This window comes from Peptoniphilus phoceensis, assembly GCF_001517665.2.
Taxonomy (GTDB): Bacteria; Bacillota; Clostridia; order Tissierellales; family Peptoniphilaceae; genus Peptoniphilus_A; species Peptoniphilus_A timonensis.
In genome coordinates this window covers 1-57,671 of the sequence record NZ_LN999808.1, presented here as the reverse complement: position 1 = coordinate 57,671, position 57,671 = coordinate 1, and the positions used below count along the sequence as shown (strand labels likewise).

Annotated in this window: 47 protein-coding genes, 1 rRNA gene, 1 other RNA gene and 1 pseudogene (1 of these 50 running past the window's edge); 44 read left to right on the top strand and 6 right to left on the bottom strand. The window is 32.1% G+C overall.

Translation table 11 applies throughout. The annotated features are described in order from the left end of the window. The 9 genes from BN3657_RS02305 to BN3657_RS02265 form a co-directional block, all read left to right on the top strand. Positions 1-441: the 3' end of a GntP family permease gene (locus tag BN3657_RS02305; protein ID WP_062551605.1), read on the top strand. It extends 879 nt beyond the left edge of the window; the window shows 441 of its 1,320 coding nt (coding positions 880-1,320); its start codon lies off the left edge, out of view; its stop codon occupies positions 439-441. Between the two features lie 156 nt (positions 442-597). After that, positions 598-2,244 (top strand): dihydroxy-acid dehydratase, encoded by a 1,647-nt coding sequence (gene ilvD, locus BN3657_RS02300; RefSeq protein WP_062551604.1) that lies wholly within the window; start codon positions 598-600, stop codon positions 2,242-2,244. 161 nt (positions 2,245-2,405) lie between these two features. Further along, positions 2,406-3,590 (top strand): pyridoxal phosphate-dependent aminotransferase, encoded by a 1,185-nt coding sequence (locus tag BN3657_RS02295; RefSeq protein ID WP_062551603.1) that lies wholly within the window; start codon positions 2,406-2,408, stop codon positions 3,588-3,590. Positions 3,591-3,596: 6 nt separating this feature from the next. Next, positions 3,597-4,517, top strand: coding sequence for a hydroxyacid dehydrogenase (locus BN3657_RS02290; RefSeq protein ID WP_062551602.1), 921 nt, complete (start codon positions 3,597-3,599; stop codon positions 4,515-4,517). Positions 4,518-4,554: 37 nt separating this feature from the next. Further along, positions 4,555-5,571, top strand: coding sequence for a 2-hydroxyacid dehydrogenase (locus tag BN3657_RS02285; protein ID WP_222859615.1), 1,017 nt, complete (start codon positions 4,555-4,557; stop codon positions 5,569-5,571). 9 nt (positions 5,572-5,580) lie between these two features. Beyond that, positions 5,581-6,264, top strand: coding sequence for an RraA family protein (locus BN3657_RS02280; RefSeq protein ID WP_062551601.1), 684 nt, complete (start codon positions 5,581-5,583; stop codon positions 6,262-6,264). Positions 6,265-6,431: 167 nt separating this feature from the next. Then, the gene (locus tag BN3657_RS02275; RefSeq protein WP_062551600.1) at positions 6,432-8,144 is read left to right on the top strand and encodes an ABC transporter ATP-binding protein; all 1,713 of its coding nucleotides are present in this window, start codon (positions 6,432-6,434) and stop codon (positions 8,142-8,144) included. Beyond that, entirely contained in the window at positions 8,131-9,876 is a 1,746-nt protein-coding gene (locus tag BN3657_RS02270; RefSeq protein WP_062551599.1) for an ABC transporter ATP-binding protein, read from the top strand. Before BN3657_RS02275 ends, BN3657_RS02270 begins: the two co-directional genes overlap by 14 nt. Positions 9,877-9,884: 8 nt before the next feature. Further along, entirely contained in the window at positions 9,885-11,057 is a 1,173-nt protein-coding gene (locus BN3657_RS02265; protein ID WP_062551598.1) for an iron-containing alcohol dehydrogenase, read from the top strand. Between the two features lie 64 nt (positions 11,058-11,121). On the opposite strand, the gene BN3657_RS02260 is transcribed toward BN3657_RS02265, so the two are convergent. Beyond that, positions 11,122-11,475 carry a desulfoferrodoxin family protein gene (locus tag BN3657_RS02260; RefSeq protein ID WP_062551597.1) on the bottom strand — a complete coding sequence of 118 codons (354 nt, stop codon included), beginning with the start codon at positions 11,473-11,475 and terminating at the stop codon, positions 11,122-11,124. Positions 11,476-11,595: 120 nt separating this feature from the next. Between BN3657_RS02260 and BN3657_RS02255 the strand changes: the two genes are divergently transcribed. The 3 genes from BN3657_RS02255 to BN3657_RS02245 all read left to right on the top strand — a co-directional run bounded on the left by BN3657_RS02255 (position 11,596) and on the right by BN3657_RS02245 (position 16,666). Then, positions 11,596-12,726 (top strand): THUMP domain-containing class I SAM-dependent RNA methyltransferase, encoded by a 1,131-nt coding sequence (locus BN3657_RS02255; protein ID WP_062551596.1) that lies wholly within the window; start codon positions 11,596-11,598, stop codon positions 12,724-12,726. Positions 12,727-12,782: 56 nt separating this feature from the next. Next, positions 12,783-13,880 carry a SpoIIE family protein phosphatase gene (locus BN3657_RS02250; RefSeq protein WP_062551595.1) on the top strand — a complete coding sequence of 366 codons (1,098 nt, stop codon included), beginning with the start codon at positions 12,783-12,785 and terminating at the stop codon, positions 13,878-13,880. Positions 13,881-14,230: 350 nt separating this feature from the next. Further along, positions 14,231-16,666, top strand: a complete 2,436-nt coding sequence (locus BN3657_RS02245) for an InlB B-repeat-containing protein (protein WP_062551594.1) — start codon at positions 14,231-14,233, stop codon at positions 16,664-16,666. Between the two features lie 383 nt (positions 16,667-17,049). Here BN3657_RS02245 and BN3657_RS02240 read toward each other — a convergent pair whose 3' ends face one another. After that, positions 17,050-18,090 carry a DUF2871 family protein gene (locus BN3657_RS02240; protein WP_230204176.1) on the bottom strand — a complete coding sequence of 347 codons (1,041 nt, stop codon included), beginning with the start codon at positions 18,088-18,090 and terminating at the stop codon, positions 17,050-17,052. Further along, the gene (locus BN3657_RS02235; protein WP_062551593.1) at positions 18,074-18,631 is read right to left on the bottom strand and encodes a TetR/AcrR family transcriptional regulator; all 558 of its coding nucleotides are present in this window, start codon (positions 18,629-18,631) and stop codon (positions 18,074-18,076) included. The genes BN3657_RS02240 and BN3657_RS02235 overlap by 17 nt, the downstream gene beginning before the upstream one ends. A gap of 356 nt (positions 18,632-18,987) precedes the next feature. On the opposite strand from BN3657_RS02235, the gene BN3657_RS02230 reads away from it, so the two are divergent. From BN3657_RS02230 to BN3657_RS02195, 8 genes are all read left to right on the top strand, one after another. After that, a complete protein-coding gene (locus tag BN3657_RS02230; RefSeq protein WP_062551592.1) occupies positions 18,988-19,422 on the top strand; it encodes a universal stress protein in 435 nt (144 codons plus the stop codon). Between the two features lie 454 nt (positions 19,423-19,876). Beyond that, positions 19,877-21,019, top strand: coding sequence for an acyl-CoA dehydrogenase (locus BN3657_RS02225; RefSeq protein ID WP_062551591.1), 1,143 nt, complete (start codon positions 19,877-19,879; stop codon positions 21,017-21,019). An 18-nt stretch (positions 21,020-21,037) separates the two neighbouring features. Next, the gene (locus tag BN3657_RS02220) at positions 21,038-21,838 is read left to right on the top strand and encodes an electron transfer flavoprotein subunit beta/FixA family protein (RefSeq protein WP_019139105.1); all 801 of its coding nucleotides are present in this window, start codon (positions 21,038-21,040) and stop codon (positions 21,836-21,838) included. Between the two features lie 14 nt (positions 21,839-21,852). Continuing rightward, positions 21,853-22,860: an electron transfer flavoprotein subunit alpha/FixB family protein gene (locus tag BN3657_RS02215; protein WP_062551590.1), complete on the top strand. Its 1,008-nt coding sequence runs from the start codon at positions 21,853-21,855 to the stop codon at positions 22,858-22,860. Positions 22,861-23,655: 795 nt separating this feature from the next. After that, a complete protein-coding gene (locus BN3657_RS02210; protein WP_074017828.1) occupies positions 23,656-29,184 on the top strand; it encodes a G5 domain-containing protein in 5,529 nt (1,842 codons plus the stop codon). 165 nt (positions 29,185-29,349) lie between these two features. Next, complete coding sequence (locus BN3657_RS02205; RefSeq protein WP_062551589.1) at positions 29,350-30,471, top strand: FAD:protein FMN transferase; 1,122 nt, start codon at positions 29,350-29,352, stop codon at positions 30,469-30,471. Positions 30,472-30,479: 8 nt separating this feature from the next. Continuing rightward, positions 30,480-30,977, top strand: a complete 498-nt coding sequence (locus BN3657_RS02200; RefSeq protein WP_062551588.1) for a hypothetical protein — start codon at positions 30,480-30,482, stop codon at positions 30,975-30,977. A 14-nt stretch (positions 30,978-30,991) separates the two neighbouring features. Beyond that, a complete protein-coding gene (locus tag BN3657_RS02195) occupies positions 30,992-31,498 on the top strand; it encodes a phosphatidylglycerophosphatase A family protein (RefSeq protein ID WP_187363615.1) in 507 nt (168 codons plus the stop codon). On the opposite strand, the gene BN3657_RS02190 is transcribed toward BN3657_RS02195, so the two are convergent. Beyond that, positions 31,499-32,143, bottom strand: a complete 645-nt coding sequence (locus BN3657_RS02190; protein WP_062551587.1) for a Crp/Fnr family transcriptional regulator — start codon at positions 32,141-32,143, stop codon at positions 31,499-31,501. 116 nt (positions 32,144-32,259) lie between these two features. Here BN3657_RS02190 and BN3657_RS02185 point away from each other — a divergent pair, with 116 nt between their 5' ends. The 10 genes from BN3657_RS02185 (at position 32,260) to BN3657_RS02140 (ending at position 42,821) form a co-directional block, all read left to right on the top strand. After that, entirely contained in the window at positions 32,260-32,532 is a 273-nt protein-coding gene (locus tag BN3657_RS02185; RefSeq protein WP_005957852.1) for an NAD(P)H-dependent oxidoreductase subunit E, read from the top strand. A gap of 13 nt (positions 32,533-32,545) precedes the next feature. Continuing rightward, a complete protein-coding gene (locus tag BN3657_RS02180) occupies positions 32,546-34,051 on the top strand; it encodes a 4Fe-4S dicluster domain-containing protein (protein ID WP_062551586.1) in 1,506 nt (501 codons plus the stop codon). 104 nt (positions 34,052-34,155) lie between these two features. Beyond that, positions 34,156-34,584 carry a 50S ribosomal protein L13 gene (gene rplM, locus BN3657_RS02175; RefSeq protein WP_019139098.1) on the top strand — a complete coding sequence of 143 codons (429 nt, stop codon included), beginning with the start codon at positions 34,156-34,158 and terminating at the stop codon, positions 34,582-34,584. A 12-nt stretch (positions 34,585-34,596) separates the two neighbouring features. After that, positions 34,597-34,989 (top strand): 30S ribosomal protein S9, encoded by a 393-nt coding sequence (gene rpsI, locus BN3657_RS02170; RefSeq protein WP_019139097.1) that lies wholly within the window; start codon positions 34,597-34,599, stop codon positions 34,987-34,989. A gap of 219 nt (positions 34,990-35,208) precedes the next feature. Beyond that, the gene (locus BN3657_RS02165) at positions 35,209-35,544 is read left to right on the top strand and encodes an AbrB/MazE/SpoVT family DNA-binding domain-containing protein (RefSeq protein ID WP_019139096.1); all 336 of its coding nucleotides are present in this window, start codon (positions 35,209-35,211) and stop codon (positions 35,542-35,544) included. Beyond that, positions 35,537-35,830, top strand: a complete 294-nt coding sequence (locus BN3657_RS02160) for a type II toxin-antitoxin system RelE/ParE family toxin (protein WP_019139095.1) — start codon at positions 35,537-35,539, stop codon at positions 35,828-35,830. The genes BN3657_RS02165 and BN3657_RS02160 overlap by 8 nt, the downstream gene beginning before the upstream one ends. A 315-nt stretch (positions 35,831-36,145) precedes the next feature. After that, on the top strand, positions 36,146-39,571 hold the full coding sequence (locus BN3657_RS02155; RefSeq protein WP_062551585.1) for a pyruvate carboxylase: 3,426 nt from the start codon (positions 36,146-36,148) through the stop codon (positions 39,569-39,571). Positions 39,572-39,634: 63 nt separating this feature from the next. Beyond that, positions 39,635-39,937, top strand: coding sequence for a PspC domain-containing protein (locus tag BN3657_RS02150; RefSeq protein WP_062551584.1), 303 nt, complete (start codon positions 39,635-39,637; stop codon positions 39,935-39,937). A gap of 105 nt (positions 39,938-40,042) precedes the next feature. Further along, positions 40,043-42,238, top strand: coding sequence for an SF1B family DNA helicase RecD2 (gene recD2, locus BN3657_RS02145; protein WP_062551583.1), 2,196 nt, complete (start codon positions 40,043-40,045; stop codon positions 42,236-42,238). Further along, the gene (locus tag BN3657_RS02140; protein WP_062551582.1) at positions 42,219-42,821 is read left to right on the top strand and encodes a ComF family protein; all 603 of its coding nucleotides are present in this window, start codon (positions 42,219-42,221) and stop codon (positions 42,819-42,821) included. Before recD2 ends, BN3657_RS02140 begins: the two co-directional genes overlap by 20 nt. Here the strand turns inward: BN3657_RS02140 and BN3657_RS02135 are convergent. Then, on the bottom strand, positions 42,818-43,741 hold the full coding sequence (locus tag BN3657_RS02135) for a YihY/virulence factor BrkB family protein (RefSeq protein WP_062551581.1): 924 nt from the start codon (positions 43,739-43,741) through the stop codon (positions 42,818-42,820). The genes BN3657_RS02140 and BN3657_RS02135 overlap by 4 nt on opposite strands. An 81-nt stretch (positions 43,742-43,822) precedes the next feature. On the opposite strand from BN3657_RS02135, the gene BN3657_RS02130 reads away from it, so the two are divergent. The 4 genes from BN3657_RS02130 (at position 43,823) to BN3657_RS02115 (ending at position 49,532) form a co-directional block, all read left to right on the top strand. Next, entirely contained in the window at positions 43,823-44,515 is a 693-nt protein-coding gene (locus tag BN3657_RS02130) for a response regulator transcription factor (RefSeq protein ID WP_062551580.1), read from the top strand. Then, positions 44,515-45,732, top strand: a complete 1,218-nt coding sequence (locus BN3657_RS02125; protein WP_062551579.1) for a sensor histidine kinase — start codon at positions 44,515-44,517, stop codon at positions 45,730-45,732. The genes BN3657_RS02130 and BN3657_RS02125 overlap by 1 nt, the downstream gene beginning before the upstream one ends. 120 nt (positions 45,733-45,852) lie before the next feature. Further along, a complete protein-coding gene (locus BN3657_RS02120) occupies positions 45,853-47,925 on the top strand; it encodes a glutamine synthetase III (protein WP_062551578.1) in 2,073 nt (690 codons plus the stop codon). A gap of 8 nt (positions 47,926-47,933) precedes the next feature. After that, entirely contained in the window at positions 47,934-49,532 is a 1,599-nt protein-coding gene (locus BN3657_RS02115) for a CTP synthase (RefSeq protein ID WP_019139087.1), read from the top strand. 38 nt (positions 49,533-49,570) lie between these two features. On the opposite strand, the gene BN3657_RS02110 is transcribed toward BN3657_RS02115, so the two are convergent. Continuing rightward, positions 49,571-50,371, bottom strand: a complete 801-nt coding sequence (locus BN3657_RS02110; protein WP_062551577.1) for an NAD(+)/NADH kinase — start codon at positions 50,369-50,371, stop codon at positions 49,571-49,573. Positions 50,372-50,446: 75 nt separating this feature from the next. On the opposite strand from BN3657_RS02110, the gene BN3657_RS02105 reads away from it, so the two are divergent. The 10 genes and pseudogenes from BN3657_RS02105 to BN3657_RS02060 all read left to right on the top strand — a co-directional run. After that, positions 50,447-51,343: an RluA family pseudouridine synthase gene (locus BN3657_RS02105; RefSeq protein ID WP_062551576.1), complete on the top strand. Its 897-nt coding sequence runs from the start codon at positions 50,447-50,449 to the stop codon at positions 51,341-51,343. Positions 51,344-51,377: 34 nt separating this feature from the next. Further along, positions 51,378-51,563, top strand: a non-coding RNA gene (ssrS, locus tag BN3657_RS02100) — 6S RNA. 111 nt (positions 51,564-51,674) lie between these two features. Next, entirely contained in the window at positions 51,675-52,232 is a 558-nt protein-coding gene (locus BN3657_RS02095; RefSeq protein WP_062551575.1) for a YtxH domain-containing protein, read from the top strand. 18 nt (positions 52,233-52,250) lie between these two features. Next, the gene (locus tag BN3657_RS02090; RefSeq protein ID WP_019139083.1) at positions 52,251-52,745 is read left to right on the top strand and encodes a hypothetical protein; all 495 of its coding nucleotides are present in this window, start codon (positions 52,251-52,253) and stop codon (positions 52,743-52,745) included. A gap of 59 nt (positions 52,746-52,804) precedes the next feature. Then, complete coding sequence (locus tag BN3657_RS02085; protein WP_062551574.1) at positions 52,805-53,698, top strand: diacylglycerol/lipid kinase family protein; 894 nt, start codon at positions 52,805-52,807, stop codon at positions 53,696-53,698. A gap of 10 nt (positions 53,699-53,708) precedes the next feature. Further along, on the top strand, positions 53,709-54,719 hold the full coding sequence (locus tag BN3657_RS02080) for a LacI family DNA-binding transcriptional regulator (protein WP_019139082.1): 1,011 nt from the start codon (positions 53,709-53,711) through the stop codon (positions 54,717-54,719). Continuing rightward, positions 54,716-55,243, top strand: coding sequence for a LuxR C-terminal-related transcriptional regulator (locus tag BN3657_RS02075; RefSeq protein WP_062551573.1), 528 nt, complete (start codon positions 54,716-54,718; stop codon positions 55,241-55,243). Before BN3657_RS02080 ends, BN3657_RS02075 begins: the two co-directional genes overlap by 4 nt. Before the next feature lie 137 nt (positions 55,244-55,380). Next, positions 55,381-56,187 (top strand): putative ABC transporter permease, encoded by an 807-nt coding sequence (locus tag BN3657_RS02070; protein WP_062551572.1) that lies wholly within the window; start codon positions 55,381-55,383, stop codon positions 56,185-56,187. Positions 56,188-56,196: 9 nt separating this feature from the next. Then, a pseudogene (locus BN3657_RS02065) lies at positions 56,197-56,720 on the top strand (ClbS/DfsB family four-helix bundle protein). 428 nt (positions 56,721-57,148) lie between these two features. Then, a 16S ribosomal RNA gene (locus tag BN3657_RS02060) occupies positions 57,149-57,671 on the top strand; the annotation flags it as partial.

Sequence of the window (57,671 nt, the reverse complement as noted above, 5' to 3'; positions counted from 1 at the left end):
GCGCTTATTGGTTCAGTCGTTCCAATATTTATTACTTGTTTAGGTGGATCATTAGGTTCTTTTATAAAAAACTCAGGTGTTGCTGATATTATAGCTCAGAGAGTAGTAGAGTCAAGCATAGCTCCAATATTTGTGCCAATGTTAATTTCTATACTTATTAGAATAATAACAGGTTCAAATACTTTAGCATTGACAACAACATCTGCATTAGTTGCACCAATGCTCAATACTCTAGGTATAACTCCTTTAGCAGCTTTTCTAGCTATTGGATCAGGTGGCATTATATTCTCACATGCTAACTCATCAGGATTATGGCTAAATACAACTTTATGTAATATGTCTTTTGACCAAGGACTTAAATCTATAGGTATTGCCACATTATTAAGTGGACTAGGTTGCTGTACTATGACCTTAATTCTATATTTCTTAGGATTTATTTAAAACAAAAGAAAGTTAAAATATTAATAATTAGATTTTGGCATTCAATTGAAAGAGGGTCTATTTTAAGAAGGTCCTCTTTCTGATACTAGTTTATAAAGTGTATTATATCAGTTTATTTCAAAGCACAGTCAAAGTTTTTAAAGAAGAGGAAGTAGTATGGAAAGTAATACAAATTATGAAGCTTATTATCATGGTTTAATGGGTGCAACTGGATTAAGAGAAAAAGACATATTTAAACCAACAATAGGGATAGTAAATTCTTGGACAGAAGCAAACCCAGGACACAAACCATTGAGAGAATTAGCAGATAGCGTTAAACAAGGAGTATGGGCAGCAGGAGGAACACCTGTTGAATTCAATGTACCTGCGCCCTGCGATGGAATTGCACAGTTACGTGGGATGAATTATATTCTAATGCAAAGAGACCTAATAGCATCTAATATTGAAGCAATGGTTAGGAGCCATGAGTTCGATGGTTTAGTTTTCTTAGGCTCTTGTGACAAAATTATTCCAGGTATGTTGATGGCGGCTGGGGCACTAAACCTTCCAAGTATAATACTAACTGCAGGAGCTATGTTACCTTATACAAGTGAAGAGAAAACATATTCAACACCAGACCTGAAAGAACTTATTGGGACATGGAATAGCGGTGAAATAAGTGACGAAAAATTTCAAGATTTAAAAGAAAATATATGCAACTCATGCGGGACTTGTTCTATGTATGGAACAGCTAATACATTAGGAGTGTTTGCAGAAGTAATAGGTTTGTGTCCTCTTGGATCAACAACTGAAACATTTGCATCGGCAAGAAAACAAAAACAAGCAAGAGATGCAGGAGAAACAATTATAGAGTTAGTAAAGCATGACATAAGAGCTAGGGAATTTATAAATAAAAACTCAATAGAAAATGGTTTGATGCATATTTCAGCAACAGGCGGTTCAACAAACGCTGCTCTACATATAATTTCAATAGCAAAATATGCAGGAGTCGACATGGATTTAAAAGATTTTGACAGAATTCAAAAAGATATTCCTTTAATAGCAAAATGGAAACCATCTTCTCAATATAACCTTATGGACTACAGTAGATCCGGAGGAGTTGGTGCAACACTATATGCTATAAAAGATTATTTGCATTTAGAAGCAAAAACTGTAATGAATGGAAAAATCAAAGATATTGTAGAAAGTGCAAAGATAAAAAATAAAGATTTAATAAAGCTATCTGACAATCCTATTGAAGATAGAGGATGCTTCTCAGTTTTATACGGAAATTTATCACCTAATGGATCCATCGTTAAAAGAAGTGGTGTAGAAAAGCAAATGTATTACCATCGTGGACCAGCAGTTGTTTTTAATAGTGAAGAAGAGGTCATGGAATCTTTAAAAAATTCCAACATTAAAAAAGGAGATGTTCTAGTAATTAGATATGAGGGACCGAAAGGTGGACCTGGAATGAGAGAACTTTCGATACCAGCAGCTATGTTAGTTGGAATGGGGTTACACAAATCTGTTGCTATGGTAACAGATGGAAGATTTTCAGGAGCTACGAGAGGACCATGTGTAGGACATGTATCACCAGAGGCATATGAAAAAGGTCCAATAGCACTAATTGAAAATGGTGACATTATAGAAATTAACTTAAATAATAATACAATAAATTTAGAAGTATCAGAAGAAGTGTTAGAAGAAAGAAGAAAAAAATTAAAAGTTCCAGAAAAGAAGATAACAAAACTGCTTAAAGTATACAGAAGGTTAGTTGAACCAGCTGAAAGAGGTGCAACATGGCTTTTTGAAGAGGAATAAAATGGAATCTTTGACTTAATTTATTGAATTCATGAGAGTTTAAAATAGAATGCTTGTAAATATATAATCATTTAACATAATTACGAATAGTCTAGATTGTAAATAAAATATAGGACAATTATTTAAGTTATTACAAATTTAAAACTAAAGGAGAAAACATAATGAAAAATATTATAGCAGAAAGAATGGATAAATTAACACCATCAGGCATAAGAAAAGTAAATGAAAAAGCTCTACAATTAGAAAGAGAAGGGAAACGTGTTTATCATTTTGAATTGGGGAGACCGGATTTTGATACACCCAAATATATAAAAGATGCATGTATAAAAAGTCTAAATGAAGGAAGGGTGTTTTATACATCCAATTATGGAACAGATGAGTTAAGAAAAGAAATTGCAAAAAAACTAAAAGAGCATAATAATATCGATTGTGATTATAATAATATTTTAGTAACAGCAGGTTTAGCTGAAGCTATTCTAGATATAATGTTAACAATATTAAATCCTGGTGATGAAGTATTGATTCCTGATCCAGGATGGTTAAATTACCTGAATATACCAAAAGTTTTAGATGCGAAATCTATACAGTATTCTTTGTTAGCCAAAAATGATTATCAAATTGATTTTGAAGAGCTTAAATCTAAGATTAGCAGCAGAACAAAAGCCATAGTAATCATTAATCCGAATAATCCAATTGGAAGTGTTTTGGATGAAGATTGTCTGATGAAACTATCAGAAGTAGCAAAAGAAAAAGATTTGTTTGTTATATCAGATGAAATATATGAAAGGATTACATATGATAATTTTAAACATAAGAGTATAGCTAGTATTGATGGAATGTTGGAAAGGACGATTACATTAAATGGTTTTTCAAAAGCTTATTCAATGACTGGTTGGAGACTAGGATATATTGCAGGTCCAGAATATTTAATTAAACAGATCAATAAAATACATCAACATAATACTGCGTGCGCTACCTCTTTTGTTCAGGATGCAGGTGTAGTAGCACTTTCTGACGAAAAAGATGAAGTTGATAAAATGGTGAAAGAATATGAAAAAAGAAGGAATTATATAGTAGATAGAATAAATAAAATTAAAGAGCTTGAGCTAATTAAGCCTAAGGGTGCTTTTTATTGTTTTATAAATATTGGTAAAACTGGAATGAAGTGTGAAGAATTTTGTGATTATTTATTAGAAGAAGCAAATGTAGCGGTGGTTCCTGGAAATGTATTTGGAAAGAATGGAGAAGAATACATACGATTATCTTATGCAGCTAGTTTAGATGATATAAAACAAGGGTTACAAAATATAGAAAATTGCATAGAAAAATTAGGGTTAAAGGATTGATGTACAATGAAACAAATTACTATTACAGAAGAAATAAATGAAGTTGCAGTAGATATTTTAGAAAGTAATAACTTTAAAGTTATCAAAGGATGGGAGTTAAGTTATGAGGAAATGTTAAAAAGTTTAGAAGAATCTCATGGTGCAATTGTTAGAGTCATAAATCTTGATAAATCAATACTATCCAAATGTAATGAACTTAAAATAATAGCTAAGCATGGAGTAGGTATAGATAATATTGATGTTGATTTTGCTAAAGATAACAATATTATAGTTGCGACAACTCCGGGTGCCAATTCATTATCTGTAGCAGAGCATACATTTGCGTTATTACTATCATTAAGTAAGAATATTAAATATATTTCAAATAAATATAAAGAAATTGGTTTTAAAGCTAAAAATCTAATTAACTCTCAGGAGTTGTATGGTAAAACTATAGGGATAATTGGATTTGGACATATAGGAAGCTTAGTAGGGAGTATTGCATATAAAGGATTTAATATGAATGTTTTAGTATATGATCCGTATTTAAAACAAAAACCCAACTATGTCAATTCTGTTTCTGATTTAGAGTACTTATTTAAAAATAGTGATTTTATATCATTACATGTAGGTTTAAATGAAGAAACAAAACATATGATATCTAAAAAAGAGATAAAACTAATGAAGTCTGAAGCCATAATTATAAATTGCGGCAGAGGTGGATTAATTAACGAAGATGATTTAATTGAAGCAATAGAAAATAATGAAATCGCAGGAGCAGGTTTAGATGTTACTGAAGAAGAGCCTTTAAATTCTGACAGCAGACTGTTTAAATATGATAATGTTATTGTGACTCCTCATTATGCACCAAATACATCTGAAGCATCTGTGAGAGTTGCTAAAATGTCAGCAGAAAATATAGTTGATTTTTTTAATACTTCAAACTAATTTAGTAGTTAAAATATATAAGAAGGTGATTGTTAAAGTGATTAAAGCAATAGTTATCGATAAAAATTATGGAAGCGTAAGTGAGAAAGAACTGGACAAAATAAGATCTAGTTTTGAAGATAATGGAATTTTATTAGAACTAAAAGATTTGAATAGTGAAGATGAAATAATTTCTGAATGTCAAGACGCTACTGCAATTCTTGCTACTGGGAACCCACCTTTAAATGGAAAAGTTATAAAGAAATTACCTAAACTCAAATATATACAAAGATTTGGAATAGGAGTAAATTCCATAGATTTAGAAGAAGCTACAAAAAATAAAGTTATTGTATTAAATCTACCTGGTTTTTGTTCTGAAGAGTTAGCAGACTTATCTATGGCGATGATATTAGGTTTAATAAGAAATGTAAATTACTATGATAGGAAAATTAGAAAAGGTTATTGGCCTAAATGTGAGTATTATTTACCACCAAATTTAAGAGAGATGACATTAGGTTTATTTGGATTTGGAACTGCAGGAAAAGAATTATATAAAATAGTCAGGAATGGTTTTGGAGCCAATGTTCTAGTATACGATCCTTATATTAGTAAGGAATCATTGAAAAAATATGATGTAGAATCAGTTTCTTTTACTGAGTTACTTGAAAAAAGTGATATAATTTCAATACACTCTAAATTAACAAAAGAAACTAATCATATTTTTGACAAAAAAGCATTTAAAAAGATGAAAGACACTTCAATTATAATTAATACGGCTAGAGGACAAATAATAAATGAAGAAGATTTAGTTTGGGCCTTAGAAAACAATCAAATTAGATATGCAGGTTTAGATACATTTGAATGCGAACCTATAAGTAAAGAAAGTCCTCTTTTAAAAATGGATAATGTTTTATTAAATCCACATAGCGGTGCGTATGGATCTAGATCAAAAGAGGAACAGATAAAACTTGTGTCGTCTTTAATACCTTTAATATGTAAAGAAAATAGGTTAGATACTAAATACATTGCTAATAAAGAAGTGATTAATTTTATAGATAATATCAATTTAGAATAGAGGTGTGAAATGGAAGTATTGAATAAGATTAATAAAAATTTTAAGAGGGTTGACAAAAGAGTACTTGAACAATTTAAAGGTATTCCAGTCGCTAATATAGACGATGTTATGGGAAGAATGTGTGCAATTTCAAGTGAAATAAAAGCCATAAATAAAGGGAATATGGTTGGTAATGCTTTCACTATTAGAGTTGGGGCTGGTGATAATTTGTTTTTTCACGCAGCATTAGATTTAGTGAAACCAGGTGACGTTGTATTAATAGATGCAGGTGGATATGAAGACAGAGCAATAACTGGCGAAATTATGATAAGTTATATAAAAAAATTAGGAGCTAAGGGTATAGTAATAGATGGGGCTATAAGAGATGTAGATAGCTTATCAAAGTTTAAAGACTTTATGGTATATGCTAAATCACAAACCCCTAACGGACCTTTTAAAAACGGACCAGGATATATTAATTTTCCTATTTCTATAGGAGGAGTATTAGTTAGTCCAGGAGATATAGTGGTAGGTGATCAAGATGGAATTATCGTTATAAAGCCTAGTGAAGCAAAAGATGTGTTAAAAAAAGCTATTAAAATCAAAGAAAATGAAGATAATCTTTTAGAAATAATAGAAAAAGATGCAAATTATGATAGACCTTGGTTACAAGATAAATTAACAGAAATTGGGGTGGAATATATAGAAGAATAGAATAATATTACACAGTAGGTAAGAAAATGTTTATTCAGGAACAATTCGCTAAAAAGATAATAAAAATTTTATAAAATATTTAGGAGACTCGTTAATTTGAGTCTCTTTTTAATTCGGTAAATTTTCTTTTAAATCTATATATGTTAAAATATTTATATGGAGGATTTATGAGTATATATAAAGGATTAAATAAATATAAGATTAGAATAATTGTGGTCATCCTCCTTACTTTTGGCAATGCTCTTGGGGAACTTTTTCTTCCAAAGCTTATGAGTCTTGTCATTGATAAGGGTGTGGCTTATGGTGACACAGATTATGTTCTAAAAATTGGTGGTCTTATGATTTTGGTAGTTATTTTTACCGTTATGTGCAGAGCTTCTGCTGCCTACCATTCTTCAAAAACTACCATGGCTTTTTCTAGGGATTTAAGATACAAACTATTTAAAAAAATAAATTATCTGAGCTTTGATGATGTGGAACATTTTTCTATTTCATCACTTATCACAAGGACGACTGATGATGTAAATCAAGTGGAGCAAATGGTTTTAATGGGACTTAGACCTCTTATTAGGGGACCACTTATGTTTATAGGTGGACTTATTATGGCACTTTCCACTAACATGAGGCTTTCTCTTGTCTTTCCCATAACTATTCCTTTTATTGGTCTTGGAATTTATTTTGTTTTTAAAAAGGGAATTCCTTATTTTCCAATTTTGCAAAAAAGACTTGATAAGTTAAATGAACTTTTTAGGAGAAGACTCACTGGACTTCGTGTAATAAGAGCTTTTTCTAAGGATGAATATGAAGAGGAAATTTTTGATGAGGCAAATATTTCTTATCAAGAAATGGCGACTAAGGTAAATAAACTTCTTGTAAATGTTAGACCTATGCTTGGAACAATTTTAAATTTTGGCATAATTTTTGTCCTCTACTTTGGGGCAAGGCTTATTGATATTAGAGAGATGGGCATAGGAGATTTAATGGCATTTATTCAATACATCACTCAAGTTTTATCTGCAATGATTATGATGAGTTTTCTCTTGTCACTTATTCCCAGGACTTATGCTTCTATGGATAGAATCAACGAAGTTTTAGACTACGAATCTACAAAAACTGGTGGAGAAGAAAACTTGTCTAAAGAAATTTATGAAATTGAAGCAAAAAATCTTTCCTTTGCCTATCCTGATGCAAGCATGAAAGTTTTAAGAGATATAAATTTTCATGTTAAGAAGGGAGAAACTCTAGGCATTATTGGAGGTACTGGATCTGGAAAATCCAGCCTTTTGAGATTATTGTTGCAATTTTATGAGCCAGGAGATGGTGAACTTTTCATAAATGGATTTGATATTAAATCTTTAAATAATTATGATGTGAGAGAGGAAATTTCTTATGTACCACAGGAGAATTTCTTTTTCTCAAAGACTGTTTCTGAAAATTTATCCTATGCAAAGGAAAATGCAGAGGATGATAAAATGTTAGAATCTCTTAAAAATGCAAGAGCTGAAGAATTTTTAGGTGAAAATCCACTGGAAAAGAAAATTTCAAGAGGAGGAAAAAATCTATCTGGTGGTCAAAGACAAAGACTTGCCATGGCGAGGGCTCTAACCAGAGATGCTTCAGTTTATATTTTTGACGATTCTTTTTCTGCTTTAGATTATAAGACGGATTACGAACTTAGACAGATTTTGAAGAAAAAGTTAGACGATAAAATTGTAATTGTAGTTGCACAAAGAGTGGCGACAATTTTAAATGCCGACAAGATTTTGGTCCTAGAAGATGGACAAGTTGCTGGATATGGCAATCACAAAGATTTGATGAGGACAAATGAAGTTTATAGAGAAATAGCAATTAGTCAGGGGCAAGCTTATGAAGAAGAATAACAAGGCAGTAATTAGGATAATATCCTATCTCAAAGATTATAAGTTTTTCCTATTTCTTTCTATTTTTCTAACTATTGGATCTTCGATTTTTGAGATAATTTCACCAAAACTCATGGGAAATATTACTACAAGGATTTTTGAAAATCTAAAGATGAATACAAGAATTGACTTTCAATATGTGATAAAGATTTGCCTAATTCTTGGAATTGTTTATCTTTTCCAAGGGGTATTTGAATTTTTTAGGGGAAGAATTTTAGTTAATGTCACACAAGATTTAATTGCAAAATTTAGAAGAGAGATTTCTGAAAAGGTAAAGTACATTCCAACTTCTTATTATGATAAAAATAAAACTGGAGATCTCTTGTCTAGGATGACCAATGACGTTGAAACCTTGGGGAAAAACTTGCAACAAACTATTTCATCTATTCTTTCGTCTATTGTATTAATAGTTGGAATTTTCACAGTTATGATAAAAATTTCTCCAACTCTAACCTTGGTCTTTTTATTTACCTTGCCAATGACTTATTTTTCTACTAAATTTATTTCAAAAAAATCTCAGGGATATTTTAGGAGAAAGTCTCAAGGTTTAGGATCCATGGTTGGATTTGTAGAAGAAAACTTTTCTGGATCAGAATTAATTAAGGCTTTTAATTATGAAAAAAGGGCGGAGAAGGAATTTTTGGAAATAAATGAAAATTTATATGAGGTATCTTACAAGGCATCTTTTATGACTGGAATTATGCTGCCGATTATGACTTTTATTTCAAATCTCGGTTATGTAATGCTTTCTATTGTAGGTGGACTTTTGGTTTTGTCAGGCAAATTATTTGTTGGGGATATACAAGCAGTTATCCAATATGTAAGAAGACTTGCAAACCCCATTGAACAACTGGCAGAGATGGCTTCTATTTTTCAGGCATCTATTGCTGCAGCTGAAAGAGTATTTGAATTTTTGGATCAAGAGCCTGAAGAAGAGATTGTAAAAGATGAAATAGAAAGACCTGTGGAAGATATTGATTTTAAAAATGTTTATTTTTCTTATGACAAAAGGAATCCTGTCATCAATAATTTAAATCTTCATGTCAAGAAAAATAAAACTGTTGCCATAGTTGGTTCCACTGGAGCTGGCAAGACAACTATTGTAAATCTCTTAATGAGGTTTTATGATATTGATAAGGGTAGTATTAATATAAATGGAGTAAATATCAAAGACGTGTCTAGGAAAAATTTGAGATCTCTTTTTGGCATGGTCTTGCAAGATTCGTGGCTCTTTAGGGGCACAATTTATGATAATATTTTGTATGGCAGACAAGATGCCACAAGGGAAGAAGTTATTGACGCAGCTAAAAAGGCTTACTGTCACTCCTTTATAGAGAAGCTTCCAAAGTCTTATGATACAGTATTAAATGAAGATGCTTCAAATATTTCTCAAGGACAAAGACAACTTCTTACAATAGCAAGGGCTCTTTTGTCTGATCCGGAGATTTTAATTTTAGACGAGGCAACTTCGTCAGTAGATACCAGGACAGAAGCTTTAATTCAAAAGGCAATGAAAAATCTATTGAAAGAAAGGACAAATTTTGTCATTGCTCACAGACTTTCGACTATTGTAAATTCTGATGTAATTTTGGTCCTTGATAAGGGCGATATAGTTGAAAAGGGTAATCACAAAGAGTTACTTGAAAAAAATGGAGTTTATGCAGAACTTTACAATTCACAGTTTAAAAACTAGGAGGAAATATGAAAGATTTTATTTTTAATGTAAGCACGAAAATTCTTTTTGGAAAAGACCAAATGAAAAATTTGGCATCTGAAATAAAAAAATATGGTTCAAGAGTTCTATTAGCTTATGGCGGTGGCTCAATAAAGAAAATTGGACTTTACGATGAAATAATAAAAATATTTGAAGAAAATAATATTTTTTACAAGGAACTTTCTGGCATAGAACCAAACCCAAGAGTTGAATCTGCAAGAGAAGGAGTTAAAATCGTAAGAGAAAATGACCTGGATTTTATCTTGGCAGTTGGCGGTGGATCTGTAATTGATCTTTCTAAATTAGTTGCTGGAGCAGTTTTCCTCGATTGTGACCCATGGGATATTGTGATAAAAAAGGCAAAAATCGAAAAAGCTCTTCCTATTGGAACTGTTTTGACTTTATCAGCAACTGGTTCAGAAATGGATGCAGGTGGAGTTATAACAAACCCAGATACAAATCAAAAGTTGGGATTTGGATCAGCTTACACTCTTCCAAAATTTTCCATCTTAAACCCAGAAACAACTTATTCTGTAAATGTTAAGCACACAGCAGCAGGTATTGCTGATATTATGAGCCACACTATGGAAAATTATTTCACTCTAAATGATGGAGCTTATATGCAAAATAGGTTAGCTGAAGGAATCTTAAAAACTTGTATTCATTTTGGACCAATTGCAATGGAAAATCCAGAAGATTATGATGCAAGGGCAAATATAATGTGGGCATCAAGCTGGGCAATCAATGGACTTCTTTCCACAGGAAAGTCAACTCCTTGGTCAGTTCACGCAATGGAACACGAACTTTCAGCTTTTTATGACATAACTCACGGCATAGGACTTGCAATCTTGACTCCAAGATTTTTAAAACACATTTTAAATGATGATACAGTTGACATGATTAGAGATTTTGGAATTAATGTCTTTGGCATAAAAGCAACAGATGATAAATTTAATGACGCAAAAAAAGCAATTGCTAGCCTTCACATATTCTTTGAAGATGAAATGAATATACCAATGACTCTTGGAGAAGTTGGCATTGATGATGAAAAGTTAGAAGAAATGGCAGAAGCTGCAGCAAGACACGCTGGTGGAAGTATAAAAGGCGTAGTTGAGCTTACAAAAGATGATATCTTAGAAATTTATAAGGCATCACTATAAAATAAAAAAACAAGAAAAAAAGAGCTATGAAATTAATCATAGCTCTTTAATATTATAAAATTTATTATGCTTCTACTGAATTTTCCCAAAGTCCGTGAATGTTGCAATAGCTTAGTGCATAAACTTCTCCGCCCTTGTCAGTTTTAACTGTTGCTTCAACTGCAGGAACTGTAAAGATGTCAGCTTCGCCGTGTGCATTAAATTCATAAGAACCAACTTCTACTGGAGCTTTTTCTCCTTCAGCCTTGAAGAATACTTTGATCCAAGAAATGTGGTGTTCTAAAGTGTTTGGATGTTCAATTTCTTCTCCAACCATAGCTTTAATTTTAAGTAGTCCATCAGCTTTTTCAACGTGGATTACAGGAACGTGTTTTTCAGATTTCCAATCAGCAGTTTGTACTGTTTCAGTTAATTTCATTTTATTACCCCCAATAAATATTTTACGAGTATATTATACCCCATTTAAATTATTTAACCCATTAATTTTAAAATAAGGAAAAAATTTTTCACATCTAGTATAATAGATATGAGGTGTAAAATGGAAAACATAAAATTAATCGCAACTACTAACATGGGTCTCGAGGCAGTTACAAAAAGAGAACTCCTTGACCTTGGATACGAAGATTTAGAAGTTAGCGATGGTAAAATAATAATATCTTGCCAATTAAAGGACATTGCCATTTTAAATTTAAGACTTAGGACGGCAGAAAGAGTCTTATTGTTAATCGACTCCTTTAGGGCAGAGACTTTTGAAGAACTTTTTGACAAGGTCTTTGAAATAAGATGGTGGGACTACATAAATGAAGATGATCAGTTCATCATCCAAGGAAGAAGTAGAAAATCAAAACTATTTTCTATTTCAGATTGTCAAAGAATTACAGAAAAGGCAATAATCGAAAAATTAAAAATGAAATATAAGATTTCTTGGTTCGAAAAATCTGGACCAAGAGTTAAAATTGAAGTTTCACTTTTAAATGACATTGCAGAAATAACTTTAGATACATCGGGAGATGGACTCCACAAGAGAGGATACAGAGAAGTAAATTACAAGGCTCCCTTATCAGAAACTATTGCTGCAAGTCTAGTAAAGTTAACTTTTTGGAATAAAGATAGAATCTTAGCAGATCCCTTCTGTGGTTCAGGAACAATTCCCATAGAAGCAGCTATGATAGAAAAAAATATAGCTCCAGGACTAATGAGAAACTTTGATTTTGAAAACTTTAAATTTTTTGACCAAGAAATATTTAAAGAAGAAAAGAAAAAATGTTATTCAGAGATAAAATACGATGAAAAATTAGAAATTTTGGCATCAGACCTATCTCATAAGGCAATAGAAATCGCTAGGTCCAACGCAGAAATTTTGGGCTTAGATGAGGATATATCCTTCTTCCAAAAGGACATAAGGGATTTGGATCTTCCAGACGACTATGGAATTATAATAACAAATCCTCCTTATGGAGAAAGAATTGGCAAAGAAGATGTTGACGAACTAAACAAAGAACTTGGCGAACTTGCAAAATCACTTAAAACTTGGTCCTATTATATAATTACAGCCAATGAGAATTTTGAAAAAAACTTTGGGAAAAAAGCTGACAGAAATAGGAAATTATACAACGGCAGATTAAAAACTTATTACTATCAATATTATGGTCCAAAGCCAAAAAGATAATTGTTAAGTAAGTTGTAATTTGCTATACTGAAAGCATCAGATGAAGGTGGTGACTCATGGAAAATAATGTGGAAAAAGGAAAAATTGACGAAAATATTGACTTTCAAGTCCTAGATGCCATTGCAGATTTAGTAAGAGTTCTTGACTACAACGAAAAAGTTGTCTTTGTAAATAAGGCAATGGAAGACCTCTTGGGCTATGATCCCAATAAAAAAGTCTGTATCCTTGGAGAAGATTTATTTGATCCAGAGATAACTAAGCGTGCCCTCATGAGTGGCGAAGTTATCCAAAGAGAAGAAAATATTGGCAGCATGGTTTTTTCCGTAAAATGTTCACCGATTATCTCAAAAAGTGGAGATATCCTTGGTGTAGTAGAAGTTTTTAGAAATGTCACTATGGCAAGGAAACTTCAAAAGGAAGTCATAGACAAAAACAGGTTTATGACTGACGAAACTATGGCAGCTTCACTTATTCAGAAAAAAGTACTACCAGAAAAGGGATTTATAAAAAACTTAAAGGTAAATTATCTTTACAAACCTTCTACGATTTTAAGTGGCGATATGTTTGATGTCTTTCAAATAGACGATGACCACATTGGGATTTATATTGCAGATTCAGTAGGTCACGGTTTTGCAGCGTCAATGGTGACTATGTTTATAAAATCCATGGTTAGAACTCTTGATAAGTTCGTGCAAATTTCGCCAAAAGAAACTTTGACAGAACTTTGCGAGAGATTTACTAGCTTAAAACTTGAAATCGAAAATTATTTCACTTGTTTTTATGGAGTCTACAATCTAAAAAAAGAAACTTTTACTTACTCAAATGCAGGACACCTTCCTCTTCCTATAAGGGTTAGAAATAGAGAGGGTCTAAATCTAGAATCTAGAGGCTATCCAATTTCTAGATTTTTCGCAAAGCCAGATTATGAGGAAAAAGAAATTAAACTTTATGCAGGTGACTATCTTCTTTTTATGACAGATGGAGTTGTGGAAGCTAGAAATGCTGAAAAAGAAGCCTTTGGAAATGACAGAATTTTTGAAATAATATCAAAGTACAACAGCGATATTTTGGAAAACTTAAATAATGAATTGGAAGAATTTAGCGACATTCCACAAGTAGATGATATTTCAATGCTACTTATAAGCGTATGGTAAATTTTTAAGAGGCAAGCTCAGGCTTGTCTTTTTTATTGTCTATTTTTTGGGGATTTTATTGGAAATATTTTAAAAAGATATTTAAATTGGATTTAAAGTGAGATTTTTAAGTTAAAGCTAGATTTTAAATATAAAATTTTACAAAAAAGTCTAAAGTATTTTAGAAATTTTGCATAGAAAGCAAAAAAGTTTACCAGAAATTTATAATTGCATATGTTTACCTCATTAATGTTACAAAATTATTAAATTTATTAAAATTTTGAAAAATATAGGGAATTATACAAGGATTTGGGTATAATAGGGTTAAGGAAAATGTTTTATCGAAAAATAACTAAGTTAGGAGGATTATTATGAAAAACAAAAAAATATTATCATTATTGCTAGCAGGAGTGATGGTAACATCAATTCCATTTAATGTATTTGCAGACGAAGGTACGACTGAGGATTCGAAAGAACAAGTAGTTTCTGGAGAAACATTAGATAAGGAAGAAAAAACTCCTTTAAGAGCACCAGAAGCTGAAGAATTCACAGTAACATTTAACTCTAATGAAGGCTCAAAAGTTGAAGATGCCAAAACAGTAGATGGAATCGTAACAAAACCAGCTGACCCAACAAAAGACGGTTATACTTTCGATGGCTGGTACACAGATGAAGGACTAACAAAAGTATTCGATTTTAATACGAAGTTAACTAGTGATACAATTCTTTATGCAAAATGGAAAGCTAAAACACCAGAAACTAAAGTATATACAGTAATATTTGAAGCAAGTGGTGGAGATTTTGACGGAAAAGTTGAAAAAGATAATGATGGTAAAATAAAAGAACCAACTGCTCCAACAAAAAAGGGATATAAATTCCTAGGTTGGTATGATGGAAGTACAAAAGTTACATTTCCATATGAAGTGACAAAAGATGTAACATTAAAAGCAAAATGGGAAAAGGTTGAAACACCAGCAGTTGAAAAATTCACAGTAACATTTAATTCAAAGGGTGGAAGTTCAGTAGCAACACAAACTATTGAAAAAGGAAAAACTGCAACAAAACCAACAGACCCAACTAAAAAAGGTTATACTTTCGTAGCTTGGTACACAGACGATGGTAAATTTGTAAATAGATTTAATTTCTCAAATCCAGTAACTGAAGATACAATTCTTTATGCAAAATGGGAAGAAGAAAAACCAGTTGTTCCAGCTAAGGAAGATCTTTATATTTCTGATATTGAATATGATGGAGATTATGTAACTGGTAAAGTTACATCTAAGGGAGTGGCTGTTGATGGTGCAACAGTTACACTAAAGATTGACGGTTACAAAACTTCTTACAAAGATAAAACTGATTCTTATGGTAGATTTAAAGTTTATCTAGGCAAATACTACGACGACTACAGATATTATTATGACGACTACTATTATAGAGATGGCTACACTTACTATGATGGTTACAGAGTTTATAGTGATTCTGACGGATGGTATTACTACAAAAATGGCAGAAAACACTATATAAATTATTCATCTAGATATTATAGAAGGGGTAGAGATTATTCAGCTGATTTAATAGCAGAAAAAGATGGTTACTATTCAGCAGAAAAGAACCTATGGAAAGATGGATACTATAATAATGGAAGATACTATGGACGTGACTGGTATGACAATAAATACGATCACAAAGTTTATCCAAGTGATGTTTATAGAACAAACTATTCTACTAGTGGTTATCTAAAGGGCTACAAAAATAGAACTGTTTATGTTTACGACGATGGAACTTATCTTGGTAGTGACACAATTGACAGTGATGGATACTTCAAGGTAACTTGGAATTCTCCATATATTTCAACATCAAGAACTCTAGACTATTATGTAAATGGCAAATATGTAAATGACAGTGGATATTCAATTATCCCTACTGTTAATACAGTTTCTGCTGGAGCGAAATATCTTAAAGGTAATGCAGGAAATAATGCAAGTGTAACTGTTTATGATTCAAATGGAGTTAAGCTTGGAAGCACAACTGCAGGAAGCACTGGTATTTACAATATCAATTTAAATAGAGCGTTAAGAGCTGGCGAAACTATAAAAGTTGAAGCAAAAGAATCTGGCAAGATTGCAAGATCAACTGAATATAAAGTTGGCGGAGTTTCTACAAATGTTGAAGCAAAAGTAAATCAACCTTCTTATATTGCAGGATATCCTGATGGAACATTTGGACCAAGTAGAGAAGTTACTAGAGCTGAAGCTGTTAGAATGTTTGTTAAACTTGTAAACAATGGAGCAGAACTTCCAAAGAATCCAACTACTAAGTTTAAAGATGCCAACAATAAATGGTATTCTGATGAAATTAACTATGCAGTATCTAAGGGATTTATCAAAGGTTATTCTGATGGAACATTTAAACCAAATCAAACTATAACAAGAGCAGAATTTGCACAAATGATTTCTGTATTTGTTAAGGATGGTTATCCAGGATCTTCAAACTTCAAGGATGTAAAGGGTCACTGGGCATCTGATGCAATCAATGAACTTTATGGAAACAAAAACATAAAGGGTTATTCTGATGGAACATTTAAACCAGATCAAAAACTTACTAGAGCAGAAGCTGTTACAATTCTAAACTCTGTTTTCGGTAGAAACACTAAGTCCACATCTTTTGCAAATGTTAGCGAAAGTGGATTAAAGAAATTTAAAGATGTTTCTAAGAGTCACTGGGCATATTATGAAATTCTAGATGCTTCTAATGGACACAATGCTGTTAAAGGCGACAAGTCTGACGATGTAAGTGTTTGGCAATAAGATTTGATTTTAAAAACTTATTTAAAATTAAATAAATTTTAATAAAAGCGGCGGGTTTTTACCTGTCGCTTTTGTATTTATAAGTTCTTTTTTTTAAAACTTATACTTTTATTAATTTAAGTCTTGCCCTTCTTAAAAATTTATATTAATTATTAATTTAGACTTTATATTTTAGTTTATTAATTATTTGATTTTAGATTTAATTTTTTGTTTTATTTTTTATTTTTGTCAATTTGATCCATAATTATAAGTCTAATAATTACTTTTAAATTCCCACTAATAATTATTTTGCAAAAAAATTTATACAAAAAAATCTGCTGGACTTGATAATCCAGCAGATTTCTTTTCTTATTATATTTTGTGAAAGGAAGGCAAGTTTATATTTAATTAGCTTCGACTACTTGTCTAGCTCTAAGTCCCTTTACAGAAATTACAATGACGGCAAGAGTAATTAATATGTGACCAATTCCACTTACTCCAGCCATTGCCATCTTAACTGCATTGAGAACTTCATTGTTATCTACTAAACCGTGTAGGAACATTGTGGTAAAGCTTAGGAAAATTCCGTAGTTATAAACCTTATAAAATTTTTCTACGCTTTTATTTGCAAGGTCCAATTTTTTAACTAACAAGTAAAAAATTGTTGAAACTGCAAAACCAAGTACAATCAAGTGTGTGTGGACAAATGCCATTTTAACATCAAGTGTATAAATTTTTCCAAGTTCACGATAAACTGCACCTGCTAGTATTCCTGAGAACAAGTAGGCAACTGCAAATTCCATAATATCTTTTTTGACAAAATCTTTTTTAATATTATCGTAAAGCTTAATTACAATTAAAATGTACATTAGAGTTTTTGGCATCATGAGAGCACCAAGGCTAGGATAGATGTTTTTAAATAAAACAACTGGAATATAAAATAAGAAGCTAAAGAATACATAAATTGCCAAATTTTTAAATTCTTCAAGATTTCTATTTTTATATAGAAGAAAAATATCAATTAGTCCCATTGCTACAAAAGGAATATTTGATATTAAGTCCATTTTAGGATCGTGATTAAAGCTAATAAGCACACTTGCAAGTCTTATTGCAAATAGCACTAATATAGTTATATCTAGGCTTTTCTTGCTTTCTCTTTTTGTTTTCTTGATGTAAAAATAAAATAGTAGATAAAAAATAGACATTGTAATAGCTGATACTCTTGTTCCTAAGAATAAGCCAAAACTATTTACTTCAAATCCATTTGACATTGTGTTTGCTAGAATTCTTGGGACAAGGTGAAAGGAATCTCCAAGACCAAGAAGTAAAGTCATGGAACCCAAAATTTTGCTGTTTTTATCTTCTATTAATAGCATTCTTATGCCGAGAAAGATTGCAAAAGCAAGATAAAGTGCGTCAAAAAAAATTTCAAATTGATGCATCATTTATACCTCCTAAAGTCCAGTTAATATACAAGTTGCAAACTTCCAAAAATTTCTCTTTATCATAATCTCGACTTATACATTCTTTTATTAGTTCGTGAAAAATTGCCATAATGTAAATAGTTAGATTATAGTCGAGATGGGATAAATTTTCTTCCAAAAACTTTTTGCCGTGAAACATAAAAGAGTTTTCAAACATAAAAAATTTTGCCCTGTAAAGTTTCTTTAGTTTTTTGTCAAAGAGTTCTTCAGCCAAAAAATCTCTGTAAGCTTTTAAGGTTAGGTCTAAATTTTTATTGTTTTCTTTATATAAATTGAAAAATTTGTGGTGAATTTCTCCGGTTTCAATTTTAAGTACAGTGAAATAACAATCTTCTAGATTTTCAAAATACTGATAAAATGATCCCCTAGCTATTCCTAGTTTTCTTACTATGCCAGAGATGCTAATATTTTCTAAGTCCTCTTTTTCAAAGTATTCCTTTAAGCTTTTAAAAATTTTGTTTTTCTTTCTTTTGTCTAAGTTATTAAAAGTTGATTTTGCCATATTATCCCTCCAAAAGTGACAAGGTGTCATCTAAAATAATATTATATTTTTAAAGTACATTTGTCAAATATTATTTTAAAAAATTTTTAATTTTGTTTTATATGGGAATAACTTCAATTTGAATAGATTATTTAAAAAATTTAGAAAGTTAAAAAAATATTAGTAAAATTATTTTTAAATCTTATTCTAAAGATTATTCTAAAGATTATTCCCAAAAAAAGGCTTTATGAACAATAAAAGATTATAAATAAATTAATTTAATTAAATAAAGAAGTAACTTGATGTGTTAAATGTTCTCTTCTTAGGGTATAATAAAAATAGAAGATAATATACTTACAATAAATAGGAGGTAAGACATGAAAATATTAGTACCTATTGATGGATCAAAGAGTTCAAAGAAATCAGTTGATGTAGCAAGAGATATGGGAGAAAAACTAGGGGCTGAACTACTAATCCTCACAGTGACACCAGAAACTTCTATTTTTGAACAATACCCAGCAAATTTCAATTTTACACTTGAAATAGACAAGGCAAATGTTGAAAGAGCTGAAATGATACTTAAAGATGCTGAAAGTGATTTAAATGGATATCCTCACAATGTAGAAACTTTTTACACTTCAGGAAATCCTGGCGAACAAATTTGTAAATTTGCTGATGAAAAAGATGTAGATTTTATTATCATGGGCAACAGAGGTCTAGGAGCTTTCTCAAGAACTCTACTTGGCTCAGTTTCAAATAAAGTTATAAATCATTCTAAGAAGTCTGTTCTTGTTGTTAAGGCAGATATCTAAAAAGGACAATTATGTGTTGGCTCCATAAGTTGATTTTAAAAAGGCTTATGGAGTCTCTTCACCAAAGGTCCTTTTTTATTGCAAATTTTATGCTAGCAAATTTTTTGAAAGAGTATTCATCTATTGTTAATTAAAAAAAATCTTTAAAATAATTTGTAAAATTTTTGAATATAAAATTAAATTTTTGTAAAAACCTTATCATAAATTGCTAAGAATTTATGTGAAAAAATTTTTAATCTTGGGATTGAGTAAAGAAAGAGAAGAAAAAATTATAAAATACAAATAAATCGTAGAAATAATTTACTATTAGTTAGCATTTATTGAGGAGGGGATTTTCTTCTAATAAAAGTTTTTAAATAAAGAAAGTCTTGAAAAACAAACACATAATGTTATAATAGAAACAACGTATGTTAATTAAATAACATTCTTTAAATTATTGTTAGGGGGATTTTAAATGGATTTAAAATTGGATAAGGAACATCTATTATTACAACAAATGTATCGTGCCTTTGCTGAAAACGAAGTAGAACCAGTTGCTGCTGATGTAGATGCAACTGAAGAAGTTCCTATGGAAAATGTTAAAAAGATGGCCAAATATGGATTCTTCGGAATACCATTTCCTAAAGAATATGGTGGACAAGGTGCTGACTATCTAGCTTACGCTATGGCAGTAGAAGAACTTTCAAAGAAATGTGCTACTACTGGTGTAATTGTTTCAGCTCACACTTCACTTTGCTGTGCTCCAATTTATGAAAATGGAACAGAAGAACAAAAGAAAAAATACTTACCAGATTTACTAGCAGGTAAAAAATTTGGTGCTTTCGGACTTACTGAACCAGGTGCTGGTACAGATGCAAGTGGTCAAAGAACAACTGCTGTACTTGATGGAGACGAATACGTACTTAATGGTTCAAAAATCTTTATAACAAACGCAGGATTTGCTGATGTATTTGTAATTATCGCAATGACTGACAGAACAAAGGGTAACCACGGAATTTCTGCTTTCATAGTTGAAAGAGGAACTCCAGGATTCACAGTTGGTGAACCAGAAGACAAAATGGGTATCAGAGGATCTTCTACTTGCGAACTTATTTTTGAAGATTGTAGAATTCCAAAAGAAAATCTTCTTGGAAGAGAAGGTAAAGGATTTGCTATCGCTATGAAGACTCTTGATGGTGGTAGAATTGGTATCGCATCTCAAGCACTAGGAATCGCTGAAGGTGCAATCGATGAAACTGTAAAATACACTACTGAAAGAAAACAATTCGGCAAAAGAATTTCTCAATTCCAAAACACTCAATTTGAACTTGCAGATATGAAGACAACTGCAGAAGCAGCTCAATTATTAGTTTATAGAGCAGCTGACGCTAAGGGATCAGGAATTCCTTACGGACACTTTGCAGCAATGGCTAAATTATTTGCAGCTGATGCAGCTAGTGATATTACTAGAAGATGTCTACAATTATTCGGTGGATATGGTTACACTCGTGACTATCCAATTGAAAGAATGATGAGAGATGCTAAGATTACAGAAATTTACGAAGGTACATCTGAAGTAATGAAGATGGTTGTATCTGGCTGGATGGGCGTAAAATAATCGGAAGGAGTATTATAGATGAATATAGTAGTATGTATTAAACAAGTACCTGATACTAATGAAGTTAGACTTGACCCTGTTACTAACACTCTTATTAGAGACGGTGTGCCAAGTATTATAAACCCTGATGATAAATCAGGTCTAGAAGTTGCACTTAGACTTAAAGATGAAAATCCAGATGATGTTCATGTAACAGTATTATCAATGGGACCTCCACAAGCTGAAAATGCATTAAGAGAAGCTCTTGCAATGGGCGCTGATGAAGGAATCCTTGTATCTGATAGAGCATTTGGTGGAGCTGACACTTGGGCTACATCTTGTACAATTACTGCAGCTCTTGAACACTTAGACTTTGATCTAATTGTTTGTGGTAGACAAGCTATCGATGGTGATACAGCACAAGTTGGACCACAAATTGCTGAACACATTGGAGTTCCACAAGTATCTTATGTAGAAGAACTTGAACTTGATGAAGATAAAAAAGGTATTACTGTTAAGAGACAATTCGAAGACAGATACCACACAATCAATGCTAAATTCCCATGCCTAATCACTGCAATTGCAGAATTAGCTGAACCTAGATATATGACAATTGGTAAAGTTTTTGAATCTTACCAAAAAGAAATCAAAGTTTGGGGTCTTGAAGATATTAAAGACAAAATCGACATGGCTAACATTGGACTTAAAGGATCACCTACAAAAGTTAAAAAATCTTTCCCTAAACAAGGTAAAGGTAAAGGCGTTCTTTTAACTGACCTTACTGCTGACGAAGCAGCTCAAGCTATCGTTGCTAAACTTCAAGAAAAGTATATTATCTAATTGGGGGTTTAAAAATGAGTAAAGATGTATTTGTATTTATAGAACAAAGAGACAATAAACTTGAAAAAGTTGGAATTGAACTTTTAGGAAAAGCAAGAGAACTTGCAGACGCTTTAAATCAAGATGTTGTTGCAATGATCCTTGGAGAAAAAGTTAAAGACCATGCACAAACTCTTATTAAGCACGGAGCTGACAAAGTTCTTGTTGTTGAAGATCCTATGCTAAAAGAATATGTTACTGAACCTTATGCAAAGGCAATAACACAAATTATAAAAGATAAAGAACCAGAAATCGTAATTTACGGTGCATCATCAATAGGTCGTGACCTTGCTCCAAGACTTGCAGCAAGAATTCACACAGGACTTACTGCTGACTGTACAAAACTAGAAATAGATGAAGAAACTAAAAACCTTATGATGACAAGACCTGCTTTTGGTGGTAACCTAATGGCTACTATCATCTGCGAAGACTTTAGACCACAAATGGCTACAGTTAGACCAGGCGTTATGCAAGCACTTGATTCTGACGACTCTAGAAAAGGTGAAGTTGAAGAAATTAAAGTTGACTTCACAGATGCTGATATGAATGTTAAAATTGTTGACATCGCTAAAGAAGAATCTCATAAGAAAGATATCACAGAAGCTAAGATCCTTGTATCTGGTGGACGTGGAATTGGTGGACCAGAAGGATTCAAACCTCTTCAAGAACTTGCTGACAAGCTAGAAGCAGAAATTTCTGCATCAAGAGCATCAGTAGACTCTGGCTGGATCACAAAAGATCACCAAGTAGGACAAACTGGTAAAACAGTTAGACCAGAACTTTACTTCGCAATGGGTATCTCTGGAGCTATCCAACACGTTGCAGGTATGGAAGATTCTGACTTAATCATAGCAGTTAACAAAGACCCAGAAGCAGCAATTTTTGAAATAGCTGATCTTGGTGTTGTTGGAGACATTAACGCAGTTGTTCCTAAACTAATTGAATCAATTGAAAGAGAACAAAAAATTAAAGCAGAAATCTAATTTTAAATTAAATTTAAAATCAAGAAATAAGGGACTACATTTTGTAGTCTCTTTTTCTTTGGAAAGATTTATAAAATTAAGTTAGCTAGATATGAGGATTTTTTAAAAATTTGAAAAAGTTTTAAAAAAATTAGAAAGATTTTAGCTTTCAAAGTAAAAGATAAAAAAATAAGTTCATAAATATTAAAATTATAAAAATTTGAGATAATAAAATATTAATATAATTAATGACAATAAAAATAATTCTATTGGGATATTAAAATTATTAGATATAAATAAATAACTTTCTAATTAAAAATAAAAATTATACAAGTAAATTTTAAAATTATAGAGATAAAAGAAGAAATAAATCATTGGGAAGATATAAATTCAAGTGATTTGAGATAATTCTAAAAAGTTTTTCGAAAAGTAAACAAGAATAAAAATACAATTTTACACAAGTAAAAGTAAAGCTAATAAAAATAAAAAAAGAAAAAGCTTTAAAAATAGCGATTTAAAAAAATAAAAAAGTCTAAAGTCATAGAATTAATACAATAATTTATTACAAAGATGAAATAGTAAAAATAAAAAAACAATGGCGAGAATAAAATACAAAAATATTGAAAAAAACTTTGCAAAAATCGCATAAAAATAGGTATTTTTACGGAATAAATGTTATAATACATTATATAAAAGACGATATAAGTAAACATTAACCGTATATTTAAATTTTGGAATTTACGGATTTTTTAATTGCACAAATTATTTATTATGCATAAAGTCTTATAAAGAATTTTAAAAAGGAGATAATAAAAGATGAAAAACCCAATTAAGAATGGTAAAGAGGTCTTTGCCGTACTTTCTGTGGCGACAATAATGTCATTATCAATGTCTGTAAAAGCGGACGCAGCATCAGAATCTAAAAAAGATTTAGCTGCAGAAAATGCTTATACACAAACTATAATTAATGACATAAGGACAAGAAGATATACTGCTTTAGCAGAATCTAGTCAGGAGTTAAAGGCAACAGATTTTATAGGTTTAGGAAATGAACTAGAACTTGGCGATGAAATAATACCAACTGCTCTAAGAGCACCGCAAGAAGCTACTGATCCAAACTATTTAAAAGATGAACAAAATGTAGGTTTCTATAAAGATACCCAATTGGAAAGAGGAAATGGTCCGGCCTTTTCTATTCCTAATGAGCCTAGTATGGACTATCTAGATGGATTCCGTTACACTACCTTAGAACCATCTGCTACAAGTAAGTCTAAAACTCTTTGGGGCATAGAGATGGAATTTGATAGAGAACAAGGTCAAAGGACATATACTAATTTTGGATTTACCAACTCAGGTCTCATGGGTGCTTATCTTGATGCTGGGATTATTTCTGCTAATGATGTAGGAGTAAAAATTGCAGAAGATGAAGGCTTTAAGGAGGCTAATTATAAAGCTGAATCAGATATAAACATAACTGCCTCTAGGGCTCAAAGAAACTTAAATCTTTATGCTACTGTAGAAGACCTTAAGCATATCAACAGTATCGAAAACAAGAATACTACCATAGGATGGAAGAGTGACTATTCAAAAGATGCAAGTAGTCAAAAACTTAAAGCTACCCAAGGAACAGGCAATGTTACCTTTGATATTACAGTTAACCCATGGCCAAATGAAAATGATCAACTTGATTTAATATATTTAAATGGAGATTATGATAAGAAAGTATTTGTCAAAGGTCAAACTATTGAAACAGGAATAAAGGTAGAAAACCTAGATGCTAATGCTAGAGAAAGACTAGTAGGTCAAGTTTATCATCCGGTTTCAGGCGAAGTAGTCCCAGGAGCAGAAGCCTATATAGACGAAAATGATATGGTTGTAGTTAAAATGCCAGAAGGAGCTTTAAAGACGGATGCAAATGGCAAGACTATAGTCAATAATGAATCTATTTTTAGCAAAACTGGATACAAAAATATTCAAAGCCTAGATATTAAATTCTTTGCCCGTCCAAGAACAGAAGCAGAGTTTAGAGCTATTGGCGAAGAAGCAAATTATGGCGCAGACAATTACACACCAACAGGTGCTGGCACAGAAACCATCAATCATAAGGGCAATGATGTAGTAATCGACAAGCAAGGCATTCCTCGTTACGACCACTACAATAAAGTAGGTGAATTTAAGCTAAACCTTGATGACACTATGTACTATGACCAAAGATTTGAAGATGGCAATGGCGATGATACTACACAAGTAGATATATCAGATGTACAACCAGGCAAGCCTTTTGCGGTTAAAATCGTTCAACCAGCTAATCCTGGGAAAACTGACAAGTCAGCTAAAGATATGAATGATGCTCAAGATAGGGGAGAAGCTTCCGGTGAACTTAACTTGACCTTATTTGATAAAGAAAACAAGGGCAAGGCACCAGAAGACCAATGGAAGATAGATGTTGAAGGCAACGATATTTCTAAATTTACTATCACTCCTCCAGAATCAGCTAAGGCAGGAGATTCTGTAGCTGTAGCTGTAAAATACACTTATACAAACGGATCTACAGACCTTCACTGGTTCCACTTTGTTGTCCAAGAGTCAAATCATATAATACCAGAATATGAAACACAAGTTAACTTTCCAAGTAGAAAACAAACATCACCAGCTACTTGGACGGAAGATGGAAAGAGAATTCCACCAAGTAAATTTACTCTTCCAGATACTTTAGAAACTGATGGAGAAGGAAATAAGCTTATTACAGACGATATAGGTAATAAATGGACTGTAACTATTGATGAAACAACAGGTGAGGTAACTGCTCAACCAGTAAAACCAGAGGACTTTAATGGTGGAGAAAAGCTAACAGTACGTGTAATTGCTCATTATGTAGATGAACAAAAACCGGGAGAAGATATCACTGAAGATGTAAATGCTTACTTTGTTATCAAAGAAAAAGCTAACATGACTGCTCGTTACAATGCTAAGGCAGGTAGATCTGGAGATGTCTTATCATCAGATATTATCTTAAATGAAGAAGACACATACAACAGAAGACCTACTAAGTTTACTTTAGATTATGATACTTTTGTAGATGACAAGGGCAATACTTGGAATGTAAGTATTGATGAAAACACAGGTACAGTTACTGCAACAGTTCCAAATCCTCAAGAAGGTCAGTCAATTGATGGAGCTCTTTTAAACGTTCCTGTAACTGCCCACTACTATGAAATGGAAGATGGACAACAAGTTTCAATGGGAACAAGACAAACGGAAGTCCAATTCGTTGCATCAGGCACTGATGGAACTTATGTAAAAACAGAAGAAATTCCATTTGAGACTAAGGTAGAAAAGGATCCAAAGCTTGCAAAAGGCGAAATCAAAGTTATCACTGAAGGTAAGCTAGGTTCTAAAGAAGTAACTTATGTTATCAAGGATTCTCAAATTGATGAAGAAAAGACTACAGAAAAAATACTAGAAGAACCTCAAGAACGCCTAATCCACGTTGGTGAAGGAACTGAAGACGGAGAACACAAGATTGAAGAAAAAGTTGAAGTTCCATTTGAAGTTGAAATCCAATTTGACGACACTCTAAAACCAGGTGAACAAGTTGTATTCCAAGAAGGTATACCTGGAGAAAAAACTAGAACTACAACTATCACAATCCAAGATGGTAATGTTACAAATACTCAAGTAGGCGAATATACCGAAACCAAAGCACCACAAAAGAAAATTATAAAAGTAGGTGCAAACACTGAAGGTAAGGTTGTTCACGAAGAAAAGATTCCATTTAAGTATGAAATTTCTTATGATCCAAATCTTGAATCAGGTGAATATGTTATAGATGTACCAGGAACTGAAGGAACAAAGAAGACAACTTGGACTATTAAGAATTCTAAAGTAGTTGGAGAACCAGAAGTTGAAACTACAGACCCAGTAAATGCCGTAATTAGAGTTGGAAAGAAAGACTTCACAGGAACTCTTGAAACTAAAAAGACTAAAGCTATTGAATTTGATACAGAATACAGAGTTAATAATGAATTAAAACCAGGCGAAGTAAGAGAAATACAAAAAGGCGAACTTGGTGAAGAAGAAACTACGGTAACTCACACTATAGTGAATGGTGAAGTAACAGAGTCAATAGAAGGGGAAACTAAACAAACAAAAGCTCCAGTTAAGAGAATTGTGGAAGTTGGACCTGGAACAACAGATGGAACTTATGAAAAGATAGAAGAAATTCCTTTTGAAACTAAGGTAGAAAAAGATCCTACACTTAAAAAAGGTGAAATCAAAGTTATCACTGAAGGCGAAAAAGGTTCTAAGAAAGTAACTTACACTATTAAGGATTCAAAAGTCGACGAAACAAAGACAAAAGAAGAAGTTATAAAAGAAGCAAAAGACCGTGTAATCCACGTTGGTGAAGGTGTTAACGACGGAACTCATACAATTACAGAAGAAGTAGACGTTCCATTTGAAACAAAAATAGAATTTGACGACTCTCTAAAACCAGGTGAACAAAAAGTAACACAAGAAGGTGAACCAGGTAAGAAGAGTAGAGACATAACACTTACAATCCAAGATGGTAAGGTAACAAATACCGAAGAAGGCGAATTTACTCAAACTAAAGCACCTAAAGATAAAATTATTAAAGTTGGTAGAAATACTGACGGAGAAGTAAAACACGTAGAAGAAATACCATTTGGTTACAAGGTAGAAGAAGTAGAAGACCTAAAGAAGGGCGAATACAGAATTGTAAAACCTGGTAAGGTTGGAACAAAGACAACAACTTGGACAATAGAAAACTCAAAGGTAGTAGGCGAACCTACTGAAGAAATAGTTGAAGCAGAAGATGCTCTTATCCAAGTAGGCAAAGGAACAAATGACGGAACTCACGATATAGTTGAAAAGAAAGAAATTCCTTTCGAAACTAGATATGAATATGACGACTCATTAGAACCAGGCGAAGAAAAAGTGGTTACTCCAGGTTCACCAGGAGAACAAGAAAGAACTAACAAACTAGTTATCAAGGATGGCAAGGTAGTTGAAGTTCAAGAAGGTGAATTCAAGACAACTAAGGATCCACAAGAAAGACTTATAAAGATTGGTAGAAAGCCAACTGATGGCGAATACACTAAGACTATTGAAAGAGAAATTCCTTATGAAACTAAGGTGATCTATGACGATACTCTTGAAGCTGGATTCCAAAAGATTGAAAAAGAAGGTAAGCCAGGTAAGGAAGAAGTTACTATCACTCAAAAGATAAAAGATTCTAAGCCAGTTGGTGATCCAACAGAAACTACTAAGACTATCACTGAAAAAGAAGATAGGATAGTAAGAGTTGGTGTTAAACCAGTTGTTAAGGAAACTGAACTTGGACATGATACAGAGTACAGATACAATCCAAACCTTAAAGAAGGCGAAGAAAAAGTTATCGAAGAAGGTTCTAATGGAAAAGTTGAGTACACTATAACATTCAACAAAGAAAAAGGAAAAATTGAAGTAAGTGAAAAGATAACTGAACCTACAAATAAGATTGTAGAAATTGGTTATAAGACTGATGGAAAAGTTAAAGTAGAAAGCGAAATTCCTTTTGAAGTTGAAATCATAGAAGATCCTGAAATGGAAGCTGGCAAAACTGAAACAGTTCAAGAAGGTGAATTAGGTAAGAAAGAAACAACAATTACTGTAGTAAATAGTGAGGAAGTTTCTAGGAAAGAAGATATAATTAAAGAACCAATTAAGAAGATTATAAAAGTTGGAACTAAGAATGTATGCGAAATTCCACCAGTAGATCCTGAAGATCCAGATAAGCCAGTTGACCCAACTGATCCAAAGGACCCAACAGATCCAACAGATCCAACAGACCCAGAAAAGCCAGAAAAGCCAGGTCATGAAGATCCAAAGGACGATGATAAACCAGGTCATGAAGATCACGAAAGACCTCATAAACCTAACAGACCATCTTATCCAGACGACAATACACCTTGGAAACCAAGAGAAGAGGATCCAAAGAATCCACCACTAATTTCTTACGAAAAACCAAAGGTTGAAATTGAAGTTAAGAAGGATGACAAGGATCCTGAAGTTAAGGAAAACGAAGAAGTTAAAGTTCCTGAAAATGAAGAATTGAAAGAAACTGAAGAAAATAAAGCTCTTGATGAAGATCAACAAGATCAAATAGAAGAAACTGAAGAAGCAAACTATGTCAGTGACAATGACGATGAAAGAGAAGTTGCAAAGAAAGACAGAGCTCCTAAGACTGGCGATGCTGGTATCACACTAGAAACTGCATCAGTTGGTATTGCATCAGCTTTACTTCTTCTATTAAGAAGATTTAAGAGAAAAAAAGACGATGAATAATAAAAAATAATTTTTTGAGACAGTCTATGGGGCTGTCTTTTTTTGATTTAAAACTTTTTAAAATAGTAAGAATTAATTTTAATATGATTTTGTAGAAACTTCTATCAGAACTAAAGTTGTTGAAAAAATGGCGAATTAAATGGTATTATAAAGAAAGGTGATAATATGAAAAAAACTTTAATAGCTCTTGCTTTGGGCAGCCTTTTGTTATTATCTGGCTGTGAAAACAAGACTACAAATAAAAATATAAATGAAGATAAAAATGCCAATCTTGCTTCGGAAGAAGTTACTAAAAAAGCTGAAAAGTATGATATAGAATTTTACGATACTTTTGATACTGTTGTAACTATTTCTATTTTTTCTGATGATGAAGATTTTGCTGAGGAAAATTTGCAATATGCAAAATCTAGATACGAAGAACTTCACAAACTTTTTGATAATTACAAGAATTATGATGGTCTAGTAAATGTAAAGACAATAAACGATGAGGCAGGACAAAAGTCAGTTGTTGTTGATGAAACTTTATTTAGTCTTATAAAAGATTCTGTCGATGACTATAAAAATATTTCTCACAACACAAATATAGCTCTTGGACCAGTTACAAAACTTTGGAATGAGTACAGAGATCTTTATGAATCTGGAAAAACTAAGGAAGAAGTTATTGCCATAAAGGGTCAAGCTCTTCCAAGTGATGAGGAACTTGAAAAGTTGCGTCCTCTTACAAATATAGATAATATAAAATTAGATGAAAATGAAAAATCGGTTTATTTAGAAGAAGGAATGGAACTTGATCTTGGTGCAACTGCCAAGGGATTTGCAACAGAACTCGTAGCAAGAGAGCTTCAAGAAAGAGGAGTTAAATCTTCAGTGATTTCTGCTGGTGGTAATGTCAGGATTATTGGCAAGCCAGTAGATGGGCGTGAAAATTATAGAATAGGAATTCAAAATCCTGATATAGAAAGCGAGGATCAAGTTATTGCTGCAGTAAATGTTGCCAATACTTCTATTGTTACAAGTGGCGATTATCAAAGATATTTTGATCTTGATGGTGTGAGATATTGTCACGTAATTGATCCAGATACATTAAAACCTGCAAGAGAAGTTAAGTCCTCAACTGTTATAAAAGAAGATTCAGGTTTTTGTGACTTCTTGTCAACTGCTGCTTTTAATTCCACAGATGAAGAAATAGAAGAACTTTCAGAAAAAACTGGAGCGGCAATTATTTGGATAGACAAGGATATGAACATGAAGGGAACTGAAAATGCCAACAAATTCATGGAAATGTAGGAGAGATTATGAGAAATAACACTAGAGGTTTAATTTTTCACATCTTAATAGTTTTTATTACCTTTGCCATAGCGAGCCTTATTAATTTAAGTGCTCAGGTTAGAAATTTGGTCTATGGAAATATTTTTTTTAAGATAATTTTAATTGCCTTTATTTTTATCTTGTACTTTAATTTTGGAAAAGGACTTTCCAAGAAAAATGCTAAGAGTTTAGATTTTTTTGCGGGAAATTTAATATGGTTAATTGCCCTAATTTTATTTGCCTTTGCTTTTGTAGGTTTGGGAAGGGAAGTCTTTAGTAGCTCTGTTGGCGGATCTTATTGGAAGTTTCCCTTAGAGTTTTTCCTAATGCCTCAAGTCTATGCAATTAAGCTTTTGGGCATAAAATATAATACCTTGAGTCTTTTAATAGCTACAATAATCCCTGGATTTATTTATGCTTTTTCTATAAAAATTTCTAGGGCAAAAATGATAAAGAGAAATAGGGCAAAAATGAGGAGAAGATAGGAGAATTTGAGATGATGAAAAATAAAATTTATAAATATGATAGTGAAGAACTTTATCAGCACACAATTTCTAGATTAAAGGATTTTGGTGTTGAATTAATAGAGATAGCAAAGCTTGTAAAAGAATTGCAAGGTAATTATATTGAAGATTTAAGCCTAGAAAGATGTCTTGAAAGTGTAGAAAGTGTAATAAGAAAAAGAGAGTCCATTCACGCAATTTTAACAGGTCTTGCTCTTGATGACTTGGCAAATGAAGGGAAATTACCAGAACCCATTCAATCTATAATTTCTGATGATGAAGGTCTTTATGGTATAGATGAAATCCTAACTCTTGGAATTGTAAATATGTATGGAACTATTGGGCTTACAAATTTTGGTTATCTTGACAAGGAAAAAATTGGGATAATCAAGGATTTGGATGAAAAGAAAAAAGTGGAAAGAGTAACTACTTTTGCAGACGACTTAGTGGCAGCAATAGCTGCAGCTGCATCTGCAAGAATAGCTCATCAAAATAGAAAATAATTATAAAATTCGGAAGGTCTTGTTGTCATAGTCAATTAGACCTTCTTTTTTTAATTTGGATAGTTCACGAGAAAGAGATGAACGGTTTAAATTTAAAAATTGTGCAAGCTCAGTTATATTAAAGTCGATTGTAAAGTATTTTGAATCTTTTTTCCTAGATTCATTGGACAAAAAGTAGAGGATTTTCGAACGAGAATCTGGTAAACTCAAGAGGTTCAATTTGTCACGCATAAATAAATTTTTGTTAGCCAAAATCTTAATTAGATTATCTTGAAGTTTTTCCTTTGAAGATAAATTTGATGACTTATAAGATAAATAGTCAAAGAAGACAATTTTTGCATCCGAGCTAGAGATAACTGAAAGGGGAATCTCGTCTACATTTTTTATTAGGACTGACTCTGCGAAAAGAGCAGGTGCAGATAATTTTGATAAAATTGTTTTATTGCCAAAGGCATCTTCTATTGCTAAATCAACTTGACCACTTAAAAGAATTCCAAAATAATTTATTTCATCGCCAATATTAAAAATAATTTCTCTATTTTTATAAGTTTTTATGTCTGATAAAAAATCTTCTATTTCTTTTAGTTGGTCTTCATCAAAGTTATTAAATAGCTTTAAATTTTGTAAAATCTTTAGTTCTTCCATGTCACACCTCGACTATATTGTAACACGATTAATAAGATTATTATAAAATAATTATAATGATTGAAGAAGCGATTGTTAAATGTTAAACTATCATTATAGAGTGAAGAGGAGGATATATGAAAGTTACTATTTGTATGGGTGCTAGGTGCACTCTTATGGGAGCAAATGCTATTTATGATGCAGTAGAGTACTTACAAGATCATTTATGCGGACCAGAGTCCGAACTATGTTCTGCTGAAAATTTGGAAGTTGAATTTGCACATTGTCTTAATTATTGCAAGATTCACAACAACGAAGCATCACCAGTTGTCATTGTAGATGATGAAATTATGCTAAAGGCTACTGCACAAGAAGTAAGTGCAAAAATAATTGATAAATTAAGAATATAAGTAAGGGGAAAAGATGAAAGAAATTTATGGAACACTTGTCGACATCAGAAGAAGAGTTTTTGCTGAAGTTGCAAGAATTGCCTATAATGATTTAGATATTTCTGCCCTAGAAGAGTCCAGCTACAAAATTGTACCAGGCGAAGTGGCGAAATATAGAAGTGATATCTTTAGAGAAAGGGCAGTTGTCGACGAAAGACTTAGACTAGCAATGGGGCTAGATGTTAGAGAGATTGGCGTATTTAAAAATGTAACTGACGGTTTTGATAAGGTTGATATTGATACAAACGCTTATGAAAAACCACTAATTAATGTTATAAAGTTTGGTTGCGAAGCTTGTCCAACTAAGGCTTTTTATACAACAGATAATTGTAGGAAATGTCTTGCACATCCTTGTATAAATGTTTGTCCTGTAAATGCCATTTCTATGGGTAAAAATAGAACTATTATTGATACAGATAAATGTGTAAAGTGTGGAAGATGTCAAGAAGCTTGTCCATATAACGCAATTGTAAAATATGAAAGACCATGTGCCGCTGCTTGTGGGGTCAATGCCATAGATTCAGATGAATTTGGCAGAGCAGACATAGATCATGACAAGTGCGTTGCTTGTGGAAGATGTATTGCAGAATGTCCTTTTGGAGCAATATCTGATAAAACACAAATATTCCAACTTATAAAAGCAATAAAATCTGGCAAAAAAGTTTATGGAGCCATAGCACCTTCATACATAGGACAGTTTGGTGCCAACACTTCTGCAAAACAAATAATAGAAGCAATAAAACAACTTGGCTTTGAAGATGTAATTGAAGTAGCCCTTGGAGCTGACCTTACAACTCTACATGAAGCAAAAGAATATCTAGAAAGAGTGCCTAATGAAATACCTTTCATGGGTACAAGTTGTTGTTTCTCATGGACTCTCATGATAAGAAATGAGTTCCCAGAATTTTTCGAACAAGTTTCTGACTCTGGTTCACCAATGAGATATACAGCAAATCACATAAAAGCAAAGGATCCAGATGCAGTAGTTGTATTTATTGGACCTTGCACATCTAAAAAATTAGAAGCCCTAGATACAAAAGTAAAATCTGATGTAGATTTTGTAATTACTTTTGAAGAATTAATGGGAATGTTTGTTGCAAAAAATATTGAACCATCAGAAATTGTTGTTGAAGAAGAAGTTGATGACGGGTCTGCCCTTGGTAGAGGTTATCCAATAGCTGGTGGTGTTGCTGAATCTGTAAAGACAGTGGCAGAAAAATTAGAACCAGAAAAAGATATTCACATTCAAGGTGCTCATACACTTTCGGAATGTAAAAAAATGTTACAAATAGCCAAGGCAGGCAAGCTTGATGGATATCTATTAGAAGGTATGGCATGTCCTGGTGGATGTGTAGCAGGTGTGGGAACAATAGCTTCTGTAAATAGAGTTAAGAAGCAAATTGAAAAGTTCAAGAAAGAGTCAACATATCCTACTCCACTTGAAAATATTCACATCGAAAAAGAAAGAGAAAGTATTTAAAAAAATCCCCATAAATATTGACAAATTAGACTCTATAGTCTAAAATATGTGTCATGTTTAAAAAGCCCCGGAATAATTTTTAAACTATTTAGGAGGAAAATTCATTGAAAAGCTATATGGCTAAAGCAGATGAAATCGAAAGAAAATGGTATGTAATCGATGCTGAAGGAAAAGTCCTTGGTAGACTAGCATCAGAAGTTGCAAGTATTTTAAGAGGAAAGAAAAAACCTATCTTTACACCACATGTGGACTGTGGAGACTTTGTTATTGTTATTAACGCTGACAAGGCTGTATTGACAGGAAATAAACTAAATCAAAAAATTCATGCATATCACACTGGATATCCAGGCGGAAGAAAAGAAATTGTATATGCTGAAATGATGGAAAAAAGACCAGAAAAAGTTATCGAACTAGCTGTTAAGGGTATGCTACCTAAAAACAGACTTGGCAGAAAGATGATTAAGAAACTAAAGGTTTATGCTGGTAATGAACATCCACATGAAGCCCAATCACCTGAAGTTTATGAATTTTAATTGGAGGTAAGAATGGATACTATACAATACAGAGGTACTGGAAGAAGAAAAAAATCCATCGCCCAAGTTAGACTTCTACCTGGCAATGGAAAATTTACTATTAATGGAAAAGATATTGAAGAATATTTTGATTTTGAAACTCTAAGAACAGTTGCAAAAGAACCACTTGAACTTACTGATACAGAAGCATCTTTTGATGTAATTGTTAAAGTAATTGGTGGTGGATACTCAGGACAAGCAGGAGCTGTAAGACACGGCGTTGCTAGAGCTCTACTAGAAGTAGATCCTGAATACAGATCAGTTCTTAAAAAAGCAGGATACTTGACAAGAGATCCAAGAATGAAGGAAAGAAAGAAATACGGTCTTAAAAAGGCTAGAAAATCTCCTCAATTCTCAAAGAGATAATTTTATATCATTTTACAAAGACTCTGGAAACAGGGTCTTTTTGTTTGCCCTAAAAAGTTTTTATTTGCAAATTGATGGTTGGTTATGCGACCATTTGCCAAAGAAAAAGAGCATAGTGAACTTCGATTTGCAGCAGATGTCTGCTCTTGCCCTAAATTTTTAAAAAGGAATTAATTGACAAAAAGTTAAACAATGTTTATACTACACTTAGGTGATATTATGAATATAACTATAAAAAAATGGGGCAATTCTCAAGGAATTATTTTACCTAAATTAGTTTTAGATTCCCTTGGCTTTGGCATAGATGATAATTTGGATCTAGAAATTCAAAACAACAAAATAGTTTTATCCAAAACTCGAGAAAACTTTGAAGATTTTTCTGATTTAATTCTTGAAGATTTAATAAAAGAAGGTTATGAGGGCGATGAGCTTTTGATGGAATTTAAAAGAATTAAAAATAATTTTCCTGAAGCTATAAAAAATCTTAAGAAAGATTTATTAAAAGAATATGAATCTGGAGAAATGTTAGATTACGAGGAACTTTTTAATGACTAAACTTTTACTTTCTAAATCCAGTCAAAAATTCATAAAGAAATTAAAGGACAAAAGTCTAAAAAATAAGATCAAAAATGGTTTAGACAGAATAAAAGATGATTACAAAGTAGGAGAAAGAAAAACAGGAGACTTAAAAAATTTTTGGTCTTTGGATGTTTTTTACAACAAGACTAATTATGAAATTTGTTATGAAGTAATAGAAGATGATGACCTTGTTATTATTGTTGTCATGATTGGCACGAGAGAAAATTTTTATAAAGAGTTAAAACGATATATTAGAGATTAATTTTTAAATTAAATAATATAAATTTTAGGGACCATGTCAGGTCCTTTTTTTGATTGACCTAACCCAATTTGCGAAGTAAATTGACGTTAGGTCAGTTGTAAGCATTTGTAAAAGACAGAGCGAAGGTCGATTTAAAGCAATTGTCTGTCATTGACCTAACTAGACACGCAAAGCAAGCTATTGTTAATAAAATAAAATTTTATAATAATATAAGCCTAATCTTAGAGAATCATTTTTGAGCCTATTTTTATGCATTACTTCTACACTTTAGTCTATATTTGTTGTATAATAACTAAAACTAAAAGGGAGGAAATTATGAAGAAGTTCAAAAGAATTTTAGTAGCAAATCGTGGAGAAATTGCAATTAGAATATTTAGAGCAGCAAGAGAAATGGGGATTCGCTCAGTTGCTATTTATTCTGAAGAAGATAGACTCGCACTTTTCAGGACTAAAGCTGATGAATCTTATTTAATTGGAAAAGGAAAGTCACCTTTAGATGCCTATCTAGATATTGATGAAATTATAAAGCTTGCTAAGAAAAAAGGTGTAGATGCAATTCACCCTGGTTATGGATTTTTGTCTGAAAATCCTGAATTTGCCAGAAAATGTGAAGAAGAAGGAATTACCTTTATTGGACCAAAATCAGAAGTTATGGAAAAACTTGGAGATAAAATAACTTCTAAAATTGTGGCAAAAGAAGCTGGTGTTGCCACTATCCCAGGTATTGAAAAACCAATTAGAAATGAAGAGGAAGCTCTTTTGTTTGCAAAATCTTGTGGCTATCCTGTAATGATTAAGGCAGCTGCAGGTGGTGGCGGAAGAGGAATGAGAATTGCTGAAAGCGAAAATGAACTTTTGGAAAAATTCCAATCTGCAAAAAATGAAGCAAAAAAAGCTTTTGGAGATGATTCAATGTTTATTGAAAAATATCTTCACAAGCCAAAACACATTGAAGTACAAATTTTGGGAGATGAATTTGGAAATATTGTTCACCTTTATGAAAGGGACTGTTCAATCCAAAGACGTCATCAAAAAGTTATAGAATACACTCCAGCTTTTTCGCTACCTGTGGAACTTAGAGAAGAAATATGCCAAGATGCACTAAAAATCGCAAGATCTATTGGATATTCCAATGCTGGTACTGTTGAATTTTTAGTAGATTCTAAGGGCGATCACTATTTTATTGAAGTAAACCCAAGGGTTCAAGTTGAACACACTGTAACAGAAATGGTGACAGATATTGATATAGTCCAGTCACAAATCCTTGTTGCCATGGGATATAGACTTGATAGTGAAGAAATTGGCATCAGTGGACAAGATGCAATTGATCACAGGGGATTTGCCATCCAATGTCGTGTGACTACAGAAGATCCTCTAAACAATTTTATGCCTGATACAGGACAAATTAATTTATATAGATCATCTTCAGGTTTTGGTGTAAGACTTGACGGTGGAAATGGATTTACAGGAGCAGTAATTTCTCCTTATTATGATTCACTTCTTGTAAAAGTTATAACTGAAGCAAGAACTTGGAAGGACACTATAAGAAAGGCAAAGAGATCTCTTTCTGAATTAAAAGTAGGTGGAGTTAAAACTAATATAGGTTTCTTACTAAATGTTTTAAATACCAAGGAATTTGAAGAGGGAACTTGCGATACTGGTTTTATAGAAGAACATCCAGAACTATTTGAAATAAAATCTTCTAAGGATAAGGAATTAAGACTTATGAAGATTATTGGCGATAGAGTTGTAAATGACTCCAAGGCTCTTGAAAAGAACTTTGATGTTCCACAAGTTCCAGCTTTTGAAAAGAAGGCATTTAAAGGATATAAGCAAATTTTTGATGAACTTGGACCTGACGGAATAAAGGATCATATTTTAAATGAGAAAAAACTTTTATTGACAGATACAACTATGCGTGATGCTCATCAATCACTTATGGCTACAAGAATGAGGACAATTGATCTTGTTAAAATTGCTGAAGCTCTAAACTACAACATGGATAAATTATTCTCTGTTGAAATGTGGGGTGGAGCAACTTTTGATGTTGCTTACAGGTTCCTTCATGAAGATCCATGGGAAAGATTAAAGATATTGCGTGAAAAAATGCCAAATATGCTTTTGCAAATGTTGATTCGTGGAAACAATACAGTTGGTTATAAAAATTATCCAGACAATGTTGTAGTTAAATTTATTAAAGAATCTGCAAAAAACGGAGTGGATTTATTTAGGGTTTTTGATTCACTAAACTGGCTAGATGGAATGAAACTTTCCATAGATCAAGTTCTTGAAAATGGAAAAATTGCTGAAGCGACTATGTGTTACACAGGAGATATTTTAGATGAATATAGAGATAAATATTCTATAAAATATTATGTTGACTTTGCAAAAGAACTTGAAAAGACTGGTGCACAAATTCTTGGAATAAAGGATATGTCTGGTTTATTAAAACCTTATGCAGCTAAAAAATTAATTAAGAATTTAAAAGAAGAAGTTGGTCTTCCAATTCATCTACACACTCACGACACAACTGGCAATGGTGTTGCCACAATCTTGCAAGCTACAGAAGCTGGTGTTGATATAGTTGATACTGCAGTTAATTCCATGAGTGGACTTACTTCACAACCTGCCCTAAACTCTGTTGTAGCTGCTCTTAAAAATACTGAAAGGGATACAGAATTAGACCTTGATAAGGCAGAAGATATTTCAAAATATTGGGCTGCAGTAAGACCAGTTTATGCAAATTTTGAATCTGATTTAAAATCTGGAACTACAGAAATTTATAAATATGAAATTCCTGGTGGACAATATTCAAACTTAAAACCACAAGTTGAAAGTTTTGGACTTGGTCACAAATTTAAGGATGTAAAGGAAATGTACAAGCGTGTAAACGAAATGGTGGGAGATATAGTAAAAGTAACTCCATCTTCAAAAATGGTTGGTGACTTTGCAATCTTCATGGTTCAAAATGAACTTACTCCAGAAAACATCCTAGAAAAGGGAAAAAATTTAGACTATCCAGATTCTGTAATGACTTACTTTAAGGGAATGATGGGTCAACCTTATGGAGGATTCCCAAAAGATCTCCAAGATATGATTTTAAAGGGAGAAAAGCCAATTACAAAAAGACCTGGTGAACTTCTAGAAGATGAAGATTTTGATGCAATTAAAAAACACTTAGAAGAAAAGGGGATAAATCCTAGTGAAGAAGATATAATTTCTTCAGCTCTTTATCCAAAAGTTTTTGATGACTACATTGACTATATAAAAGAAAATGGAGAAGTCACAAGAATTGGATCTGATGTTTTCTTCCACGGTTTAATGGAAGGTGAATCCACAGAAATTTCTCTAGAAGAAGGAAAAACTTTAATCGTAAGTCTAATTGAAATTGGAAAACTATTGGAAGATGGTACTAGAAATCTAACTTTCGAAATAAATGGATCAAGAAGAACTTTAAACATAAAAGATGAAACTGTAAAAGCTGCAGACAAATTTGCAGAAGAAAAAATTTATGCTGATCCAAAGAATGAAAAAGAAGTTGGATCATCTATTCCAGGAAAAATCGTAAAAGTTCTTGTTGCTGAAGGCGATGAAGTCAAAAAGGGAGACAGCTTATTTATTGCAGAAGCCATGAAGATGGAAACAAATATTGTTGCAAATATAGCTGGAAAAGTTAAAGACATCACAGTAAGAGAAGGCGACATGGTTGAAAGTGGAGAACTTCTTTTGAACTTTGAATAAAAAAGCTCTCCTTGGGTAAATTAGTATAAATAGATTTACCACAAATTATAAAGGAAGTGTAATATGAAAAAGCTTTACAGATCTAGAGATGACAGAATTTTAGCTGGAGTTTGTGGCGGTATTGCAGAATACTTTGGTATAGACTCTACTATTGTAAGAATTATAACTTTTCTATTAATTGTGCCAGGTGGACTTAGTATTTGGGCTTATATTGCCCTTGCCATCATAATTCCAAATGAACCTTATGGAAGAAGAATTGATGAAAGTTACGGAGAAAAGTTCAAGGATACTTACAGTGACGATTACGAAAATTATAGAGAAGAGTATCAAAGACAAAACAAAGAATCTGACGAAGATTTTTATTGAGAAAGGGGTCCAAGAGGCCTCTTTTTTATTGCAATTTAAAGGTCTAGAGAAATATTTCTGTATAAAAATTCAATTACTTGGTACAATTATTAAGAGGTGTTTTAATTGATTAGTCTTGAAGGCATTGTGGAAAGAATTATTTTTAGAAATGAAGAAAATGGCTACACTGTTGCAAAAATAAATTCGACAGATGGAGACCTTGTAATAGTGGGCTCTGCCACAATCTTTAAGGAAAATTTAAAATATAAATTTACTGGAGATTTTACATATCACAATAAGTATGGCGAACAATTTGCCTTTACAGATTTGGAAGAAGTTTTGCCAGAGGGAGAAGCTGCTATTGTTTCTTACCTTTCAAGTGCAATGATCCCTCATGTGGGAGAAAAAATGGCGGAGAGAATTGTCGATGAATTTAAAGATGAAACTCTAGATGTAATAGAAAATCATTCAGAAAAACTTTTATCAATTAAGGGAATTGGAAGAAAAAAATACAAGGATATAAAAGAAGCCTTGGACAAGCAGTATGCAATGAGAAAGATTTTTCTTCACTTCTCAAAGTACAATCTTCCTGCTTCTGTTATTTTAAAGATTTATAAAGAGTATGGAGATGAATCCATAGATATAGTCATGAAAAATCCTTATGACTTAATTGGAAGAGTTAGAGGTCTTGGTTTTAAGAAGGCAGACGAAATTGCTGAGTCCATTGGAATTGAAAAAGATTCTGATTTTAGAAAACTTGCAGGATTAAAATATGCCTTAATGCTTGCCAATAGAGATGGTCACACTTATCTTCCTCTAGAAAAGTTAATTAGAGTTGGAGAAAAAATTCTTGGGACAAGTTTTGACGACACAGCTGAAATTGCAAGAACTTTAACTTTGGAGAAAAATTTTTTTGTTGAAAGAGATGGGGACAATTACAACTGCTACATAGCTAGGTTTCTTGCTGCAGAAAATTATGTTGCTGGTAAATTAAATGATTTAAACATTTCCTTTGAGGAAGAAATTGATGAAGAAATTGATATAGATAAAAAAATTAAAGACACTGAAAAATTTAGAAATATAGAATTGTCAAAAACTCAAAGAAAGGCTGTAAAAGATGCAATAAATAAGGGAGTCTTTGTTATAACTGGTGGACCAGGAACTGGAAAGACAACAACTCTAAAAGTTTTAATTGATATTTTTGAGTCCATGGATAAAGAAATAAAATTGGCGGCACCGACAGGAAGAGCAGCAAAGAGAATGAAGGAGCAAACTGGAAGAGAAGCCTTTACTATTCACAAACTTTTGGAAATTGGATTTGGAGAAAATATTGCTTTTTCAAGCCTTGAAGAGCTTGATTGTGATGTCTTGATTTTAGATGAAGTTTCTATGGTGGATATTCTTTTGATGGAAACTCTCTTAAAATCAATAGAAAGTCCCACAAGATTAATTTTAGTAGGAGATAAAGACCAACTTCCATCTGTAGGAGCGGGAAATGTACTTGCTGATATTTTGGATTCTGGAGTTATAGAATCGGTAAATCTTGAAGAAATTTTTAGGCAATCCGAAGAGTCAATGATAGTAAAAAATGCTCACTTAATAAATAAGGGAGATATGCCTATTTTAAATGTTGGTGACTTTTTTATGATTTCCGAAAGAGGAGAGGCAAAGGGTCTTGAGATTATAAAGGATCTTGTAAAAACTAGGTTGCCAAATTATTTTAATGTTTCGACTTCTGATGTTCAAGTTTTATCACCTACTAAAAAGGGAAGACTTGGGACTATTAATTTAAATGAGGTTCTTCAAGATCATTTGAATGAAAGTCACGAATATATAGAATTTCTTGGGAAAAAGTTTAAGCTTGGAGATAGAGTTCTTCAGACAAAAAATAATTATGAATTGGAATCAAAACTTGAAAATGAATTTTATGAAGACAAGCAAAAAGGTGTATTTAATGGTGATTTAGGCTATATTTCAAAAATTGATAAAGAAAATAAAAAACTCACTGTTGTTTTTGACGATGCAAGAAGTGTGGAATATTCAAAAGACAACTTAGATGAGCTTGCACTTGCCTATGCCATGACAATACACAAGTCACAGGGAAGTGAATTTCCTGTAGTTGTAATTCCAATATATAGAGCTGCACCAATGCTACTTACTAGAAATTTAATTTACACAGCTATAACTAGGGCTTCAAAGGCAGTTGTGCTAGTGGGAATAAGTGATTATCTAGTTAAGATGATTGAAAACAACAGGACAGTAAAAAGATATTCTAATCTTTCTAAGAAGTTGAGGGAACAAAATGAAATTAAGAGAAATTAGCTGCCCACTTTGTGGAAGAGTAACTGAAGAATATGGCTTGTGTGATGAGTGTATGAATTTAATAAATAAAGATCCTCATTATTATTATGATATTGATGGACTTGATGATTTAATAGTTGCATCAACTTATTCTGGTCTTATGAGAAGATTGATAATAGATTTTAAATTTAAGGGCAAGCTTTCTTATGGAGAAATAATTTCAAAAATAATGCTTGAAAAAATTCTGGAAAAAAATCTAAATAAAGAAGTCATAAGCTTTGTTCCCATGCACAGGAAAAAAGAGAGGGCAAGAGGCTACAATCAGTCAGAGATTTTGGCGAGAAAAATAGCAAAGTCTTTGGATTTAGACTGCATAGATGTTTTTCAAAAAGTAGTGGATACAAAATTTCAAGTGGGTCTTGAAAAATTAGAACGTGAAGAAAACTTAAAGGATGCCTTTGTCGTAAAATCAACTCCAGAAGAAATAATTATAGTTGATGATGTCATAACCACTGGAGCAACTATTGCTGAACTTACAAAAATAGCAAAAATGTCTGGCATAAAAAAAGTGACTGCACTAATTGCAGCCACAGAAATTGCTTAGCTCTGTAGATTTTTAAAAATTGAATCGTGTCTTGGCCAAAGGCTTAGGCTCTTAAAGTTTTTCATGGAATAAAGAGTTGCATTTATCTCTGCACCAATTAAGATAATTATTGACAATAAATATATCCAAATAAGAAAAACTATAATACCTCCAAGGGATCCGTAAGTTATGGAGTATTTTCCAAAGTTTGATACATAAAATCCAAATACAATAGAAACTATAATAAGTCCCAGTGTGGAAAAAATAGCTCCAGGAAGAACTCCCTTAAAAGTCACCATATTTTCTCTACTATTTGAGGGAGAAAATTTATACAAAAGCATAAAAGTAACCAACATATAAATAAGCGGTATGGCATTTTTTGCTATTCTCCAAATTTTATCAAAATAATTATTTCCTATGCCCAAATAATTCATTACATTTTGATAAATAATTTCGCCAAAAATTTGTGTAAATATTAGCATAAAAAACATTATTATAAGAGAGAATGTAAAGAAAAGAGCAATTAGTCTTAATTTTACGAAGCCTCTTTTTTCATCAAATCCATAGGATGAGTTTATTATTTTAATAAGCTTAAAAACTGCTGTTGAGGCAGTAAAAAGACCTGCCACAAAGGATATAGTGAAAAATGAACCGGAAGAGGACATGTGAAGTTCATTTAAAAAATTTCCGACGATTTCTTGAATTTCACTTGGCAAGACCTTTAGGAGAGAATAAATATATTCTGGATCTAAGATTCCTGAAAAATTAATAGCATTAATTAAAGAAATCAAAAAGGGGAATATTGATAAAACTAAAAAATAAGTTAGGCTTCCTCCATAAGAGAGTGTGTCATGGTCTAAAACCCTATATATTAGTTTGTCAAAAAAAGTAAAGACCTTATTGTCTTTTGCTTTGTCTATAAAATTATTTATAACTTTCATTAAACACCTCTTTTGTATTATATATTAAATGTCATATGATAACAATTAATTAAATGATAAAATAGAAATAAGGGTGATACTATGAACTATAATATATTAGTCTGCGATGACGAAAGAGATATTCTAAATGCAATAGAAATATATTTAAAGGCAGAAGGCTATAGAGTTTTTACTGCAGGAGATGGACAGGAAGCTTTAGAAATAATGGAAAAAAATGAAATCCATCTTGCCATAATTGACATAATGATGCCTGTAATGGATGGAATTTCTCTAATTATGAAGATGAGAGAAACTACTAATATTCCAATTATTGTACTTTCAGCAAAAAGTGAAGTTACAGATAAAATTGTGGGCTTAAATGTAGGTGCAGATGACTATATAACAAAACCTTTTAATGCAGTAGAACTTACTGCAAGAGTTAATTCTCTTATTAGGAGATATTTTTCTCTAGGTGCATCTGATATAAAAAAAGGTGATTTAAAAATTGGAAGGCTTAGCATTTATGATGAATCAAAAGAAGTTTATGTTGAAGACGAAAAAGTTAGCCTCACTCCCTATGAATACAAAATTTTATATCTACTTGTAAAAAATCCTGGAAGAGTTTTTTCTTCTAATGAAATTTATGAGAGAGTTTGGGAAGAGGAAGCTATTGATGTTAGGAAAATTATTTCTGTTCACATTTCTCACTTGCGTGACAAAATCGAAATCAATCCGAGAAAGCCAGATCTTATAAAGTCAGTTTATGGCATGGGTTACAAGATTGAGGCAAAGTGATGATATCAGATTTTTGGGATTTTTTAAAAAGTCTAATAATAGATTTAACTGATAGGGTTTTTGTGGAAAATATTTTTGTGTCCTCTGTAATCATTTTTGAACTTTTTAACCTAAATAAGTATTTTATTTCATCTTGGTCTGTGACTATTTTATTTATTTTCTTAAAAATAAAAAGAAAAAAACTTATAGATACAGTTTTTACTTACAACCTCTATAAATACAGAAGATTTAAAAGTTTTAGACTTTTTGGGACCTTAAATGTAACTTTAATAATTTTATACATACTTTTTTATAGTTTAATAACAAGAGATATTATCCTCTTAAATGTACTTCTCTTTATAATTCTTCGTGCAGTTATTATTATGGAAGTTCAGTTTGCTCAAAATACCCTATCTATTGAACTTGTGGAATCAATTCTCTATGGTTACGATTTTGAAATTCCAAAACCCTTTGAAAATGAATATCTAGATAAAATTACTGTCTTAATGGAAGATTTCAAAAGACGTGACAGAATAAGACTTGAGGAAAATTTTAGGTCTGAAAGATTTAAGGTAGATTTAATTACAAATATTTCTCACGATTTAAAAACACCTCTTACTTCTATAATTAATTATGCAGATCTCTTGTCTAAAAAAGATGAATTTGATGACGAAGCAAAAAAGTTTGTGGAGATTTTAAAGAGAAATTCTACAAGATTAAAGGATTTAATAGTAGATTTAGTCTTTGCATCAAAAACTAGTACGGGAAATCTTTCTGTGGAGAAATCCTTAGTGGAATTAAATGAAATGATTCTACAAATTTATGGGGATTATGATTCTCTTTTCAAAAAGAAGGACTTGGATTTTTCTTACAAGTCTGCGAATGATGAAATTCTAATTTATACTGATGTAAATTTATTTGTAAGAATAGTTGAAAATTTATTTTCCAATGCAGCTAAACACGCAAGAGCAGGCACAAGAGTCCTTGCAGGTGTAATAGAAACTGAATCTACTATTGAATTTTATGTTAAAAATATTGTAGATGAAAAATTAAATATGAATTCTGATGAATTATTTGAAGAACTTTTAAAAGCGGACAGGTCAAGACATTCTGAAGGGTCAGGTCTTGGACTTAATATAGTAAAAAATCTTGCAGAGATCCTTGGCGGTGAGGTTAAGGTTTCAATTCATGGTCAGTGGTTTGATGTTCATGTCCTACTTTTGAGAGATTCTGACTAATTATATTTTATTGACAAAGAACTTAATTTGAAATAAAATAAAAAGAAACCACAGGTTTTTCATAATGGCAATTTTAATTAATTGCCATTTTTTTGTTTTTATTTTTAAATAGGGGGAAGTATGATAGAAGAATTTGGAATTAAAAGTTTTAATAAGAAGAAGATGAAAGAATCACTACCCTATCCAATTTACTTAAAGTGGAAGGATGCCCTTAGGAATGAAAAAGACCTGGACAGAGAAACGGCAGACGCTATTGCCCACGCCATGAAAGATTGGGCACTAAAAAATGGTGCAACTCATTTTGCCCATTGGTTCCTGCCTCTATCAGGTCACACTGCAAAAAAACATGAAGCTTTTTTGTCTAGGACTTCTGATAATGAACCTATTAATAGATTTTCTGGCAAGGAACTTGTAAAGGGCGAACCTGATGCTTCATCTTTTCCTAGTGGTGGAATGAGGTCTACTTTTGAAGCAAGAGGTTACACTTATTGGGACTTAACAGCAAATTCTTTTATTATTGGAAATGTTCTTTATATTCCCACTATTTTTATGTCCTATAAGGGAGAAAAACTTGACAAGAGAGGACCCTTAATTGATTCTACAAAAATTTTAAGTGATGAAGGCACAAAAATTGTAAACTTGTTTGAAAAAGATGAGTATGCTTACAGGATGAGAGTCAAGGTTGGTCTTGAACAAGAATTTTTCTTAGTTGATAAGGAAATTTGTAAAAAGAGAAGCGACCTTAAAAACATAGGCAGGACTATCGTTGGAGCTTTGTCACCAAAGGGACAAGAATTATCAGATCATTACTTTGGTCAAATACCAGCAAGAGTAGAAAAATTTTATAAGGATGTTGATGAGAAACTTTGCCAGCTAGGCATTTATTCTGAAGCAGAGCACAATGAAGTTGCCCCAAATCAATTTGAAATGGCAATTTTATTTGAAAATGTAAATGTTGCTATTGATGATAATCAACTTCTCATGAATATTCTAAAGGAAACTGCCTTAGAAAATAATTTGGTATGTCTATTTCATGAAAAACCCTTTGATGGAGTAAATGGATCAGGTAAGCACAACAATTATTCTATTGTCACAAATTATGGATTAAATGTTTTTGATCCAGGAGATGACCCTTATAATAACAATGTCTTTTTATTATTTGTTGCAGCAATTATTGAAGCCACAGACAAGTACCAAAGTCTACTTAGGGTAAGCGCATCTTCAACTTCTAATGATTTTAGACTTGGTGCAGATGAAGCGCCACCGGCAATAATTTCTTTATTTTTAGGTTCTGATTTGGAAGAATTATTTAGGGATATAAAAGAAGATATTGAATACAAAAATGAAGACAATAATATTTTCAGAGGCTACAATCTTTTAAGCGTTCCTATGGATTCAAGTGACAGAAATAGAACTGCGGCAGTTGCTTTTACTGGAAATAAGTTTGAATTTAGAATGCTTGGTTCGTCTAAAACTGGATCAGATTTAAATATTGCTCTTAATTGTGCCATGGCTGATTCTCTTTCAAACTTTTATGAAAGCCTAAAAGATTTTCAAGATGATAAATTAAAACTTAGAGAAAAAACTCTTGAACTTGTAAGAAATGTTATGAAAAATCACGACAGAATAATTTGTGATGGAGATAATTATTCTGACGATTGGAAGGAAGAGGCAAATAGAAGGGGACTTGCAAATCACAAGACTTACTTTGATGCTTTAGTTTCTCTAAGAGATTTTGATTTTTATGACATTTTTATCAAGAGAAGAATTTATACAGAAAAGGAAATTAAAGCTTCCTATGATGTTAACCTCGAAGAAGTTGTAAATTATCATAATCTTGAAGCAAAAGTCATGTCATCTATGATAAGTAAAGATATTGTTCCCATGGGGATGGCTGAATTAAAAGACATTTTAGAAATTTTAAAATTTAAAAACAATGAAAAACTAAGTGCCAAGTATGATAAAATAGATAAGATGATTACAGACTTACTTGAATCAGGAGATGAAATAGAACTTCTTCTTGAACATTCAAATAAAATAGATGATATTTATAAAAAGGCAGAGTATGTTGAGAGAAATATTGCCACAAAATTATTTTCTACTAGAAAAATTGCAGATGAAATGGAAAAATTAATCTCAAGAAAGAACATGACTTTGCCATCTTACGAAGATATTTTTAATTCACTAAGCTAGGAGGAACTATGACTAAATTTATATTTGTTACAGGTGGAGTTGTTTCAGGAATTGGAAAGGGAATTTCTGCAGCAAGTATTGGAAGACTTTTAAAGGACAGAGGTTTATCTGTATTTATGCAAAAATTCGATCCTTACCTAAATGTTGACCCAGGAACAATGAGTCCCTACCAACATGGAGAAGTTTTTGTTACAAAGGATGGAGCAGAAACTGACCTTGATCTTGGTCACTACGAAAGATTTATTGACGAAGAACTCACTAAGGGAGCATCAATTACAACTGGTAAAGTATATTCTACAGTTATTGCCAAGGAAAGAAGAGGAGACTACGATGGTGCAACTGTGCAAGTAATTCCTCACATAACAAATGAAATAAAAAATGCAGTTTATAAAGCTGCAAAGGAATCAGGCGCAGATGTTGTAATAACTGAAATTGGTGGAACAGTAGGTGATATTGAATCTCTTCCATTTTTAGAAGCAATAAGACAAATTCACTCAGAAAACAAAAAATCTGATGTATTATTTGTTCACACAGTTCTTGTTCCAAATATTCCTGGTTCAGATGAATTAAAGACAAAACCAACTCAACACTCCTTTAAGGAACTTATGTCAAATGGAATAAAAACAGATGTAATAATAGTAAGGTCTAATGGCATTGTTACAGATGATTTAAGAGAAAAAATTTCTCTATTCTGCGACGTTCCAGTAGAAGCGGTAATTCAATCTACAAATGTTGAACTTATATATGAAGTTCCCCTAGTTTTCCACAATCAACACTTAGATGATTATATTTTAAAAGAACTTGATTTAGAAGATAGACCAGCTTCCAAGGGCAAGTGGAAAGAAATGGTGGAAAGATTTAAGGATGTAAAAGGCGAAATAACTATTGGTCTTGTTGGCAAATATGTCAGTCTTCATGATGCATATCTTTCTGTAACTCAAGCTTTAACTGATGCAGGATGTGAAAATGGCTACAAGGTAAATATTGAGTGGATAAATTCAGAGGATATTGAAAAAGATGACAAAGTTCTCGAAGGACTTGATGGAATAATTGTGCCAGGTGGATTTGGTTCTCGTGGAACTGAAGGAATGATATTGGCAAGTAAATATGCTCGTGAAAACAATATTCCTTATTTTGGAATTTGTTATGGAATGCAAGTTGCTCTTATTGACATAGCTAGAAACAAACTTGGTCTAAAAGATGCAAACTCAACTGAAATAAATCCAAATACAAATTATCCAATAATTGACCTTTTAGAAAATCAAAAGGATATAAAAAATGTTGGTGGAACATTAAGACTAGGAAATTATGACTGTACTATAGAAAAAGATTCTCTTGTTTATGATCTTTATGGAGAAGAAAAAATTAAGGAAAGACACAGACATAGATATGAATTTAATAATGACTTCAGAGGAAAGATTAGATCAGCTGGTATTGTATTTTCAGGCATTAACGAAGATAAGGACCTTGTTGAAATAATTGAATTAAAGGACAGCGACTTCTTCCTTGCCTGTCAATTCCACCCAGAATTTAAGTCAAGACCAACAAAAGTTCATCCACTATTTAATGGCTTTATAAAAGCAGCAATAAAAAAGAAAAATAAATAAAAAAATAAAAAGTCCTAAGTTTTGAACTAGGACTTTTCTTATAGGAACTTGTCTTTTAAATTATCCCAGTAGGAATTATTTGAAAAGACAAGTTTTTTTATTGTTTTGTTTGACAGTCTAATATTTACTCTGTGCAAGTTGTTGAAAAAATATTCTGAGCCGTCAACTAAAAGCAGATTAGAATCTTTATATCTCTTTTCAACGACTAAGGAAATTGTGTGAGCTCCAGGGACTATTACTGAAGAACTAAGAGACCTATAAGCTGCCGAGTTAACTGGAGATATGGGAGTCATCTGCAAGACGTGAAGACTTGGATATACTATTGCTCCTCCCGAAGAAAAGTTGTAGGCAGTGGATCCCGATGGAGTTGAAACTAAGATGCCGTCTCCAGAAAATTTTTCAACATGATTTCTGTCAATAAAAACATTCATGTGAATAGTTTTTGAATGTGCTGCTTTTAATACAACTTCATTTACAGAATAAAATTTGTAGACCTTATTTTTTGTATAAATGTCAGATCTAAGTAGTTTTATATCATCAACTTTGTAGTTTCCGTTTTTGTAATCTTTTACGAACTCTTCGATTTCCTCTGGCTTTATCTCTTGATAAAAACCAAGATGTCCTGTATTGATGCCGACAAAGGGCATATCAGGAAAATCATTTTTGTGAATGGCTTTTATAAAAGATCCGTCACCACCTATGCAAATAGAGAGTTCTGCATTTTTTTTAAAACCGTTAAAAGGTTCGTATCCATATTGAGTTAAAACTTTGTGCAAATTTGTGGCAGTTTTTTTAGATTCATAATTTGCATTTGTAAGAATATTTATAATTTTTGACAAGGTTAAACCCCCTTGATTTTTTCATCTATTATTTATATTATAAACGAATAAAGTCACGTTGACTAGAGGTGTAAAATGTATAGATTAAATTCCAAAGACTTTTTAAATTTTAAATTCAGCGGAAATTCAGCTGACAAAGTAAAAGTTAATGATTTTTTAAAGGAAAAGGGAGTTTCTTCAAGATTAATTAGAAAGTCTGTTAAAGCTGAAAATATTTATCTAAATTCTAGGATAAATAAGAAAAATAAAGTTTTAAAAAGAAATGATATTGTATCCCTTAGATTTCAAGATGAAGAGCCCAATGGTAAAGTAGAATATAAAGATCTTGATATTTTATATGAAGATGAAGATCTTGTTCTTGTAAATAAGGAGCCCTTTATGGTTACTCACACAGCAAAGGACGACAGTGAGGGAACTCTTCTCAATTATATGTTGGGATATTTTGAAAAAAATGTTATAAAAAGAAAAGTGAGATTCATAAATAGACTTGATAGAGACACCTCTGGAATTGTCCTTGTAGCCAAAAATGCTTTTGCTCAAGATAAAGTGACAAGTGAATTCGAGAAAAATGTTGAGAAAAAATATATTGCAATAGTTGAAGGAATTCTTGATGAAAAAGAAGGCACAATTGATGGACCAATAGCAACAAGTGAAGATGGTATAAAAAGAGAAGTGAATTATGTAATAGGAAAAAAATCTCTCACATCTTATAAGGTTTTAGAAGAATATGATAACATGAGCCTTCTTCTTCTTACTCTTCATACTGGAAGGACTCACCAAATAAGAGTTCACATGGCACACATTTCTCATCCGGTTTTGGGAGATAGTCTTTATGGATCTAAATCTGATTTAATAAATAGGCAAGCCCTTCATTCTTATTCTTTAAAATTCAAGCTTCCAAGAAATAATAAAGAGATAGAAATTTGTGCAAAGCTTCCCAAGGATTTTTCATTTTTCCCCTCTACTTATTGAAAAAGCACTTTCATTGCGTTATAATTTAATTAAGTAAATTCTGCGATGTGCGAAGAATGCCTACTTAATTCAACCGACAAATTTCACACGGGAAACTGTGTATAAGCGTCCTATGACAAGCCGTCTTTGAGCGGAAGTCAGAATACGCTATCAAGTTTTTTTACCCACCATGGTAACTGGCGGGTGTGAATTAACTAGGTGTCGGCATTGCGGATTTTACTATTATTATTTTAGATTTTTTATTTTATTTCAAAAATACATAAATGATGTGATTAATTTGAGTATTGTGGGGTAAGATATTATAAAATAAACAATACAAAGGAGAGTTATTATGGGATTATTCGATTATTTAGAAGAAAAAAGAAATCAAGCAGTTAGAAGAAGAAGACTTAGAGAAATTTCAAAAGTTGGTACTGGACTTGCTCTTGGAGCACTAGGTGGTATTTTATTTGCACCACAAGAAGGTAAAAAAACTCGTGAAGAAATCGCAAATAAGTCTAAAGAAGCAGCTAACCAAGCATTAAATGCAGCTAATGACGCAAAAGACACTATTGAATTTAAGGCTTACCAAGCTGGCGAACAAGCTAAAAAAACTTATGCTGATTTAAGAGATAAAGCTACACTTAAAAAATATGAATTTGACGAAGATGTTGAAGTAGCAAAGGCAAAAGCTAAAGCAATTGGAGAAGTTGTTAGAGCTGGTGCTGAAGATATTAAATATGATGTTAAGAATACAACAGATGAAGTTAAAGAAACTGCAGAAGACGTTAAAGAAGATGTAAAAGAAGGCGCTAAAGACGTTAAAAGAGAAGCAAAAAAATCTGCTGACAATGTAAAAGATTCTGTTGAAGAAACAAAATATAAGGTAGAAAAAGAAAAAAGAAAATAAGAATAGGAGGTATATAGTATGTTAGATCAAGCATTTACTATAGGTGGCCTACTTAGTTTCTTACTTTATGTAGCTGGAATAGCTGCACTAGTGGCACTGTTTTTAGTGCTTATTAATGTATTTAAAGTTTTAAAAAATGTTAATGAAATTGTTGAGAGAAACCAAGGAGAAATTGATCACACTATAAAGACTGTCCCTACAATTATGGATAATGCCAAGGACATTTCTACAAATGTGAATTCAATTTCAACTGATGCTACAAAACTTGTAAATGATGTAAAACCAGAAGTTGAAAGATTAGTGTCAACAGTTGGAACTGTTTCAGACACTGTCAATGGTATTACAAGACAAGTCGATGATACTTCTTTAAGAGTGTCAAATACAGTTATGAATATATCAGATGTTATTTCTGATACAGCAAAAACTATTTCACTTAGTTCAAATAACGCCATCGACTATTTTTATATTTTAAGAGAAGTTGCAAAGACTGTTAAAGAAGTCTTTCTAAGATAATCTAGGGACGGAGTTATTGCTTCGTCTCCTTTTATTTTTATATTAGGACAGAGGAAAAGATGAAGAGAGTTAAAATTATTGCTAATCCCAATTCAGGTAGAGGGACAGCGCTTGGCAAAATATTAGATCTTATAAAGTTAATGAGTAGGGACAAGTATGAAATTGAGCTCTTGTTCACCCATGAAGAGGGTGATGGAACTAGGTTTGCCTATAATTATTCTGGCGAAGACTTTATTATATGTTCTGGTGGAGACGGAACGGTAAATGAAGTTGTAAATGGAATCTATCTTTCAGGAAGAGATACTCCACTTGGAATTCTTCAAAGTGGGACTGTAAATGATTTTGCAAATGCCCAAGGCTTGCCTACATCTGCAAATGCTTTTTATAAAATGATAAAAAATTATAAGACTAAGACAATTGATCTTGGACTTGCTGGAGATAGAGCCTTTATAAATGTTGCTGCTGGTGGGATGTTAACAGAAATTGCGTACACAGTTCCTGCAGAAAAAAAGGCAACTCTAGGAGATATGGCATATTATCTTGAAGGCGCCAGAGAACTTTTAGAAAAGAAAATTTTCAGATATCAAAAAAGTTTAAATTTTTATGTTGAAAGTGAAGAATTTACTGGGACAGTAGAAGGGCTTTTATTTTTAATTACTAATTCAACTTCAGTTGGTGGTTTTAAGAGAATGGCACCTTTGGCTGATATTTCAGATGGATATCTAGATGTTTTAATTTTTAAGGGAATTAAGATTTCTGATGTACCAGAACTTTTTACATCTCTAATGGGCGGACGACATGTGGATCACAACAAGGTAATGTACTTAAAGACAAAAAATATAAAAATATCTAGTGATGAAGAACTAACAATAGATGTGGACGGAGAAAAGGCTTCAACACTTCCTATGACTTTTAAAGTTTTAGAAAATAAATTAAAAATAATAGTACCATAAGGAGGAAACTATGGCATCTACAATTAAAGACGTAGCAAAAATGGCAGATGTGTCCATTTCTACAGTATCAAGGGTAATAAATGACTCAAAACCTGTTAGCCCTGAGGCACGAAGAAGAGTCCTACACGCTATTGACGTTTTAGACTATAAACCAAATGAAGTAGCGAGAAGTTTAGTTACAAAAAAATCAAATTTAATAGGTGTAATTGTAGAAGACATTGGATCTAATTTTATTTCTCAAATCCTCAGAGGAGTGGAAGAAATTGGAAGAATGTACAAATACGACATACTTCTATCAAGCTCCTATGGTGATGTTGAATCTGAAATGAAATTTGCTAACCTTTTGGCACAAAAACAAGTTGAAGGTATAATTGTAATTTCAAATTTACATAATCCTAAACTTGAATATAAACTTGAAGAAAGTAAGATCCCTTATGTAATAATTTCTAATTTCTATGAAATTGAAAAATTCTCAACAGAAATTGACTATGAAAAAGCATCCTACGAAATGGTTAAGCTTTTAATAGAAAAGGGACATAAAAATATTGCTTCTCTTGCTATAAGAAAAGACTTCGACAGAACTTTTGAAAAGAAAAAAATCGAAGGATACAACAAGGCTATGGAAGAAGCTGGTTTAAAGAAAACAAATCTTTTTGTTGAAGGTTTAGAAGCAAGTGATGTAGAAGATGAAGAAGCTAACATTCTTGAAACTGTGAAAAAAGAAAATATTACAGCCGTCTTTACATCTTATGATACTCTTGCTATTCATCTTATGAATATTTTATTGGACAATGGTTACAAGACACCTGATGATATTTCTGTTACAGGTTTTGGTGGATCATATATTTCAAATATTTATAGACCAAAACTTACAACAGTTAAGGTTCCTTACTACGATATTGGGGCAGTTTCAATTAGAAAAATCTTAAAGAAAATTGCTAAAAAGGAAAGTGATTTATCAGAAAATCTTGTCCTTCCATCAGAAATTCTTGAAAGAGAAAGTGTAAAAAGTTTAAAATGATAAAAATTGCTCTCGAGACAAAAAGTGAAATTATAAAAAGAGGACTTCAGAATATCCTAGAGGGATATGAAGTCCTTGATTTTTATGAAGATAAAGACAAGGATTTTGATCTTCTTATATTTGAAGATCTAAAATATCAAGAACTAAACATAGATAAAATAGCTTTAGTAGATGAAAAAAATCTTCCGCTGATAATAGAGTGTTCCTTTTTGAGTTTTTGGGCATCAGAAGAAGAAGTTCTAGAAGCTGTAGATAAGACATTGAGAGGATATCTATATATAGAAGAAAGACTTAAAAAAGTAAAGAGAGATAGAAACGAAAAATTTAAAAAGATAAAGACTCTTAACAAAAGAGAAAAGTACTTGTTAGAGGAAATTATTTTAGGAAAGACAAATAAAGAAATTTCCAGAGAAATTTTTGTCAGTGAAAAGACTATAAAGAACAATCTCACAGACCTCTACAAAAAATTAAATGTAAGTGGCAGAAGAGAAATTGTAAAAAAATACAGTCAAATAAAAGATTAATAGTTTATAATATGTTAGTAAGGCTAACATATTTTTTATTACAAAAAAATTTAAAATAGAAAATTGAAAGTCTAAATTATTTAAGAAATATATCATCAAAATCAAGGCACTAATGAAAATTTAGAAGTGGAGGAAAAATGGAAAAATACTTGTTGTTTTTTATGTACTTTTTTATCTACGCCTTCATAGGCTGGGTGGTAGAAGTGGCTTATCATGCCGTAACTGTGGGGAAATTTATAAATAGAGGATTTTTAGCTGGACCTTACTGTCCAATATATGGATTTGGAGCAATATCAGTAATAATTTTCTTAACAGATATAGCTGAAAAAAATAAATTTGTTTTATTTTTGGGCTCAATGCTAATCGCAACCTTGATAGAACTAGTTGCAGGATTCTTTTTGGAAAAAATATTCCACGAAAGATGGTGGGATTACTCTCAAAAGAAACTAAATATAGGTGGATATGTCTGTCTTGAATTTTCAGTGATATGGGGTATGTTTTGCTTTTTATTATATGAAGCAGTTCATCCACTTATAAGTGATTTAGTAAATTTAATACCATTGACTGCTTTAAAATATATAGATATAGTCCTAGCAATAGTTATGTTAATAGATGTAATAGCAACAGTAAATACACTTATAGGACTAAACAAAGAATTTAGGGCAATAGATAAAATAAGTAAAGATATAAAGAAAGTTTCTGACAGAATTGGAGTTAGAGTCTACGACAGAACTGTTCAAATAAAAAATAGACAAGAAGAACTAAAGAAGAAAGCAGAATATATAGAACTTGAAGAAAGAGTTAAGGAGCTTAGAGAAAGAAGAGAAAGACTAGAAGAAAAGAGGATATTAAAGACTTTTCCTAACTTGAAAAAGAATCTAGAAGAAGCGCAAGAAGAATTTGCAGAAATAAAAAAATTAATTAGAGATAACGAACACCTATAAAGGATAAATATGAAAGAATACGAGAGTAAAGAAGAACTAAAAGAAGAAATTACTAAAGCCTATAAAAAGTATATTGAAGAATTTACTGATATTGATGAAAAGTTAAAGGATCAAAAATTTGATGGAGTAGATAGAAGCCCTGCAGAAAATCTATCTTACCAAGTGGGATGGACAAGCCTTTTGATAAAATGGGAAGAAGACGAGAAAAAAGGCTTGGAAGTAAAACACCATCGGATAAATTTAAATGGAATGAACTTGGAAAACTATATGAATTCTTTAATGAAACTTATTCCCATTTGTCCTTAGAAGAACTTAAAAACCTATTAGATGGAAATATAAATGAGATCCTAGAACTTATAGATACTATGACTGAAGAAGAACTATTTAGACCACACATGAGAAAATGGGCTGATGGAGCAACAAAAACTGCAGCCTGGGAAGTCTATAAGTTTATACATGTAAATACTGTGGCACCCTTTAAGACCTTTAGGACAAAAATAAGAAAGTGGAAAAAACTTTCAGAATTATATTAAAAAAGTATTGACAGATAAAAAAGAAAATAGTATCATATAACAGTTGTCAAAAAAGGCAGCTGTTTTTAATTTTTAAGACAAAAAAGATTTAAAAAATATAAAAAAACAGTTGACAGATAAAGAACAAGATGATAATATATAGAAGTTGTCACTTGAGACAGCAAACAAATTACTGTGAAAGTTAAGTAAAAACAATTTAAAAAAATTGTAAAAATTGCTTGACAAAGAAAAAACACGGTAGTATAATAAACAAGCTACTTCAAAAGAGTAGCAATGAAACATGATAATTAAATAGTGTGAAGATAGAAAAGATTCGTAATGAATCACACAAATTTCGTGATTAGAATCACAGATTCTTAATAATAAGAATCACAAGCAAACCAGATATTCGTTTAGTTTTGAGGAAACTAATGAGTCATACAAATTTTTTAATTGAGAGTTTGATCCTGGCTCAGGACGAACGCTGGCGGCGCGCTTAACACATGCAAGTCGAGCGATGAAACTTTGACAGATCCCTTCGGGGTGAAGATAAAGTGGATTAGCGGCGGACGGGTGAGTAACACGTGAGTAACCTGCCTCGGACATTGGGATAGCCTCGGGAAACCGGGATTAATACCAAATGAAATCAAAAGTGCACATGCACCAATGATCAAAACTCCGGTGGTCTGAGATGGACTCGCGTCCCATTAGCTAGTTGGTAGGGTAACGGCCTACCAAGGCGACGATGGGTAGCCGGCCTGAGAGGGTGAACGGCCACATTGGAACTGAGAAACGGTCCAAACTCCTACGGGAGGCAGCAGTGGGGAATATTGCACAATGGAGGGAACTCTGATGCAGCGACGCCGCGTGAACGAAGAAGGCTTTCGAGTCGTAAAGTTCTTTTATATGGGAAGATAATGACGGTACCATAAGAAAAAGCCCCGGCTAACTACGTGCCAGCAGCCGCGGTAA

Coding starts and splice junctions, on each gene's coding strand:
- BN3657_RS02070 (WP_062551572.1), top strand. CDS start 55,381: ATGGAAAAATACTTGTTGTTTTTTATGTACTTTTTTATCTACGCCTTC.
- BN3657_RS02090 (WP_019139083.1), top strand. CDS start 52,251: ATGTTAGATCAAGCATTTACTATAGGTGGCCTACTTAGTTTCTTACTT.
- BN3657_RS02190 (WP_062551587.1), bottom strand. CDS start 32,143: ATGGAAGAACTAAAGATTTTACAAAATTTAAAGCTATTTAATAACTTT.
- BN3657_RS02085 (WP_062551574.1), top strand. CDS start 52,805: ATGAAGAGAGTTAAAATTATTGCTAATCCCAATTCAGGTAGAGGGACA.
- BN3657_RS02075 (WP_062551573.1), top strand. CDS start 54,716: ATGATAAAAATTGCTCTCGAGACAAAAAGTGAAATTATAAAAAGAGGA.
- BN3657_RS02125 (WP_062551579.1), top strand. CDS start 44,515: ATGATATCAGATTTTTGGGATTTTTTAAAAAGTCTAATAATAGATTTA.
- BN3657_RS02200 (WP_062551588.1), top strand. CDS start 30,480: ATGAGAAATAACACTAGAGGTTTAATTTTTCACATCTTAATAGTTTTT.
- BN3657_RS02130 (WP_062551580.1), top strand. CDS start 43,823: ATGAACTATAATATATTAGTCTGCGATGACGAAAGAGATATTCTAAAT.
- BN3657_RS02080 (WP_019139082.1), top strand. CDS start 53,709: ATGGCATCTACAATTAAAGACGTAGCAAAAATGGCAGATGTGTCCATT.
- BN3657_RS02290 (WP_062551602.1), top strand. CDS start 3,597: ATGAAACAAATTACTATTACAGAAGAAATAAATGAAGTTGCAGTAGAT.
- BN3657_RS02255 (WP_062551596.1), top strand. CDS start 11,596: ATGGAAAACATAAAATTAATCGCAACTACTAACATGGGTCTCGAGGCA.
- BN3657_RS02205 (WP_062551589.1), top strand. CDS start 29,350: ATGAAAAAAACTTTAATAGCTCTTGCTTTGGGCAGCCTTTTGTTATTA.
- BN3657_RS02215 (WP_062551590.1), top strand. CDS start 21,853: ATGAGTAAAGATGTATTTGTATTTATAGAACAAAGAGACAATAAACTT.
- BN3657_RS02105 (WP_062551576.1), top strand. CDS start 50,447: ATGTATAGATTAAATTCCAAAGACTTTTTAAATTTTAAATTCAGCGGA.
- BN3657_RS02155 (WP_062551585.1), top strand. CDS start 36,146: ATGAAGAAGTTCAAAAGAATTTTAGTAGCAAATCGTGGAGAAATTGCA.
- BN3657_RS02195 (WP_187363615.1), top strand. CDS start 30,992: ATGAAAAATAAAATTTATAAATATGATAGTGAAGAACTTTATCAGCAC.
- BN3657_RS02240 (WP_230204176.1), bottom strand. CDS start 18,090: ATGATGCATCAATTTGAAATTTTTTTTGACGCACTTTATCTTGCTTTT.
- BN3657_RS02275 (WP_062551600.1), top strand. CDS start 6,432: ATGAGTATATATAAAGGATTAAATAAATATAAGATTAGAATAATTGTG.
- BN3657_RS02115 (WP_019139087.1), top strand. CDS start 47,934: ATGACTAAATTTATATTTGTTACAGGTGGAGTTGTTTCAGGAATTGGA.
- BN3657_RS02120 (WP_062551578.1), top strand. CDS start 45,853: ATGATAGAAGAATTTGGAATTAAAAGTTTTAATAAGAAGAAGATGAAA.
- ilvD (WP_062551604.1), top strand. CDS start 598: ATGGAAAGTAATACAAATTATGAAGCTTATTATCATGGTTTAATGGGT.
- rpsI (WP_019139097.1), top strand. CDS start 34,597: ATGGATACTATACAATACAGAGGTACTGGAAGAAGAAAAAAATCCATC.
- BN3657_RS02235 (WP_062551593.1), bottom strand. CDS start 18,631: ATGGCAAAATCAACTTTTAATAACTTAGACAAAAGAAAGAAAAACAAA.
- BN3657_RS02160 (WP_019139095.1), top strand. CDS start 35,537: ATGACTAAACTTTTACTTTCTAAATCCAGTCAAAAATTCATAAAGAAA.
- BN3657_RS02250 (WP_062551595.1), top strand. CDS start 12,783: ATGGAAAATAATGTGGAAAAAGGAAAAATTGACGAAAATATTGACTTT.
- BN3657_RS02095 (WP_062551575.1), top strand. CDS start 51,675: ATGGGATTATTCGATTATTTAGAAGAAAAAAGAAATCAAGCAGTTAGA.
- BN3657_RS02140 (WP_062551582.1), top strand. CDS start 42,219: ATGAAATTAAGAGAAATTAGCTGCCCACTTTGTGGAAGAGTAACTGAA.
- BN3657_RS02165 (WP_019139096.1), top strand. CDS start 35,209: ATGAATATAACTATAAAAAAATGGGGCAATTCTCAAGGAATTATTTTA.
- BN3657_RS02265 (WP_062551598.1), top strand. CDS start 9,885: ATGAAAGATTTTATTTTTAATGTAAGCACGAAAATTCTTTTTGGAAAA.
- BN3657_RS02210 (WP_074017828.1), top strand. CDS start 23,656: ATGAAAAACCCAATTAAGAATGGTAAAGAGGTCTTTGCCGTACTTTCT.
- BN3657_RS02295 (WP_062551603.1), top strand. CDS start 2,406: ATGAAAAATATTATAGCAGAAAGAATGGATAAATTAACACCATCAGGC.
- BN3657_RS02270 (WP_062551599.1), top strand. CDS start 8,131: ATGAAGAAGAATAACAAGGCAGTAATTAGGATAATATCCTATCTCAAA.
- BN3657_RS02150 (WP_062551584.1), top strand. CDS start 39,635: ATGAAAAAGCTTTACAGATCTAGAGATGACAGAATTTTAGCTGGAGTT.
- BN3657_RS02180 (WP_062551586.1), top strand. CDS start 32,546: ATGAAAGAAATTTATGGAACACTTGTCGACATCAGAAGAAGAGTTTTT.
- BN3657_RS02225 (WP_062551591.1), top strand. CDS start 19,877: ATGGATTTAAAATTGGATAAGGAACATCTATTATTACAACAAATGTAT.
- BN3657_RS02260 (WP_062551597.1), bottom strand. CDS start 11,475: ATGAAATTAACTGAAACAGTACAAACTGCTGATTGGAAATCTGAAAAA.
- BN3657_RS02185 (WP_005957852.1), top strand. CDS start 32,260: ATGAAAGTTACTATTTGTATGGGTGCTAGGTGCACTCTTATGGGAGCA.
- BN3657_RS02245 (WP_062551594.1), top strand. CDS start 14,231: ATGAAAAACAAAAAAATATTATCATTATTGCTAGCAGGAGTGATGGTA.
- BN3657_RS02220 (WP_019139105.1), top strand. CDS start 21,038: ATGAATATAGTAGTATGTATTAAACAAGTACCTGATACTAATGAAGTT.
- BN3657_RS02135 (WP_062551581.1), bottom strand. CDS start 43,741: ATGAAAGTTATAAATAATTTTATAGACAAAGCAAAAGACAATAAGGTC.
- BN3657_RS02280 (WP_062551601.1), top strand. CDS start 5,581: ATGGAAGTATTGAATAAGATTAATAAAAATTTTAAGAGGGTTGACAAA.
- BN3657_RS02230 (WP_062551592.1), top strand. CDS start 18,988: ATGAAAATATTAGTACCTATTGATGGATCAAAGAGTTCAAAGAAATCA.